The 57671-nt window shown below is 51.0% G+C and carries 38 protein-coding genes, 1 tRNA gene and 2 pseudogenes; 22 read left to right on the forward strand and 19 right to left on the reverse strand.

The genetic code is table 11. The features are described from left to right. The first annotated feature begins 397 nt into the window (after positions 1-397). Both VE954_RS41180 and VE954_RS41185 read left to right on the forward strand, forming a co-directional pair. Entirely contained in the window at positions 398-826 is a 429-nt protein-coding gene (locus VE954_RS41180) for a DUF4145 domain-containing protein (RefSeq protein WP_324964217.1), read from the forward strand. Positions 827-1539: 713 nt separating this feature from the next. Next, positions 1540-1824 (forward strand): HigA family addiction module antitoxin, encoded by a 285-nt coding sequence (locus tag VE954_RS41185; RefSeq protein ID WP_324964219.1) that lies wholly within the window; start codon positions 1540-1542, stop codon positions 1822-1824. Positions 1825-2602: 778 nt separating this feature from the next. Here the strand turns inward: VE954_RS41185 and VE954_RS41190 are convergent. The 4 genes from VE954_RS41190 to VE954_RS41205 all read right to left on the reverse strand — a co-directional run bounded on the left by VE954_RS41190 (position 2603) and on the right by VE954_RS41205 (position 7734). After that, positions 2603-4582 (reverse strand): adenylate/guanylate cyclase domain-containing protein, encoded by a 1980-nt coding sequence (locus VE954_RS41190; RefSeq protein ID WP_324964426.1) that lies wholly within the window; start codon positions 4580-4582, stop codon positions 2603-2605. An 815-nt stretch (positions 4583-5397) separates the two neighbouring features. Continuing rightward, complete coding sequence (locus VE954_RS41195; protein ID WP_324964221.1) at positions 5398-5703, reverse strand: circadian clock KaiB family protein; 306 nt, start codon at positions 5701-5703, stop codon at positions 5398-5400. 148 nt (positions 5704-5851) lie between these two features. Continuing rightward, positions 5852-7408 (reverse strand): circadian clock protein KaiC, encoded by a 1557-nt coding sequence (kaiC, locus tag VE954_RS41200; protein WP_324964223.1) that lies wholly within the window; start codon positions 7406-7408, stop codon positions 5852-5854. A 23-nt stretch (positions 7409-7431) separates the two neighbouring features. Next, positions 7432-7734 carry a circadian clock KaiB family protein gene (locus VE954_RS41205; protein ID WP_324964225.1) on the reverse strand — a complete coding sequence of 101 codons (303 nt, stop codon included), beginning with the start codon at positions 7732-7734 and terminating at the stop codon, positions 7432-7434. A 195-nt stretch (positions 7735-7929) separates the two neighbouring features. On the opposite strand from VE954_RS41205, the gene VE954_RS41210 reads away from it, so the two are divergent. Together VE954_RS41210 and VE954_RS41215 are read left to right on the forward strand one after the other, a co-directional pair. Next, a complete protein-coding gene (locus VE954_RS41210; RefSeq protein ID WP_324964228.1) occupies positions 7930-10683 on the forward strand; it encodes a hybrid sensor histidine kinase/response regulator in 2754 nt (917 codons plus the stop codon). A 144-nt stretch (positions 10684-10827) separates the two neighbouring features. After that, a complete protein-coding gene (locus VE954_RS41215; protein ID WP_324964230.1) occupies positions 10828-11973 on the forward strand; it encodes a sensor histidine kinase in 1146 nt (381 codons plus the stop codon). A 25-nt stretch (positions 11974-11998) separates the two neighbouring features. Here VE954_RS41215 and VE954_RS41220 read toward each other — a convergent pair whose 3' ends face one another. Next, positions 11999-13990 (reverse strand): trypsin-like peptidase domain-containing protein, encoded by a 1992-nt coding sequence (locus VE954_RS41220; RefSeq protein WP_324964232.1) that lies wholly within the window; start codon positions 13988-13990, stop codon positions 11999-12001. 518 nt (positions 13991-14508) lie between these two features. On the opposite strand from VE954_RS41220, the gene VE954_RS41225 reads away from it, so the two are divergent. Continuing rightward, the gene (locus VE954_RS41225) at positions 14509-14961 is read left to right on the forward strand and encodes a hypothetical protein (RefSeq protein WP_324964234.1); all 453 of its coding nucleotides are present in this window, start codon (positions 14509-14511) and stop codon (positions 14959-14961) included. Between the two features lie 40 nt (positions 14962-15001). Then, complete coding sequence (locus VE954_RS41230; RefSeq protein ID WP_324964236.1) at positions 15002-15241, forward strand: hypothetical protein; 240 nt, start codon at positions 15002-15004, stop codon at positions 15239-15241. Positions 15242-15299: 58 nt separating this feature from the next. Here VE954_RS41230 and VE954_RS41235 read toward each other — a convergent pair whose 3' ends face one another. Together VE954_RS41235 and VE954_RS41240 are read right to left on the reverse strand one after the other, a co-directional pair. Next, entirely contained in the window at positions 15300-15590 is a 291-nt protein-coding gene (locus VE954_RS41235) for a hypothetical protein (RefSeq protein WP_324964238.1), read from the reverse strand. Between the two features lie 200 nt (positions 15591-15790). Beyond that, positions 15791-16954 carry a sensor histidine kinase gene (locus VE954_RS41240; protein ID WP_324964239.1) on the reverse strand — a complete coding sequence of 388 codons (1164 nt, stop codon included), beginning with the start codon at positions 16952-16954 and terminating at the stop codon, positions 15791-15793. 437 nt (positions 16955-17391) lie between these two features. On the opposite strand from VE954_RS41240, the gene VE954_RS41245 reads away from it, so the two are divergent. Then, on the forward strand, positions 17392-20400 hold the full coding sequence (locus VE954_RS41245) for an FG-GAP-like repeat-containing protein (RefSeq protein ID WP_324964241.1): 3009 nt from the start codon (positions 17392-17394) through the stop codon (positions 20398-20400). Here the strand turns inward: VE954_RS41245 and VE954_RS41250 are convergent. From VE954_RS41250 to VE954_RS41260, 3 genes are all read right to left on the reverse strand, one after another. After that, positions 20342-21169 carry a quinone oxidoreductase family protein gene (locus VE954_RS41250; protein WP_324964243.1) on the reverse strand — a complete coding sequence of 276 codons (828 nt, stop codon included), beginning with the start codon at positions 21167-21169 and terminating at the stop codon, positions 20342-20344. The two genes, VE954_RS41245 and VE954_RS41250, sit on opposite strands and share 59 nt — an antisense overlap. Positions 21170-21304: 135 nt before the next feature. Then, complete coding sequence (locus VE954_RS41255) at positions 21305-21901, reverse strand: outer membrane protein (RefSeq protein ID WP_324964245.1); 597 nt, start codon at positions 21899-21901, stop codon at positions 21305-21307. Between the two features lie 223 nt (positions 21902-22124). Further along, positions 22125-24980: a 7TM diverse intracellular signaling domain-containing protein gene (locus tag VE954_RS41260; RefSeq protein WP_324964247.1), complete on the reverse strand. Its 2856-nt coding sequence runs from the start codon at positions 24978-24980 to the stop codon at positions 22125-22127. A 257-nt stretch (positions 24981-25237) separates the two neighbouring features. On the opposite strand from VE954_RS41260, the gene VE954_RS41265 reads away from it, so the two are divergent. Further along, positions 25238-25960, forward strand: coding sequence for a 7TMR-DISM family protein (locus VE954_RS41265; RefSeq protein ID WP_324964249.1), 723 nt, complete (start codon positions 25238-25240; stop codon positions 25958-25960). After that, positions 25905-27932, forward strand: a complete 2028-nt coding sequence (locus tag VE954_RS41270) for a 7TM diverse intracellular signaling domain-containing protein (protein WP_324964428.1) — start codon at positions 25905-25907, stop codon at positions 27930-27932. The genes VE954_RS41265 and VE954_RS41270 overlap by 56 nt, the downstream gene beginning before the upstream one ends. A gap of 9 nt (positions 27933-27941) precedes the next feature. On the opposite strand, the gene VE954_RS41275 is transcribed toward VE954_RS41270, so the two are convergent. The 3 genes from VE954_RS41275 to VE954_RS41285 form a co-directional block, all read right to left on the reverse strand. Continuing rightward, positions 27942-28949: a hypothetical protein gene (locus tag VE954_RS41275; protein WP_324964252.1), complete on the reverse strand. Its 1008-nt coding sequence runs from the start codon at positions 28947-28949 to the stop codon at positions 27942-27944. Between the two features lie 207 nt (positions 28950-29156). Then, on the reverse strand, positions 29157-30515 hold the full coding sequence (locus VE954_RS41280) for a carbohydrate porin (RefSeq protein ID WP_324964253.1): 1359 nt from the start codon (positions 30513-30515) through the stop codon (positions 29157-29159). Between the two features lie 162 nt (positions 30516-30677). Beyond that, a complete protein-coding gene (locus VE954_RS41285; RefSeq protein ID WP_324964255.1) occupies positions 30678-31415 on the reverse strand; it encodes an SDR family oxidoreductase in 738 nt (245 codons plus the stop codon). Between the two features lie 241 nt (positions 31416-31656). Between VE954_RS41285 and VE954_RS41290 the strand changes: the two genes are divergently transcribed. After that, positions 31657-33180, forward strand: coding sequence for an ATPase domain-containing protein (locus VE954_RS41290; protein ID WP_324964257.1), 1524 nt, complete (start codon positions 31657-31659; stop codon positions 33178-33180). Continuing rightward, the gene (locus tag VE954_RS41295) at positions 33167-34339 is read left to right on the forward strand and encodes a sensor histidine kinase (RefSeq protein ID WP_324964259.1); all 1173 of its coding nucleotides are present in this window, start codon (positions 33167-33169) and stop codon (positions 34337-34339) included. Before VE954_RS41290 ends, VE954_RS41295 begins: the two co-directional genes overlap by 14 nt. A gap of 12 nt (positions 34340-34351) precedes the next feature. Here the strand turns inward: VE954_RS41295 and VE954_RS41300 are convergent, their stop codons facing one another. After that, positions 34352-38299, reverse strand: coding sequence for a PAS domain S-box protein (locus VE954_RS41300; protein WP_324964262.1), 3948 nt, complete (start codon positions 38297-38299; stop codon positions 34352-34354). A 242-nt stretch (positions 38300-38541) separates the two neighbouring features. On the opposite strand from VE954_RS41300, the gene VE954_RS41305 reads away from it, so the two are divergent. The 3 genes from VE954_RS41305 (at position 38542) to VE954_RS41315 (ending at position 42661) form a co-directional block, all read left to right on the forward strand. Next, complete coding sequence (locus VE954_RS41305; protein ID WP_324964264.1) at positions 38542-41295, forward strand: 7TM diverse intracellular signaling domain-containing protein; 2754 nt, start codon at positions 38542-38544, stop codon at positions 41293-41295. A gap of 113 nt (positions 41296-41408) precedes the next feature. Further along, the gene (locus tag VE954_RS41310; protein WP_324964266.1) at positions 41409-41957 is read left to right on the forward strand and encodes an SRPBCC family protein; all 549 of its coding nucleotides are present in this window, start codon (positions 41409-41411) and stop codon (positions 41955-41957) included. Between the two features lie 29 nt (positions 41958-41986). After that, a complete protein-coding gene (locus VE954_RS41315; RefSeq protein ID WP_324964268.1) occupies positions 41987-42661 on the forward strand; it encodes a glutathione S-transferase family protein in 675 nt (224 codons plus the stop codon). On the opposite strand, the gene VE954_RS41320 is transcribed toward VE954_RS41315, so the two are convergent. Then, complete coding sequence (locus VE954_RS41320; RefSeq protein ID WP_324964270.1) at positions 42658-44112, reverse strand: hypothetical protein; 1455 nt, start codon at positions 44110-44112, stop codon at positions 42658-42660. The genes VE954_RS41315 and VE954_RS41320 overlap by 4 nt on opposite strands. A 207-nt stretch (positions 44113-44319) precedes the next feature. Here VE954_RS41320 and VE954_RS41325 point away from each other — a divergent pair, with 207 nt between their 5' ends. From VE954_RS41325 to VE954_RS41345, 4 genes and pseudogenes are all read left to right on the forward strand, one after another. Further along, complete coding sequence (locus VE954_RS41325; protein WP_324964272.1) at positions 44320-45189, forward strand: Ku protein; 870 nt, start codon at positions 44320-44322, stop codon at positions 45187-45189. Further along, positions 45190-46227 (forward strand): annotated as a pseudogene (locus tag VE954_RS41330) (DNA polymerase ligase N-terminal domain-containing protein); the annotation flags it as partial. A gap of 19 nt (positions 46228-46246) precedes the next feature. After that, positions 46247-47879, forward strand: a pseudogene (locus VE954_RS44645) (hypothetical protein). Between the two features lie 33 nt (positions 47880-47912). Then, on the forward strand, positions 47913-48341 hold the full coding sequence (locus VE954_RS41345; RefSeq protein WP_324964276.1) for a hypothetical protein: 429 nt from the start codon (positions 47913-47915) through the stop codon (positions 48339-48341). A gap of 17 nt (positions 48342-48358) precedes the next feature. On the opposite strand, the gene VE954_RS41350 is transcribed toward VE954_RS41345, so the two are convergent. After that, positions 48359-49174: an aldo/keto reductase gene (locus tag VE954_RS41350; protein ID WP_324964278.1), complete on the reverse strand. Its 816-nt coding sequence runs from the start codon at positions 49172-49174 to the stop codon at positions 48359-48361. 93 nt (positions 49175-49267) lie between these two features. On the opposite strand from VE954_RS41350, the gene VE954_RS41355 reads away from it, so the two are divergent. After that, complete coding sequence (locus VE954_RS41355) at positions 49268-50989, forward strand: DEAD/DEAH box helicase (RefSeq protein WP_324964280.1); 1722 nt, start codon at positions 49268-49270, stop codon at positions 50987-50989. A gap of 69 nt (positions 50990-51058) precedes the next feature. On the opposite strand, the gene VE954_RS41360 is transcribed toward VE954_RS41355, so the two are convergent. Next, positions 51059-51877, reverse strand: coding sequence for a hypothetical protein (locus tag VE954_RS41360; protein ID WP_324964283.1), 819 nt, complete (start codon positions 51875-51877; stop codon positions 51059-51061). A 707-nt stretch (positions 51878-52584) separates the two neighbouring features. On the opposite strand from VE954_RS41360, the gene VE954_RS41365 reads away from it, so the two are divergent. The 3 genes from VE954_RS41365 (at position 52585) to VE954_RS41375 (ending at position 56353) form a co-directional block, all read left to right on the forward strand. Next, positions 52585-54156, forward strand: coding sequence for a response regulator (locus VE954_RS41365; protein ID WP_324964285.1), 1572 nt, complete (start codon positions 52585-52587; stop codon positions 54154-54156). Between the two features lie 113 nt (positions 54157-54269). Continuing rightward, a complete protein-coding gene (locus VE954_RS41370) occupies positions 54270-55475 on the forward strand; it encodes an eCIS core domain-containing protein (RefSeq protein ID WP_324964287.1) in 1206 nt (401 codons plus the stop codon). Positions 55476-55681: 206 nt separating this feature from the next. Further along, entirely contained in the window at positions 55682-56353 is a 672-nt protein-coding gene (locus VE954_RS41375; RefSeq protein ID WP_324964289.1) for a tail fiber protein, read from the forward strand. Positions 56354-56632: 279 nt separating this feature from the next. On the opposite strand, the gene VE954_RS41380 is transcribed toward VE954_RS41375, so the two are convergent. Next, positions 56633-56708 (reverse strand) — tRNA-Ala (locus VE954_RS41380). Positions 56709-56780: 72 nt separating this feature from the next. Next, positions 56781-57572 carry a TIGR00266 family protein gene (locus VE954_RS41385; protein ID WP_324964291.1) on the reverse strand — a complete coding sequence of 264 codons (792 nt, stop codon included), beginning with the start codon at positions 57570-57572 and terminating at the stop codon, positions 56781-56783. Positions 57573-57671: the final 99 nt, after the last annotated feature.

The following is a 57671-nucleotide window of genomic DNA, read 5'->3' on the forward strand; positions in this document are numbered from 1 at the left end:
GCCTGAACTGCACGCTCTTTAAACTCTGGGGAATAAGCTGTAGCTGCCATGATAATCCTCCATGATGGTTTTATATCAGGAAACGACATCTTTTGTGACATCTACCGGCGGACCTGGCGGTCGGAAATCGTGGAATGCGCACACGCCCCAGCCAAGATCAAATAAGTTAAAATGAAAAAAAAGCTTATGGGGATCAAATGTGAATATTCCTAAAAGAACGATTACTAAGGTTGGATGTCCACACTGCAGTAATAGAGCTACTATGGATGTCTTGCACGAATACGACATAGATGTCGCTGAAGAAGATTCTCCCTGTAGTCAGTCAGACAATTTTCAATTCCTCAAGTGTCAGTCTTGCGACAATTACCACCTAAGATATTATTATTACGACGAACGCATGAACGAATACGAGGAAGAGCCAAGCTTTCAAGTGCTGTATCCAAAACCCAAAAACAAGGTCAGACATCTTCCACCAGAGATTTCTAGATTGGTCGAGAAAGCAGAAGCTGTCAAACATATAGACTATGGTTTCTTTGCAATTGCTGTAGGGCGAACTCTAGAGGCTGTCTTTCAGTCTTATGATGTCAAAGCGAAGATGCTCGACGGTCAAATCAAGGAGCTTAAAGATAAAGGCATACTCCCTGATCAAATCGCAAAGATCGCGATCGGAATAAAATCATTTAGAAATTTGGGTGCACATTACAAAGAAGGAGAGGTCTCAAAAACGGATGCGGAAATGATCCACGACCTAGTTATACTCATCCTTGAATATCTATATGAAGTTCCAGGCAGAATCAGGAGCCTTGAATCTCGATCAAAAGGTTAATCTGGAATCGCCAGCAATCAGATATAGAGATGAATCGTTATTATCCTTTCTACAGGAAGGCGTGAAGGGCGTGGACAGCCTTGAAAATTTTTATAGAGAACACAAGCCTATAGGGATCGGACACGTGGCACTGCACCTTCGAGATTTTGGAAAATGCGTTGGCGACGTTATTGAGACATTCTTCGTCGTGATGTGACTCTGGCCACAGTGTCGGTCAAAAATCGGTCAAGAAAATGGTACGAACTGAGATCAAACCATACTCAAAGCCAGCCAATCCGTCAGCTCAACAAAAGTAAAAAGAACCAAACAATATCAACGGATACCTCTCGAGACCAACCAACTTCCAACCCAAACCAAACAGGCGGCATGGGCGGCATGATGTAAGATCCGCCTGCTATTGCAGCCAGTTACGCACAAAAGAAGCCGGTCTTTGACCGGCTTTTTTGTCTTCTGTGAAAATTTCCCTGTGTTTGCGCTTACTTAATGATCCAGTGCCAGTGCTGCTCGGTGTAACTCACATTCAAGTCTTTTTGATGCGTTACCGATATACCTTGGAAAGGTATACCTTCCTAGAGTATATCACTGAATCAGTTGGCTCAGGGACGGAGCGTCAATGATTCAGAGTTTCGCATGTAATGACACGGAAAAATTTTTCAAGACAATAGCGCCCATGAAGTTCGAATCTGTGATTATCATTAAGGGAGGCAATTGATATGGCTAGTAAGCCTACTCTACCAGGCGAAGTGCTTCTTGAGGAGTTTTTGGAGCCTCTACAGCTTTCGCAAGCAGCTCTCGCAAAGCATATCGAAGTTGACTACAAGGTCATTAATCGGATCGTCAATGGCCGTTCCAGCTTAACCCCCGATGTCGCTTTCCGGCTCAGCAAAGTACTGGGTACGACTCCAGAGTTTTGGCTGAATCTTCAGCAAAAATTCGATGTTTACGAGGCTGAGCAAAGGCTAAAGGGCCTTAAACTTAAGCCCATCAGGGCATCGTGACAAAAGCCTCAAGAATCTGGATTGATCAAGAATCAATCGAGATACTTGCGCCAACAAATTTGAACCCGAATGCAATCAGTGTCGCGTGGAGGCGCGTAGGAATACACGAGAATACGATAATTCGTCCTTGGTGCTATCAATAACCTATTCATCTGCCGATCTTCCCTTACGAGGGAAAGAGGGAGGACTGGTGAATAGAACTTTTATAGCATTTACGATCTTGTTTTATTCCACGTTGATATCCTGTGGAAGCACCATCCCGTTCAGTAAGAAAAAACATGATATATGTGAATCTAAAGCTGGATTTTTCCTTTCATGGGCTGGATATGTAGGACGCTGTAATGCTATTAATGGATCATGCCCTTATGGCTTCAACAAGCTCGAATCCAGCAGAAAGGTCGAAGATAATACCTGTCGTGAGGTGGTCTGTGGAGAAGGCGAAGACGGCAAATCGGTATGTAGCACAACCGTACTTCAATAGGTCGAGCGCCGGTTTCAAGGCTTGCTCCAGCTCGCGGTCAAAATTCGGTCAAGAAAATGGTACGAATAGGGACCAAACCATACCCAAAACCAGCCAATCCACCAGCTCACTGAAAATGAAAAGTACCAAAAAATATCAACACATACAGTGCCCCTGATCCCTGCCCCGTGGCCATATATTATGGTCGTCTCAATATCCTGACGTGCCAACTCCATCACCTTGAAGAACCGAACATGATCGTTCGCAAGTCCGCCGGCAGGCGCTGTTTTCGCCGTTCATGGCGATAAAGCACTCCGGTCATGAAGGAGTAATCGGCTGTGTTTGACTCTTCCAATCCGTGCTAAGTGCAAAAAGCGGAATTTCGTTCGCAATCCCTTTTAGCTTGAACAGACCTCGACTCTCGAAGGCCTCTTCTGGCAAATGCTTTGCGACTTGGGCACTGAACATGATCCCGTGGGGGTTTGCCGTACTTTCAATTCTCGAAGCGAGATTTACGGTTGGGCCAATGGCAGTATAATCCGATCGCTTTGCGCCCCCGAAGGTACCTACGATCGCAGGCCCCTGGTTAATTCCAATTCTAATGTCCACGGTCACCCCGAAATTCCGATGAAATTCCAGGTTGAGCTCTCCCATGGCAAGAATCATGTCCTGAGCGCAAAGGATGGCTGTCTCCACTTGCTTTTTTTCGGGCATGGGTAGGGGCGCTCCGAATAGCACCATGACCGCATCACCCATGAATTTGTCGACAGTACCGTGATGACGATAGATGACTTCCGTCATTTTCTGCATGAATCGATTTAAAATATCAGCAATTGAAGGGGCACCGAGTTGTCCTGAAAGCGCTGTGAAACCCACCATATCAGAGAAGAGTACGGTAATGAATTCTTCACGGGGTTTCGACTCGATTCTGGACTTTCCTTGGATTATTTCTTCGACTATGACAGGGGGAAGAAACCGAGCCAATACACTCTTGTGAATATAGGTTTGCAATTTTTTGCTCTTATCGCTTTCTTTTTTAAGCCTGATGAAAAAGAACAGAATGAATATCAATCCCCCTATGGAAACTCCAAAAAGGATTTTAAGAAGCGAGAAGTACTTAAGTTCAAGATCTTTGAATTGGCTCTCAACTTTCGCCCTCTGAAGTTCCATGGCGTCGACCTGCTGATCGCTATGTGATTGCAGCTGAGGAATGATCTTACTAGTGTAAAATTTCCAGAATTGACGCCACAGCAAGATCTCAGTCTGGGTCGTAAGATTCTTACGGCTGAGTTCTGATGTAATATGCATAATCACATCAAGTTGAGAGTCTGCAGGAAGATTGACACAGGATCTGAGGTCACCTCCATCACCAAGCGCTTGGACGGCGATATCGCGATAACATTTCAGGAATGGAATTCGATTGGCCATGGGATAATCTTTGAAATCAATATTATCCAGGATAGTTCTCGCATCCATGGGTTTTCCCAGCTGAATCAGCGACAAGGCAGAAAAAATCCTGCTGTCGATCCAATATTGGAACCCAGGCGCTAATTTTTGAAATTCTTGAAGTGCGCCCCGGTAGTCGCTAAAGGAGGTGAACTTTGTATCGCCGATGTTGTAGAGCAACAAATCGGCAGTGTCTTTGCTGTCAGTATCACTTCGGTAGATACGCTCCAGTTCAATATAGAGATCCAATCCTTCAGCTATAGTTTTGCGACTATTGCCAGGAACGGTATAGACATTGGCAAGACTCCATTTTAGAAACGCCAGTGTTTCCAGAGCATTTTTTGGAAGGATGTCCAGTGAGGTCTTATACACCAACCGGGCCGCAGCAATATCGTTCTGAGCCCAGAGCAAGTCCAGAAGTCGGGCGCCAATACGAGAAGCTGTGGCGGTGCCGTTGTGATTAAGAATGGCGGTCTGAAACAAGGCTTCAAGCTTCGAGCGTTTTTCTGTTAGCGGCAAACTTCCAAACTCTAAACAATGAGCCGCCCATAGGTAATCATCCTCTCGAATCGTGACTTCCCGGCAAGACTGCTCCAACTCCCTGGTGCTATCCGTCAGACCCAGGCTTAATTCTCGCTTGAGGAGATATTTTTGCTCCTCGGTAAGATCCGGGCGAGCCAAATATTTTCGCATTCTTTCAGGGCTATCCCCTGACATTTCGCTCAAGCTACTTCGGAAATTTTGCTCGAAGGCTTTGTTGTACTTATCGCTGGCTTCAATGGAATCAGCGACGGTTGCATTCAGTGTTTGGTGGAAGCTCAATAGGATAAGTATAGCCAGCAATTTGCGCATGATCACGACATATTCCTGATAAAGCTTTAGGCTCCGGGATAAATTCTGGCTTCCCGCTGCATCTATATTAACATATGTCGTCGAGTGCTCGGGTCCTCTTCCATAAGCTTTGCCCATTAGGTTTATCGGAAAATTCCAGCCTATTCTCCATAAATTTCTTAACCATCTTGAATTTGCAAAGGGACGCGAAAGCTCTGTCACACGAGGTTTTCCGGTAATAGAGGTTAAGCAACCAGACGAGAAGAATTCGGAGTTGGCTTTATCGGACCTTCCATGTTACCAGGCTTAACCGCTGCTCAAGAATGATTGGGAGTACGATATGTTTCGCTTCTGCTCATCATGGGCTGGATGAATTGTTTTGCTTATCATATTGTATTCCGTTAGACTGACACCATAAACTTATCCCATAGACTGTCAAGCAGTTGATTCCAATATGGATCCCACCTGATGAAACCTACGTATCCCAGCAATATCAAGAGCTCTGTTTATCTCGGGCCTTATAAAGATGGCCGCGCCTACGATTTGTATTTTTGTGAGCAGTATGGGCTTAGAATCTTGATTGCCCGCTTTGGCTCAAAGCAATTCGAATTTCATTGCACAAAAGTTTGCTCTGAAAGCAAGCTGCCGTCTCTCAAAGAAGCCGAGATACGAGCGCGAGCACGCGGTTTGTTTGATAATCAAAGCAGCCTGGCTGTCTGACTTTATCGAAATCCATTTTCCTGACACGTCTGGTGATTGTCCCGCTTCGAAGCGGGTCTACTAATTTTGATAATGGCTCGTCCGCATCGAGTCCAGATCGGGTTGCATAGTCCTTCTTACAGGATCTTTTCCTCAGCATCACTCTTGCCAGAACGCTGGGTTATACCAAGTGCCGCGAGAACATGGTCATGGTCGCTAAGGTCTCCCACGACCCTGCGAACGGAGCCTGGCGCCAGATTTAAGAGCGTTGGTGTAATGAAGACGTTGTGGGCCTCAGCGGTTTCTGGATTCAGTCTCACATCAACAATGTCAAACTTAGCATTCGATTTTAACGGCCCACGGCTCATGGCCCAAAGGTTACGAATCGCCGCTGTCGAATGCTCTGAGGGACCTGCAACAAACAAGCGGAGGACGTATTGCAAACTCGCACCTCATATGTCGATCAGACACATATACATGAATAATTGCACAGGGATTAATCAATGTAGATTTGACCGTGCTTAATTTTACAAAGGGATCGCCTCGAAACGCAACGTGTCGATTGTGAGTCCATCAAATAAACCTCCACCGTCAGATTCGATCAGCGGAGTGGTCCATGAAAGCATCCTTGAGCTTGGAATTTTCAGAATAGGGTACGGCTTGAGGCTGTCCCGAAAGTATCCCATTAATGTCACGAAATGGACGCCCAATATGCATACCAGCGGCATCGATAGAGTATTCTCGAATGTCTTTATCGTGCATTGATCCGCGCATCTTGAGAACTGTCAATCCTCGCCGCATCTGGCCAAAGATCTCGACATATCTGAGAAGAATGATGGAATCCGTGATGGTGGAGACGTGTGCTTCGGTGATCGTCGAACCACCGAGCAATGCTGATGTCGTTGCCGTAAATAAGCCAGTAATTTCTTCATGCTTGATATATGAGGTCAAGGATATAACGAATTCCCTGAAACTGCGTGGCGATGCCCCTCGTTCCAGAGCCGATAAACTGTCGACTGCGACTCGACCCGGCCTGTATTCCTCTATGATTTCTCTCATGCGAACGAGGTGGTCCTCAAGACTCGCACTTTCAGGATATTCGCAAATCACCTTCAAGAGGCCCTGGGCTTCAAGAGTCTCAAAGTTCACTCCCCAGCCTGCGGCATTGCGAAAGAGTTGATCTCGGCTTTCCTCGAAAGCAAAGATGAGACAGCGTTCGCCCGCAATCGCTCCACCTTCAAGAAATTCTGTGACAGCTAAAGTTTTGCCGGTTCCCGTGGCACCGGAAATGAGAATAATGGAGTCTCGGAAAAAACCGCCTCCGCACATTTTGTCGAGCTCGATATTCCCCGAGCTGGTTCGGATATCCGTCGACCTTTGCTGGAGTTCGATTGCCGAAAGGGGAATGATAACTATTCCTCGTCCCGACAGGACAGTGAAGGGGAACTCCCCTTTTTGATGGTTCGTACCGCGAAGTTTTAACACTTCAATGGTGCGCCTGCGCTTCTCATTTTCGAGGTTATTACGTAAAAGAATAACATTGTCGGTAACAAATTCTTCAACACCGAAGCGTGAGATGTCACCGTATTCTTCAATACGTTCTGCCGTCATGAGAGATGTGACACGAAGCTTTTTTAAAGCCCAGCCGATTCGAAAAAGTTCCGATCGCACAAGCCTGTCATCTTCGATCTGGCTGAAGACAGCACCCAGTGAATCGAGCCCGACTCTTGATGCTTTAATTTTGTTAATGGCATGTTCAATGCGTGCCAGCAACGCACTCAAATCGAACTGCCCCGTCTTGACTGCTTGATCATCAGGCCGGCGGGATACATCGACAAAAACCCATTTTCCCTCGGCTTCCCACTGAGCTATATCAAGTCCAAGACCCATCATGTTTTGACGAATATCATCCGGGCTTTCTTCAAACGTAACCAAAACCCCGGTCTCTCCACACTTACGTATGCCCTCCCCGATAAACTGCGCCGTCAGAACAGATTTTGCGCTTCCTGCAGAGCCAGCAACAAGTGTTGTACGCCCTTTCGGAATGCCCCCGTAGGTGATAAGGTCAAGTCCTGCGATTCCGGTTTGAATTTTTTCTACGATTTCGACTACCTTCGATATGCTTTTCGCACTTGCAGGACCGTCCATTTTTTCTCCTACATGCTTAAAAGTTAAATCTGGGCATGTTTGTGAACCAAAGGCTTCAAGTCGAGACCTATTAAAACCTGGGCGCGGTTGCTTAAATCGCCTATTACGCGGCGAAGAGGCGGGGGCAGCCGTTTTATGAGCGTAGGGGTTGCTACGATTTGCTCATCTTCAGCCAACTGAGGGCGCTCTATTACGTCTATAATTTCAATAGTATAGGCTTCATGAAGATCTTCAGCACAAATGCGTCTTAGAGCCGACACAGCAGTCTGCGACATTTGGGATTGGCCTGCAATATAAAGCCTCAGTACGTATGCACCTTGAACCATAACGCTTCCCCTTGCGATGCACGTTGTCAACGCTTATGTCCCAAACAGGTTCCATTCTCAAATTGAATCATTATGAAATGGATGTCATGGCAATTCTCGGGGCAGCGAAAAAAATCTATTCAACAGAAAAAATATGTAACTTTCTTGATATGTGCAATATAATCGAGCAAATTCACAGATTCAATGAGTAGAAACTTGCTCCAAACGAACTTAGACCAGGTGAGCTTATCCTCGTGCCGGATACTTATTGTAACGTTGCATGATCTGCGTTCGGAAAGTGTTTTTTTACAGGCGGTTCGCACCATCTGTGCGGATGAAAAGCGCTGGGAGTTTGATATTGTTTTTGGTCTGGAGCCTTGCCTTGGAAGGCTTGCGTCGCGGTGCTACGATACCGTTTTGCTTGATAGCAGCGAATCCCTCAATTTCAAGGACTACCTCAGTGCGATTCACGAAAGGCAGCCCACTGTCGCTGCCCTCGTCTATGTAAGCGCAACGACACAACTCGACTATTCCAATTCTTTCGGCAGCGGTCTTCAGGATTTCCTCACAGACGCCCACCTGTCGAGTGGACTCTTGAAAAGCAGTATCATAAATGCTTGTGCTCGTCAGAGAGTGGTCTCGTCTTTGAAATCAAAAAGTGCACTTCTTCAGCGCCGCCTTGAAGATCAGGTCGGCTACCTGCGGAAAGTCATCATAGGCAGCCATGATGGCGTTATTATCATTGATCAGCAAGGGATTGTCTGCCTCGCAAATTCAGCCGCAATGGAATTATTTGATAAAAATGGTGGCGAATTCATCGGTTCGTATTTCGGCTATCCGCTCACCAACGACAGGACAATAGAGCTAACAATTGAGTCTCGAAAACGAGGTCCGATTACCGCCGAAATGCGTGTCACGCGGATTGAATGGGACAACCGCCTTGCCTACCTTGCGTCCATTCATGATGTTTCACGCTATAAAAACCAGGCCATAACTTTTAAAGCAGCGGAAGAGGCTGCGCTACGCTCTTCACAGCTCAAATCAGAATTCCTGGCAAATATGAGTCACGAGATTCGGACACCGCTCAATGGTGTGCTCGGAATGGTCCAACTCCTCAATTTGACAAAACTTGAGCCTTATCAGCAAGAACTCCTCAGAACAGTGCAAGCATCCGGTGATCATCTCCTGGTTCTCATTAATGACATACTTGACATGTCCAAGGTCGAAGCAGGAAAGCTCATCCTGGAAACAAAAGCCTTTGAGATCGAAAACCTGGTCCGAGAGGCTATGGCGATCCACGCGCCGGCTGCCAACTCGAAAAGGGTGGGTTTATTCGCTGCTGTAGCGCCTGGCGTCCCAAAAACCATCTGCGGCGATCAAGTTCGATTGCGGCAGGTGCTATCGAATTTGGTTGGCAATGCGGTGAAATTCACTGATACAGGCGATGTAACCCTTCGTGTCTCTGTCAGCGCCAGTGCAACTGAGAACTACTGCATTATTGGATTCGAGGTATCTGATACTGGAGTCGGTATACCTAACGAGCGCCTATCGGAACTGTTTCAGCCCTTCAATCAAGTTCATGCCGACACAACAAAGGGCGGGACAGGCCTGGGGCTTTCCATTTCCAAACGTCTAGTGAACCTGATGAAGGGCGAAATCAGTGTTCGAAGCGAGTTGGGAAAAGGCTCCGATTTTCGTTGCGATATTCCCTTCGATTCCTCGGCCCCCAACACTCCAGAGCGGGAACTATCCTCTTTATGTACAGTACAGCTCATAAGCTTGTCCCCTCACCGAAAATCAATCTTGTGTCGCGAGCTCCAGTGGGCTGGCATCAATGTTGAAGCCAATTCAGGTCTGGATATCGTTATAATTGATCTTTGTTCGGAATCTTCTTCCCGTCAAAAAGAGCTCGTGGCAGCTCGAGATGAATTTCTCAAGAAAGGTCATTCCGTCATCCAGCTTTGCTTTATAAATGACCCAACCACGGACGAGACCAGGCATTCCCGGTTATGGATTATCAATGTCCCCGTATACTTGGGCGATGTGGTTTCTTTGGTCCGACAGATTCGAGACGGGGCGACTGCATTTTCGCATGATTTTCCCAAGGGCTCACCTCGAGAAGAGTTGAGAGAGATTCCGCTGCATCAGGCTTGTTTTAGCGGTAAGATTCTTATTGCCGAGGATAATATTGTGAATCAGCAGGTCGCAGTACGATTCCTGCATCATTTGGGAGTAAAGACCGAATGCGTGACCAACGGTCAACAGGCTGTCGAAGCGTTCAATGACCGTGAATTTTCCGCTATACTTATGGATTATCGAATGCCCGTACTCGACGGCATTCAGGCAACGATGATGATACGGGCTTTGGAAGCAGGAAAAACGAGAATCCCTATCATTGCACTTACAGCAAATGCTCAAGAAGCTGACCGCGATGCCTGTATTGCAGCTGGAATGGATGGCTTCTTGACCAAACCTTTAAGAATCGCGGAGCTTCAGACAGAGCTTGCGCGCGTGCTACCTATGGACTTTAATCCGTCTCATGATTTCAAACAGCCAAACTCATCGGACGAAGAGCTTTTAGACGATGAAGTTATTCAAGATCTGTTGATGATGGGCGAGAAAGATAATGATCCAGACTTTCCGTTCGAACTTTTCTCTCTTTATTTGGACATTTCCGCCAGCCGACTCAAAGAAATCAGACAGTCTTTTCTAATACGCGATTTAGAGTCGCTGAAGTCCCACACACACTCCCTCAAGGGATCAAGTGCAAACATTGGCGCGTTGCGCCTTACTGAATGCTGCCGAACCGTAGAGCGGTTGGGTTTGAGTGATATCAGATCCACGGAGGTTGTTCTGGACGGGATGGAGCAAATCTATAATGAGACCGTGGCAAAGCTGATGCAAGTCATTCCCTCGTTGCCAGACTGGATCGCATCAAAAACTGAATCGAACCCAAGCACGATTCGCTAGAGCGTCTACTTTTACCCAGTTAACGACTGTACGGCATGCTATTTGCTTAATCATCCTACGGGATATTGTGTTGGCACGCCCAATTTTGAACGGCAGATAGGGATGCATCAATGATTCAAAACTAAAAGCAAAAGCGGACTCATCATGAACCTTATTGAATTCATCGAAAACAACCATTCGACCATTATCACCTCGTGGGTCGAGTTCGCCCAAACCATGCAGCCATGGGCTAAAGACCTCAGTCTGAAAGACCTGGAGGATCATGCCGAAGACCTTCTCATGGCCATCGTTAACGACATGAAAATGTCACAGAGCAAAGTTCAACAATCAGAGAAATCCAAAGGACAAGGCCCCGATAGACAACTCGGTAAAGTTGGACAAAGACATGCGTACGGCCGCTTGGAGACGGGGTTCAGCATTGTTCAACTTGCATCGGAGTTTCGGGCGTTGCGCGCCAGTATTCTCCGTAAATGGGAAGAGGCACAAGGCTCTGAATCGGGAGATATGACCCGACTTAACGAGGCCATTGACGAAGCTCTTACGACATCAATTACGGCCTTTTCAGAAACTGTGGATAATACCAGGGAGCAATTCCTGGCCATCTTAGGCCACGACCTACGCAACCCAATCGGGGCCATCGTAATGGCAGCATCGGTATTGAATAAAAACCAGGCTGCTGACACTGCGGGAATAGTCAATGTGATCCTCAGTAGCGCCAAGCGTATGAACCGTCTGGTGAGTGACCTATTGGATCTTACACGCAGCCGCCTAGGGTCCGGTATTCCGGTCAACAAAAAGCCGATGGAATTGGGATCTTTATGTCAGCAAATCGTCAAGGAACTCCAATCCGCCTATCCACATCATCAGCTTGAATTTAAGTCGATTGGTGATCTTCACGGGGAGTGGGATAGCGATCGGCTCGCTCAGGTCATTTCAAATCTCGCTGCCAACGCATTACAGCATGGATCAACAGTCAGGCCGGTAAGTATAGTCGCCCAGGAACAAGGTCAGGATGTTGTATTGAAAGTCCACAACGAGGGAATGCCTATTCCCGAAAGTGCGAAAAAAACAATTTTTGAACCCATGACCCGCTTCCAGACTGGAGATCCTGACGAAGATAAAACCATTGGAGGGCTGGGACTGGGTCTTTTTATCACAAAGGAAATTGTAACATCACATGGGGGATCAATAAGCGTAGAATCGGCCGAAGCTCAGGGGACCACCTTTACAGTGACGTTGCCCTGTCGCCCAACACCAGGCACAAGGCAAACAGTTCAACCGAATGCCTGATATTGATTGCTTAATCCAAAACCTCTCAGCGCAGCAAACAGAAATTCCGCAGATACTCTGAAACTGCATCGGTCGGGCAATTCTCATCGGTCTTTGCAATCGTGGTACCGAGAGGAATCCCATTGAAGCGACCACTCGTCAGCGTCTTATTGCGCAGCACAGAGAGATTATCCACGCTGGTATTCTCGATATTGATATAGGTGAGCTTAGGAGCATGCTCCAAAACCGATATATCTTTTAAAGCCAGGCCATCGCCTGCCCACAAGTATGCGAGGGAGGAGAGGGACGAGACCGCAATACCGTTAAGATCCGCAAGGGTATGACCATTCAAGGCCAGATTCATGAGATTGGGAGTTTCCACGATGGACAAGTGTTCAAGGCCATTGTTCTGGACAATTAAATCTGACAGCGCAGGCAGGTTTTGAATTCTTAATGATTTAATGTTGTTCCTTGACACATAGATCTGGCGAAGAGCACGCAGGCCTTTGAATTCCACGTCACCTTCAATCTTATTCCCAATGAGATTCAGAACCGAGAGCGACGGCAGCTTGGAAACGGCTGCCACATCACTCAGTTGGTTGTCTGCAAGCCAAAGGTCCTGAACATACTTTAAAAAACGCAAGCTACTGATATCAGTCAAAGCGTTGTTACTGGCCATAAGTGTGAATACATAAGGCAGGGCCTCTATCCCCTTCAATGACGTCAAGGCATTGCCGTCGATGTAAAGGGTTCGAAGGGCAGGCAACCTAACACGGCGGAGTCCTTCGAGACTTTCAATCCCGTTGCCACCGATCTGAAGTTCCACAAGTTCGGGGACGAGCGCCAGCTGCTCAATGTCCTTGAAACCGGTTTGACTCAGGTAGAGATGCGTGACCTTTGTGCCCGAAAGTGGCTCGATGCTCTCGATTCTTGATGTCCCCCACTGATAGACAGAAGCGTCGAGGATCTTGAGTTGAGTCAGGCTCTGAATGCCGTCGAACGTTGTGAGATGATTGTCCTGAATATAAAGCGCGCGCAGGTTGCGATCAAAGATGCCTGTCTTCAGAAAATCCAGATTGCGGAGTCTCTTGCCAGGCAAGGCCAGCTCGCTGACCTGCGAAAGCCTTTGAGCAGCTGCAGGACAGCTGGTGGTCTTCGTCAACTCAAGAAGGGCCTTGTAGGCTTCACCATTGCGCTGTTTAAAGCACTCTTGCGCAAACGCCTGCTCTGCGGGTGATAACTCACGACGGACAGGGGTCTCATCGCTGAAGATCGGATAATGATGAATGCTGACTTTGTATTCGTCGAAGATGGCCCGGTGGAGATCGATAAGCGTCCGCACCATATCCAGCTCCGCAAGCCGTCCGTCTCGAGCGCTGCTTGTCGTCCACAGTAAATAGCTTGGAACATAGGATCGTGGCAAGCCGATGACATCCAAGGTCCCTTCAATCACCATCGGACCGCCGCTGTTGCCGCCCCAGGTCGAACAGTTATGGCCAAGCGTGAGGCCCTCATATGACATGACAAGCTGGCCCTCGCCAGCGTCCGTAGTGATCTCGCAGTTCTCCGAAGTTGTGGCGTTCCCCTTGCGTGCTTCGTCCGCGGGAAATCCTATAAGCTGCAAAGGCGTGCCTTGAGGAGGGGTATAGGTCGTGAGGTTCAGAGGCCTCTCGACGGGATGCTCATACTTCGCCTGAAAGACCACAAAGTCGTACCGAGGATCGGTCGCGATAACTTTCTCGCAAGTACCGATGTTTCCTGCAAAATCATGGAAGGCGCCTTCAGCTGCACACCAGCCTTCAATCTCGCCATCACCGGCAAAGCAGTGTCGGGCTGTCCCCAAGAGCGGAAGTCCCGCTTCGTTCTTGATGAAAAAGGCGGTGCATCCACCATCCAGCTGCACCACCGATTTGGCCTCATCAACCGTAGCATCACGGCGGAGCCCGTTTTCCATGAGATGCTTGGTTTCGCTGGTCTGTTCCGACCTTTGGCAAGCGGTAAGCACTAGGATAATGCAAGCAAAACGGGAAAGGTTCATAAGCTCCTCAATATTCATGATTCCAGGCCGAGGCCTATATATTAAAAACGGCTTAGGAGAGCAAAAGCAGCGATATCTTGAGAGCTTATTTCGTTCTAAAGATCCAAACCAATGAGCTGCTTTGATTTATTTAGGCACAGGTTTTCAGGTTGCTGCGATGAAGCCCCCACCATGAAAATGACTCATGTCCACACCTCGACAAGGGAGATGAAGCAGGTAGTATTAAAGACGAATGACGTTTGACTTTAATGCATTGGGATATAGTTTTTATTAGCCCCGTGTGGAAGGCGCCCGATCACGAGATAACCGATCCCGATTTCCGCCCAGCGTAATCCAAAAAATGGGACTCTACTTTTCTTTTTTGCTTTATATATAGTCCCCTAAGACACCACTCATCCATTGGTGCAAGCAACTTCCGCCTATCTCACCATTCCACGAAATCCCATATTCACAGTGGTAAGCAACTTGCAAAGTTAGCTCTGTCCACTTCAATTTCAACTCAGGAGAATAGAAATATCATGAAATCATTTTTAAATCGTCGTTCACTATTAACTGGTTTCGCACTCGTCGTTGGCATCAACGCGATTGGCGCTTCCTCAGCTCTAGCTGCCTCAAGCCATGACATTAGCTGGGAACAACTGGACGGGCAGCACAGGCTACCCGACGGAGATTACATTCAGGTATCTGAGCTACCCGGAGGAGCACCATCAGATAAAATTGAAGTTCAATTGATTTTGTCGGGTTTGAGTTGGTGGAAGGGTATTCAATCGAACGAAATAGTCCTCTGCCAGGCGCAAGATTCTCAGACTTATTCGAGTGCCCAAATTTCACTCGACCAAGTGAATTCCAGAGGATTGCAGCTGTGGAAAGCGAAAACCTTCGGCGCCCACCACAATATGTACAATATTCATGGCGTGCAGGATCACCTACGAGGTGGGAACTCCTATGTTTTCACATGGTTCAGAGACTAGACCGCACCTGATTTTTTTCTCATTTTGATAGGACCATATCATGAAATCAATCATCAAGAATTTTTCACTCGCGGGTATCCTGGGAATCTCTATCCATGCTGCTCCTGCCTCCGCGAGCTGGCATCCATTAAACGCTTTTGCCGACTATACCGCCTGTACAACCTTTGCCAACCAATGGATGTTCGAACAGCATTTCAACGATCCCAGAATCGTCAATGCGATCTGCATTTTCCAGGCCGCGACCAATAGCTTTCTCATGTTTTACGAACAGAAGGATTGATCACCACACCCAGCAACCAGTAAGCTCATGCCTCCCCACGGGGAGGCTTTTCTACCGACTATTTACTGCTTTCTTGATTCCCGGTCGGAGAATTGAGGGTGGCAACATAACCATTGACGCCATCACCTTTTACCAGATAGACGACCTTGCGTCCGCAACCGCTGGCGCCCATTGTCCTGACATAGCCCACCTGCGCGCTGCTGAGTTCCACAACCTTAACCTGGCTGGCATCGCAGTTTAAGTCGAACGTCGCACGCTCCATGACCGTGTTCATCGCGCCATTCGTTGTTGCACACGCAGGACAGAGAAGAAAAGTGCCAGAAACAAAGATTGTTTTCATTTTGAACATGAATGGTTCCTATTCATCAAGGACATGTAATTTACCGCAACATACTATCGACGCTCGAGATGCGACTTTGCTGCCTCCAAAGCGATCTGCATTTTCCAGGCAGCTACAATAACTTTCTCATGTTTTTTGAATAGAGGGCCTGATCAGAAAAACCCGGTCTCATCCAGTCAAGCTTATGCCTCGCATGAGGGAGGCCAGGATCAGCAACTGGAGTCGGGCATACCCAGAGTAGGCTGCTGTGGTGTCTTGGCAGTTGAAAGACGCGGCAGCGTCACTGTAAAAGTAGTCCCACTCGACTCGGTCGAGGTTACGCTTATCGTTCCACTGTGTGAAAGTACGACTTCGTTCGCAATATAGAGACCCAAACCGAGCCCGCTAACGTTCTTGTCAACACCTGAGGCACCAGACTTGTGGCGAACCATAGGTGCAAAAATAGTCTTAAGCGAACTTTCAGGAATGGGCGAACCTTCGTTGTGGACTTGCAACTCAACCTCCTGTCCTCGGTCGCGGGCGACCAGACTCACGGGTTTTGCTGCTGATCCGTACTGCAATGCATTGGCGATAAGGTTGGAAAGAACCTGAGCCAGTCGATCGGCATCCCATTCTCCACGAAGATCGCCGAAAGATTCAAAATGAATCCTATGATCAGGCGCATGTGAAGCGTGGAATTCGGCGAAGACTTGCTGACAAACCGATGCCAGGTCCATCGGTTTCGTTGCGATCGGAATCCCGGTTCCCAGGCGCGTGCGCGTGAGGTCCAGGAGGTCGCTCACCATCCGACTCATACGTTCGGCGCTGTTGAGTATGACCGTAGCTATGTCCGCCGTGTCCTCGGTTTCAGGATCATTCAGAAGCTGTGCCCCCATAATGATCGCGCCAAGCGGATTGCGCAGGTCATGGCTGAGGATGGCCAGGAATTGCTCCCTGGTGGTGTCGACCGCTTCAGAATACTGAGTCATAGAGGTCGCAAGCGCTTCGTCGATCGCCTCGTTGAACCGGGTTACCTCATCCGATTCGGCACCCTGTTCTTCCTCCCATTGGCGCAGAACACTGGCGCGCAACGCTCGAAATTCCGATACAAGTTGAGTCAAACTAAGCCCGCTCTGCAAACGCGTGGAGGCGTGCTGTTGACCGGCTATGACGAGATTTCCGTCCATGCCGTTGCCTTGCGACTTCTCGGACTGCTCACTCTTGCTCTGCGGGGAATTCATGTCGTTAACAACGGCTACGAGAAGTTCCTCAGCATGGTCCTGAAGGTCCTTCTCGCTCATCCCTTGGGCCCAAGGTTGCATGGTTCGAGCAAAATCGACCCAGGCTTTAATAATACTTTTGTGATTCTTCTGAATGAATTTAGTGAGTTGCATGGTAGACATCTCTTCCTGCAGCCTTTCGAGCCTGGTTCTGAGCCGCTTGCGACCATTTTAAGACCAATATACCGCTGCATTATATAGACAGCTAATTCACCTAACAACCAACAATAATTACATGGAAGCTTAGAGGAACAGGCTCGATGGGATGCTCGGCCGGGCGTGAATTCCTAAAGCACCTTGAAATCAGGCTAAGTCAATGAGAGCAGGTTGCTATAGCGTACTTACCCCAGGACTCGCCAAAGCATTTTTCCCTGAAATCCAGGCGGAGAATTACAGCGATATTACGTGAGTCTTGTCAAATATTGATATTTCACGGCCCGCTTACCATATGAAACATCAATCAAAATAAAAGCTTCGTCTAAGAAGATGTCTCAAGGCATCCTGCTTATCGTCCGAGCACTCAGGGTATACCAATCGCAGGGGAACTATCGATGTCGCCTCAAAATCATCTTCTTACCGCGGCATTGGCTCTGTTTGTCATCTTTCCTGCGGGTTGTGACCCCTTTAAAGCCTCAACATCATCCCATCGCAAGGGAACAACAGCGCCCTGCACAGCTCTCGTGGCGCCTGAAGACCTGGCGAATCTGATCAGTGATCCGGCCCAGGATGAAGAGGCCGCACGCGCTGGTATATTAGCCATTGGTAATGAAATGATCCAAGACCTCTGTGGTGAACTGAATGCCACTTACGATAGCACAGTTGTGGGCGTGATCGCTGAAGGCGCCGCCGCAGAAATGAACACGGCCGTGGGCACTCTTATTATCACTGAGACCGGTTTCAAGGCACGCTCCGGGCTCACCTCTGACATTGAGATCGCAGCGCCAACGGTGGTGGCAGCTCCCATTATTCGTGGCGCTATTCTCCGTTTATCGGATCCTCGTGCCGACCTGGTGTCCTCCAAAAAAAGAGTGGATCTTGCCAAACACATAATCTCAGGAACCTCGGCCGCCCTCAAAGGTCGAACCAGCGAGATGACCACAGAAGAAACGTTGGACGTCTTGAGTGAAATGACCTATGCAGCCGTTACATCACTCCCAGGTGCAAACCTGGTCGGAGACAACGCGAAGGAATCGGTATCGGCCGTGGCCCTGACTGCAGTTGGCGCTTTGCCCGAAGCTGGCCTTGAAAGCGCCAGCATAGGGTCAGGTGCCCGAATGGTTGCCGAAGGCGCCGTTGCCGCGCTGGGGGCTCCTGGATTCGAAACTGGCTCGCTAGGCAGTCTGTCGGGCGACGTCGCAGGATCCGCGCTTCAGGGTTTAAGCGCCGCAGGATTGTCAGCCGAAACAATTATGCAATCAGGTGCCATTGATTTGATAATTTCCGGCGCTGCCTCCGGTTTGACAAGAAATAACATGAGCACGGCCAGTGCCATGGATGCCATGGGATCCATTGCAGGAGCCGCGGTAGGCGTTCTGTCAAAGGTTGGCTTGAACACGCCCGAATTGAGAAACGATGCACTCAAGGCCGTTGTGAAATCATCCATGAATGGAGCGCAGTCATTGGCCGCCAACTCCAACGAATCTTTGGCAGACGCTATGTCTGCCGTAGCCAACCAGGCTGTTCTTGCCCTCAGCAGCGGCGGCTTTGAAACAGATCAGATTGGATCAGCTGTATCCGCGATTGTGGAAAGTGGAATCGCCCAGATTGCAGAAGCCGGTATCACCGATCCGGCGTTCGCGACCCAAATTGCAGCAAGCCTTATAGAAGGGGCCCTGACAGGAGCAGGCTCGCTGATGCAATCAGGAGCCATGGACACTGAAGAAGGCACCGAGGCCATCCTCGCAGCCAGTACAGGAGCTGTTAAAGGATTGGAGAGCCTGCAAACCGCAGGCATCATCACGGGTGATTCAGTTACAACATTCACCAACAGCATTGCCGAAAGCGTTACATCCGGCCTTGAAAAAGGAGGAGCCACGGCTGAAGTCGTAGCCAGTGCGCAAAATACCGTTACCACTTTGATTCAGAGCGATGAGGTTCAGGGTGGTATTCAGGCCAATGCCGGAACCGCGGAAGCGGTCGCAACGCCGATTGCTTCCGTGTTGGGTGGAACCTACTCGGCGGCGATTTCAATTGCACTGAGCACGATGACCAGCGGTGCCACTCTAAGATATACAGTCGACGGCTCGATTCCTACATCAAGCCACGGCATGCTCTACCTAGCGCCGATCTCGCTGACAACGTCAAAAACCCTCAAAGTCATCGCGTATAAGACCGGCTGGGCTCTGTCTGAAGTCTATTCTGTGACTTACACCATCAACATCCCCACGTTTGCAAACGCCGTCACTTTCAATACTGGAGCCGATCCTGAAGGTGTCGCAGCAGGTGATTTAAACGGCGACGGCAAAATCGACCTTGCGGTCGCACTCTACACGGGCAAGGGCGTCAGCCACCTGCTCGGCAATGGGGATGGCACGTTCGCTACGAAGCAGGATGTTGCCAATTCACCCAACAGTTTAGGCTCCTTTGCGAACATCAATTCCGCCATGATCGCGATGGAAGACGTGAGCAATGACAGCAAGCCTGATGTCATCTGGGGTGCATGGGGGAGTAACATGTTGAGTGTCCTCACCAATACCACCAGCGCCAATGCTTCGACGCTCACGTTTGCCAACAATATACCAACGGGTTACAGCCCTGGCGTCTCGGGGCCAAGGGCAGTGACGATTGCCGACATTGATGCGGATGGCCTCAAGGATATTGTCATAGGCGAGGGCAACGGCAACAAGCTTGTTATTTATTTAAATCAAAGTGGAACTCCGGGAACTTTTGTCATATTTGCAACAACCTTCCTCTTCAATCCTGACAGCTCCATCTATACTGGAAACACCCATCCATGGACTGTGGCGGTCGCTGATTTCAATAACGACAGCAAGCCCGATGTCGTCACGGGTGGAGGGTACGGTGGAATTGTGAGCGTCATTCTTAATAATACGACCGTCACCGGAACACCTGCATTTCAAACAGCGAACAGGATCAACACCAATACAGCTTTTACCTGTACCAACAACGCTACCGTAAGTCCAAACGACTTCAACGGTGACGGCAAACCGGATTTCATTGCGGCCTGTCCTACAGCTGGCACCGATAAAGTCGGTGTGTTTATCAATACGACGACCACCAGCGCAACAGCTGCGACCTTTACGGCGAGTAGTTTCGATACTATGGAAGGCATGAAAGCCGTGACATCAGGTGACGTGAATGGCGATGGCAAAGCCGATATTCTGGTGATTGCGGCTGGGGCTCCAGACTCCTTAAACATCTACCTTGGCAATGGCGACGGGACGTTTGGATCTGTCGAAACGTTTGCCCTTGGAACCGGAACCAGCCCCAGCAAGGTTATTCTGGTTGATCTGAACGGCGACAGCCGACTGGATGCTGTTGTTACTCACGGAACGACCAATCAGATTTCCGTACTGTTGAATCAATCCCCGGGAATTTAGAGCTGCAAGACAACTTTCCCGAAGTTCTGCCTGGATTCGATTGTGAAGCTTCCGAGATACCAAACATCCCGAGCCTCCCTGTGGGAGCCAGGGATCGAAAGCTTTTCCGAAAACTCTTCCCACCTAAAGGATCAATAATAAGGTGGGCGCCTTGACCCTGCGTCAACGCCGAAAATTCACGTTCCCAATCACAGGTATTGTAGTCTATGGGATGGGTCAAACCTCGGGCCCGCAGGAACTCATGCTTTTTCGCACTGGCCGTTCCATAAATCTCGGCACCCATGTCACGAGCCAGGTCGATAGCCGCCAGGCCCACGCCGCCGCCTGCGTTATGAATAAGAACCCTCTCCCCAAGTTTTAAGGCACCCATGACAATCAGAAGTTGATAGGCTGTGGCATACGTCGTCGGCAGACCACAGGCCACCGCAAACGAAACATCGTGAGGCTTACGAAAGACATTATCCAAGGGCAGGCAAACTTTCTCGGCATAACCACCAAAGAAAGTGAGACCAAAGACCTCCTGACCCATCCAGTCACTCAACACGCCAGCGCCGACTCGATCCACAACCCCAGCGATCTCATATCCCGGCACAATAGGATAACCCGGCACATCGTTATAGAGGCCCTGCCTGACCAGGATGTCAGCAAAGTTGATCCCAACCGCCTTAACAGAAATACGCAGGTTGCCTGCGCCAGGTTCGGGATCCTCAATATTTTCCAGGAGCAAACGCTCAGCGCCGCCAGTTTTCCTAACCATGATATGCCGCAAGTCCCTGCCCTCCTGAAGTTGTGAAGGGCAGAATCCGGGAAGATCAAGCAAATGGCAAGTGAAAGGGAATAAACAAAGAAAGGGGCGCTCCGCGATTCCTATCGCACGAGCGCCCCTAAGGACAAGGGATCAGAATCAGAATTTGAATGCCATGAAAACCGAGATATCGTTTCTTTGGATCGAGAAATCCTTGAGTTCCACGGAGCTCGATTCTTCGGAACTCATGTCACCTTTTCCGAGGGTGGTGCTGTATTTGTATTCGCCGCCTAAATCGACCGAAGGAGCCACGTTGAACGCAACGCCCAAGCCAAGGTCCGTGTTCAGGAGCGAAGCCGATTCGAATTCTTCAAGGGCAAATGAGTGCAAACTCAGACCAGCCTTACCGTAAACACTGAGGTTATCCTGAGCAATGAAATCATAAGCCAGGAATCCACCTAGGGCCAGGTCAGTGGCCTCGGAGTCGTCTTCTTCATAGGTCGTGTAAGAGACTTCACTGCCAAGTTTCGCACGATCGGCGAGTTTAAATTCGAAGTCCACACCAAAGCCAAGGCCGTTGGTGGAATCATCGGAATTATCATTCTCCAGATTCATGTTGATACCATTAACACTGAGTCGTTCGGCGTCAGTCTTGATCTGGCTACTAATAATTTTAGGTTTGATTGCGATTTCATCGGCGAGAGCGCTGGAAGCCACAAGAGCGGTCATTGTCATAATTGCGAGCGTACGAACCATTGTATTTCTCCTTGATGCCTGAGCTGCGAAACAACTTCGCGACAGGATAAGGAGCAAGACCCAGACCACATGATTTTTCAGTGAAATAAATGTCTTACCGCATGCTAAGGGCAAAAGGCTTGGCTACAGCAGTGTTCCTGAGGACACAGCTGGTCCTTGCCAGCCTCGTCAAGGTTTCGCAGCGTCCGACACCCAACGTATGCCAGACGGACAAGGATCGCGATCACGAAATACGCTGCAGCGGGAGACTGCCTTTTGAACTTAAAGCCGGTTTCCACCACAACTCATTCGGCAAGCGCATCACAAAACGGAAGGCGCGCCGACGCTGAGAATCGGCGACATTCAAAAATTCGATGACAATATCCCCACCGGCGGCATTCAAGTAACTCCGCACAGCATCCATGCCAACTCCTCGTCCAGAGATCTCCGTGATATCATCCTTGGTCGAGAATCCAGACTGAAACATCAGCTCGGCAACGGACTCATCCGAATAGGTCTGCATCCGGTCGAGCAAACCACGCTGCCGTCCCCGTTCTTCAATTTTTCTCAGATCAAGACCCCGACCATCATCACCAAAGTAAAGGATAAGGGCGTCATGGACGGCTACGGCTTCCATGATAATGGTTCCTGCAGGATGCTTACCAAGACTCTGCCTTTCGGTCGGCGTCTCAAGACCGTGATCGAGGGAGTTACGCAAGAGATGACCGAAAATGCTGTGGAGGACCTCAGCGCCTTGATCCTTCAAAACGATCGGCTGTCCAGGAAGCCGGAGCTCTGGAACAGCCTTCTTCAGCTCCTGCGCAAGTGCGTCCATATTTTTGCAGGCATCGTCCACGATGTCCTTAAGGGAACTGTAGCAGCCTTCCGCCAGTGTCCCCTCCACTTCCTGCAGAATGTCCTGTGCAGCCGGACTCAACTTTTCATGCAACAGAGTCTTCATGCGATTCAAGCTTTCGAGAGCCCTGGACCTGGTCAGGCCGATGGAGCTTTCCTTGTTCCCCCCCATACGCTCGCGACCAAGCTGCGCGTAGTGGTCGATCAGAGCGCTGATGCGTTCCAAATCCTGCAATAAACGCCCCTGATTCCAGGTATCCTTCTCGTGTTGCAGGGCATGGTAGGACTGCACTATGTCGTGGCTCATCGATGCGATGGAATGCAGGAAATAGGTTCGAGCCGCTCCCTTCAACGTATGCATATTCATAAAGAGCTGTCGGACCGCATCGGTTGATCCGTTCTGGCCACCTCCTTCAATGAGCTGGCGATTATGCAGCAGGTACTCGCGACTCTTGTGGATAAACATGCGGAAGCGATCCTCGGAAATGCGCAGGATCTCCTGAATCATGCGCATGTCTTCTTCCTGCTTCTGAGCTTTCCGCTTTAACGATCGAATTTCTGTGACATCGCGCATACAGACCAGGATTTTTTCCACCCTGTCCTGTTTATCCACAATTGGCGTCCAGTCGAGTTCCAAAGCTCTCGCTTCATCTGAGCCGACGGGTGTGTAGTCCATCTCCCGGACCAGGCAGTGGGAATTGGTTTCAAACGAAATGACGTCCTCACCACAGGATGAGTGCAAAGCCGAAAGAACCTGCGCTTTGCTATCACTACTCAGATTCGAACGCTGGAGCAAAAGCTCATCCACATCGGACGCGGCGATATCATCGCGATGCACGATGTGTTTCAGATGGTCCGAAAATTGAGGACCCACCACGTGGCCCGATCCGACCAGAGTAAAAATTCCCTGCTGGATATTGGCGAGAATGAGTTTAATATCGCGGGTCTGCTTTTCCACCTCGGACTGCAACGCGCGCCCCAGATGCTCCGCGCGACGGAAGGCCGTGGCGAAATACATCCCAACAATCTGACTCTGGGCCATGATAAAGAAAGTCAGGCCAACGCTCATGAAATTCACCGGCGACTGCTTACCGGCCTGCTGGTTCAACGTATCCACGGCGCCTCCAAACAGAACAAGCAGCCCGCCCAAACAAATGAGAAAAGCCCCGGCTTCACGATTGAAGGCAGCACGGACCGAGCAGTAGGCACAGGCTGCTCCAGCCACCAAACCTATATAAGGTGAGGCGAACCCGATGACACTAAAAATACGAACAGGTGTCAGAGCGAAAAAAATGGCAAAAAGCGTCATGCTGCCAACCACCCCGTTTTGCATACCCCTGGTCACATGCCTCGGGAAATAGCAGCGGAGAAACATGATGGCCAGCATGGGCGTTAAAACGCTGGACAAATACACAGTGCGGAACCCGAGAGAATAGCTGAAATCAAAATTGCCGAACAGATTATCCCCAAAGATACTCGGAGTAGCCGTACGCACGGCCAGAACCAGCGCCATTATACAAAGGACTAAAGACCCTTTATCTTCGGAACGTCGGCTGAACAGGCTAAAATTATAAAAGGCCGCCAGCAGCAGGGCTCCTATAAGGCAAAACGTGCTGCGATCACGGAGCATCTGATATCTCTGCAGGACCTTGATGGAAGCAATTTCAGGAGGTACCCACAGCCCGCCCCATATATGATCAAAGTTACTCACCTGGATCAGAAAGAAATAGTCCTGGTCACTCGTCATCACGAGAGGTTCGACAGTGTTGGTATAAATTTGCGGACCGGATGTGCCGGCCTGGGTCGTCACGTCACCAATCCTCTGCAGGGGCTCGGCGGCGCCTGCACCATCGGCGCGAAAAACATAAACACGTGCCGACGTATACGCTTGTATTCCTGCAAAACCCAGCATCGCATCCCTGGGTGATCCCTTCACCCGAAGCCCATAGCTCGCATAGCCAATATTCTTCATCCGACCGGGCGCGGCTTCTTCGAAAGACACGCCGACTTCAACCAGCTGAGGTTGAGTCCCAGGCGTTTCGATGCGTTTGACAAATTCCTGGGGAGTGAGCAGTTCATTGGCAAAGAAATACCATTCCCCATTTAATCGCAGCGGCACGTCCGGCGTCCAATGGTGCAAGGATACGGTTCCACCCTGAGCGGCCTGCCCCGCAGCTGCATAACCCGTCTGGCCCCAGAGTTGGACGAGAAAAATAATGAATAACAGGAGATTACGGATTCTCACGATCGAAGTCCCCCTAACATTATCAGTCCGCATACGTCGCTATCCTGATGCATTTATGTTGTCATAAATTGTTTGGTTTTGTTGGTTTCTTGCAAAAACCTGCAAAGGTCCTGAGTTGTTTTTTCAGCAAAATGCTTCGCTATGTTCTTTGATTTCATTCGTTTGATCCCGAAAAAGACAGTGACACGCGCAATTGCAGACTCCTGGCACTTTACCGTATCCTTAATGAATTGTGAGTTGGAAAAACCGGGAGCACCATGGACCTCTTCATCCGTCTTGTATCGACATTCGGGTTGTTAGTATCCCTGGCGTCCGCGCTTTCGGCCAGCCCTCAGGTTGCGTTTATCGGCGACGGTTTGCGCTATCGCATTGAGGATCGACCCATCACAATTGACGAACTGATCCAAAAACCAGGCGTCGACTTTCACGAAACTCATAGTTTTCAACCGAACATGGGCTTTAAATCCAACGCCGTCTGGTTTTATGCGAAGCTGGAAAATCCTTCCCCTTCGGCCTCGTCTATTATATTTGAGGTCGCGTATCCCCGATTGGAGGTCGTTGACCTCTATGTGGTCAATGCCAAGGGCGAGGTGGTCAACACGTTCCGCATGGGCACCGACGCGTCGGGTCCATCCAGGCCGATCCATCACCTCAACTTTGCCATTCCCTTACAACTTGAACCGGGCCAGCAGCTGCAGCTCTATATGCGAACCCTGACGGACAATCCCTTACGTTTTCCGGTCAAAATCTGGGAACCCGAGACGTTCCGTGCATCGCAGCAGTCGCAGCAGTTGCTCCAGGGGCTCTACTATGGTGGCATTATCATCATGGTGATCTACAACATGTTTGTGTATATAGGAACCCGGAGTCGCTCTTATCTCTTTTATTGCGTGTTCGTCAGCTGCACCGCTGGTTATCTGGCTTCTGACGGAGGCATTCTGCTTCAATACGTCTTCACCGAATCCAGTTTTTTGGAATAACAAGATCACTCTGCTCACGATCCTGGGCGCCAATGTTTTTGGCGTGTACTTTGCGACCTTTTTCATGAATTTGAAGCAACGCGATCCGAGGGTCCATCGGCACATTCTCTGGATCCTGCCGGCTCTGCTGACTATGACCCCCACGGTCTTTCTTTTCCCCTATTATGTGGTCGGAATCTTTTTCACCGGGCTGAGCACTCTCACCTCATGCCTTTTGATTGCCATAACCTTACGGGGACTTTGGCGACGGCAACGGGAGGCCTATTTTTACGCGGCTGCCTGGGCCTGTCTTCTGCTGGGGACCTTTGCTTACGGTCTTCTCTCGCTGGGATTCATCGAATCGAATTTTTTTACGGAAAAGGGACTCCAGCTCGGTTCGTTATTTGAAGTCACCATCCTCTCCTTTGCCCTGGCCGATCGCTTGAATCAGATGCGTCTGGCTCTGAAGGTGGCCAATGAACAGCTGGCCTATCAGATTGAGCACGTGGAAGAACAGGTCCTGATCAACACCCGCGATATCCGATCGATCATGGAACACATCCCCTTAGGCGTCTTTTCCATTGTACCTGGGCTCCTGGTGCACCGCGATTATTCGCGTTCGCTGGAAACGCTGTTTCGCAGTCGGGACATTGAAGGACAAAAGGCTCTTGATCTGCTCTTTGATCACGCCCTGATTTCAGACGATCAAAAGTCCCAGATCCAGGCCGCGCTCCTGCATGCCATCGGCGAAGAGGTTCTGGCCTTTGAAATCAACCGGCACTGCTTTGTGGATCAGGTGGTCGTGATATGCGAAGGGGAGCAGCGCATTCTCAACCTGCTCTGGAATCCCGTCTGCGATGATCAAGGCCTTGTGGAAAAAGTTTTGGTGACCGTGCATGACAGCACTCGTCTTTTGACATTGGAATATGAAGCGGAATCTCAAAAGCATGAAATGGCAAGGATCAAAAGGATACTCGATGTTCCGGCCCCAAGGTTCCATTCCTTTCTGCGCCAGGCTCATCAGGCACTGGTGGAATGCAGAGGCCTCCTGGAAGATTCCACGGATGACAGAAAGAATGTTCAATTGATACTGATGAATATTCATACGCTCAAAGGGAATGCCCGATCCCTCTTTTTCAATGACGTATCAGATATGTGCCACACATTGGAAAATGAAGCACGGCTGCTTTCGAAAGCTGACATGCTCACGGCTTTGGGTCATTTGGAAACGGAGGTGAAGGCCTACCAAAGCTTAGCCGTCACCAAACTGGGACGCAAATGGGATGCAGGCGAGATGGTCGAGTTGAAAGCGAGTTTCGTGCGCCGCATGGTCAAGGATCTTTTGGAACGTGATTTGATTCAGCATGCTCAGGAGCTGGAGCAGACTCTTTACCAACCCCTCGCTGCAGCTCTTCAGGAAAGTTTAAAATCCAGCTCGCGCCTGGCGGATGACCTGGGCAAAGCCCGGCCTGACATATTCATTGACGCTCAAGGCTTTGGCATCACACAGGATGGCTATGATGCCCTGCTCGGTGTGGTCATTCATCTCCTGCGCAATAGTTTGGATCATGGTCTGGAATCAGCCCAGGCGCGGAAAAGTCAAGGCAAGCCCGAGGCGGGACGTATTGAACTGACAGCTGGAGTGAGTGGCAATGATCTTGTCATCCGGTTTCAGGACGACGGTCGAGGACTGGCTTTGCACGAGTTGCGAGCCAGGGGCCTCAAGCGGAGCCTGATCACAGCGTCGAGTTCGGTGCAGACCATCGCGGAACTCGCTTTTGTACCGGACCTTTCCACGCGCGATACAGTATCCAACACCTCCGGACGAGGCGTTGGACTGGCGGCCGTTCGGGATATTGTACGCAAATCAGGGGGTGATGTGCGCCTTCACCTCTTGACAGTTCAAGGTGACTTTCAGCCTTTTGCCTTGGATATTCACCTGCCCCAGGAGCTCTGGACCCGGCTGCATCAGACAGCACGGGCTGTGGCCTGACGTGCGAGGTCAATCGCCGGCCCGATGGGGAATGAGTTCGAATTCTGCAGCTGTGGCCAAATCCGGCAGCAGCAGATTATCATTGACAAGAATAAAGCGGCCATTGGCTTGCAAACGAACAGCGCCCTTGGCCCCTGGAACAAGGCTGAAGCTTTGGGCTTCGACAGAGCGCGTGCAGACCCAAAATACAAACCGAGGCCCCAATCCAAAGTTTTCCAGATCCACACAGCTCTGACCGCACACTTCAGCAGGCGTTGTTTCCGTATCACACGTGGGCGGTTCGGGATGAGAGACAAAGAATCGAAAACCGTTCTGGAAACTCAGAAATTGAAAATTGAAACCATTGGCACATTCTACGAGTTGAAGGCTTTCCGTAATGGGTTTACGCGCAATAGAATCATAAGCCCATGCCGCATTGCCCGCGAGGCATTGGGTTGAACCTTTCACCCGAAGCTTATAACTGCCACCTGACAATCCCAAAGGTTCGGCAGCCACCGCAGCAGGCAGGATATCCAGCAGCTCCACAAGAAGGCGTATAGGGCTGCTCTCCGCGCTGGCGCGAATATTAAAATAAAGTTTCCTTTGCCATGTGGCCGCAGGAACCCGCAGGAGCCACGACCAGCGCGGATGGTTGTCAACCGCCTTGAAGGCCAGTGGCTGGGAGCCGCGCGAGGTTTGTATGTCCACTCCGTCCAGGACCAGCTTGCCGCGCCCTAGGACACGAGTGAAATCAGCGTTGTCGAAGGCCTGACAGCCAACTGAAACTGAGTCCGGAGTTTCGTTGAAGTCTTTCATAAGGTCAGGTTCGATTTGCGGATCCAGGAAGCAGCCCAGAAATGCTCCGCCTACCGAGACAGGCTCCGAGGCCACAGTCTCTTCGGTATCGTCTGCGTCGTCACGCGCGCTATCGCTCGCTGCCTTTGTGCCGGAACTGTCACGACGCTCCGCAAAGTTGATCCCTTTGCAGGCCAGCAGCATAAGGAAGCACGCAGCATAACAGCTGATCGCCGATTTCATGAATCCTCCTGAAACGATGGACCCCTTCTTATCGGATCAAACTGCAGCACGGCTGAAGTTCCGGGCGCCCATACCTCCCCGTTTCATTTGCGATCGAATAAGGACATCAATACGCAGGGTTAATCGAGGCTCTCCTAATTCTTTGTGCCCGTAATTATTTGCCTGGCCCGGTAAGACCCCCGAGCACAGGGCCCCCAGGGATGGTTTTCACCACCAGGCTTCAACCTGGGTTCCAGCCGACAATCCTGCTGTTTCATCGCCCCGGCCCGCACCGCGCAGAACCCGCCCTTTGGAGGCATCATTCCACTGCGCATAGGTTACAAAGAATCGAAGAGCGGGTCGTACCCAGATACCAACCGAAGGTGAGACAGTCGGCGCCAACGTAAACTTGGTCAGCTGCGACGTTTCATAACTGTTATCCGTCGTGTCGAAGATTCCGTTTTCAACCTTCTGATAACCAACTTCCGAGACAAGGGCGAATTGAGGGCTGAAGGCCAGGATAGGACGGATGCCGACCGTCAGTTCGTTTTTATCGGGGATGGCTTCCGAATTTGCGCCCTTTTCACCGTTGAAGTCAATCGTTTGGTACATTAAAACTGAGTCAAATGAGAAGTTCGCGGCTACATTTTCAGCTCGCAGCATCTCGATCACTCGAAAGGTTTTGGAGCCTTTCCTTTGACTTAAAAGGTCGTCGTTGCCTTTCGCAATATTCTGGCTACCGAATCCACCGCGTTGATCAATCATGCTGCCGCCCAAGGCTCCACTGGCGCCGTAAAGGCCTTGCCCATATTGAAAGACCAGAAAGTTTTTTAACTCAGGTGTGAACGTGTTTTCCAAAAACAAATGCAAGGACGTGCCGGTGAGGGACTCATACAAATCTTCACCCGTTTGAGAGTCCGCTTTCCCGGCATGCGCAAACAATCCCGCGACCTCCAGAAAACCGCCACCAACGGGAATCCCGGAATAGCGGACGTCAAAATTTTTCTGAGCGGGGCCAGCATCCGTGGGAATATGGTGCGTCAGCGCCAGGTGCAAAAAGCCTGGGCCCGCCTGATAATTTTCCAATCCAAAGCCTGGTCCTGAATTATCAAAGTAATAAAAATCCAGCATGTGGATGTCTTTGCGTCGATAAAAACGCTTACCCATCCACAGCGAGCTTTCAGGACTGACGACGCCGCCTGCCGACACGAAGGCTTCCCGCAGCGCTGCAGTAAAATCTGCAGAGACCTCAAACGAGCCATCAGGCAGTGTCTTGCTGTCGGGCGTGGTGGACTCCCAATCCCGATGACCTGACGATGCCAGAGCTAAAGTTAAATGCCCACGCCAGGTAGGGCTTTGATCATTGGCACGAGGCGCCATGTCCTGAACGAACGAGGCCTCAATGTAAGTATCGCACTCGTTGCCAAGGCGAAATTTTTCGGGTGCACCCGGGACTTGAAAGCACTGTTGGTCGGTACCGCCTTCGCTGAATCCCAGACCGGATCTCATGTAGCCGCGGAACTCAAAGGCAAGCGCATCGCCTGCCATGAGGGTCAGCACAAATGGAAGAACATGAATCGATTTCATAGTTGACGCCCTCTTTACAGAAATAAGCAAGGTACGCTGGGCCAGCAGAAGCTTTCCAAGCGAACACTTGTTCTAGCAAGGGAATATTCATCGCTCGCATTTCTGAGGAAAGAAAGCACAATCCGAGCACTACAGATTTTTTGGTATCTGAAAATGAAGAAATCAGGATCGCTTCGGCTTCACGCGGCTCATACCACCATCCACACCGATGACCTGCCCTGTCATCCAATTATTAGCAGGATCCACCAGCATGGCGAGGATGCTCGCAATATCATCGGGCTGACCAATTCTCCCTAAAGGATGCATCTGCGCTGAAGCTTTCTTCGCTTCATCGGAGCTGACAAATTTTTGACTTAACGGAGTTTCGACCAGAGCCGGGGCCACAGCATTCACTCGCACCTGACGTGGGGCATAACTTGCTGCAGCTGCCAAAGTCAGACCCTCGACCGCGGCTTTCGCGGCTGCAATGGCCTCATGATTGGCAAGTCCGTACCGCGCGGCCACGCTACTCATGAGAACGATACTGCCGCCTCCTTCCTGCACGAGGCGCGGTGCTCCATATTTAAGTGTAAGGAATGCCGTCGTCACATTCACATCGAAGACCGCGCGAAATTCATCCAGGGTCATATTGGTCACGGATTTAATTAAAATACTCCCGCATAGATTGACGATGCCATCCAGTTTGATGGACTGCTGTTCCATCTTCACTAGAGCCGACCGCCACCCTTCCTCATCACGCGCATCCCAGGCCATAGCCCTTTGATCGTAACGTGCGGCAAGGGTCTCGGCCTTGCTGAGATCCCGCCCTGCCACGATCACCGATCGACTCTGTTCCGTTAAACGTCGCGTTAAAGCTTCACCGATGCCACCATATCCACCCACAATAAGAATTGCCGACATGATTAACCTCCATTGTTTGCCAGACCTGCTGCCGCTCGACTGTAACAAATTCAAACTCTCGCGCTATACTTTTTCCTAAATAAATTAATGACTTGTGTACAGGTGCACAGGAAACAGCTTTTCATCGCACAAGGTCCGCTCCTTGGTACAAAAAGCGGGCAAGACAACTGGTCCAATTTTTGTAACAAGATAGGAAGGCCAGAGACGGCCTGATTTTATCTGCGACAATAAGGACCAAGTTATGGGAAGCAGTGATACGAAAAGCGCTAGTCCAAGTTTACAGCCGGAGAGAGCCGCAACCGGAATACCTGGCTTGGACGACATTCTTGGCGGGGGATTTCCCAAAACTCGTGTCTATCTGGTCGAAGGCGACCCTGGCTCTGGCAAGACGACTATGGCTTTGCAGTTTCTGCTAGAAGGATTGAAGCAAGGAGAGTCGGGACTCTACGTCACATTATCAGAAACAAAAGATGAACTTCTGGCTGTCGCCGAGTCTCACGACTGGAACCTGGATCATCTGGCGATACACGAACTGTCCTTTCCTGAGGACAAGTTAACCCCAGGTGCTTACTATACGTTTTTTCATCCGTCCGAGGTCGAACTCAGTGGCACAACAAAATCCGTCCTGGCGGAAGTCGAGCGGGTCAAACCCGTCCGTGTGGTGTTTGATTCGCTCTCAGAAATGCGCCTTCTGGCTCGGGATCCTTTGAAATACCGACGCCAGATCCTCGGGTTGAAGCAATTTTTCATAGGCCGTGCCTGTACGGTTTTGCTGCTGGATGACCGCACAGCGCCTGATGGCGATCTGCAGTTGCAAAGCCTGGCCCACGGCGTGGTGATGCTTGAGCAGCTCTCCCCTCTTTATGGCGCTGAGCGTCGACGCCTGCGGGTTATCAAAATGCGGGGCGTAAAATTCCGCGGCGGCTATCATGATTTCACCATTAAAAAAGGTGGACTTGAAGTTTATCCAAGACTTATTTCAGCCGAACATCCTAAAAATCACGTTTCGGTTACACGCGAAAGTACATCGACCGGACTCAAGGAAATGGACCAGATTCTGGGTGGTGGCCTCAATCGGGGTACGAGCACACTGATCATGGGCCCAGCCGGGGCTGGAAAGTCAGCTTTGGCTTCGCAATATGCTTACGCTGCGGCTCTACGTGGCGAAAAATCCGTGATATTCACATTTGATGAAGGCGTCGCGACCCTCTTTGACCGAGCCGAAAGTCTGGGCTGCGAACTTCGTAAACATGCGGACTCTGGTCTGGTCAATGTCCAACAGGTGGATCCTGCCGAACTTTCTCCTGGCGAGTTTGTGCATCGCGTGCGCGAGGCCGTGCAAAAAGATAATGTCAGTGTAGTTGTGATTGATAGCTTGAATGGCTATCTCAACTCGATGCCCGAAGAGAGTTTTCTAGTCATTCAGATGCATGAACTTTTGAGTTTTTTGAACCAGAAAGGCGTGGTCACGATACTGGTGGTGGCCCAGCACGGACTTTTAGGGACCACCATGCAGGCACCGGTGGATGTCAGTTATCTGGCGGACACAGTGATCATATTGCGCTACTTTGAAGCCAACGGCTTTGTGCGAAAAGCGGTATCAGTGCTCAAGAAGCGATATGGTGCCCATGAAGATTCGATTCGCGAGTATATAGTGTCATCAAAAGGACTTCGAGTGGGCGATCCATTGACAGGATATCACGGAGTCCTGACCGGGGTTCCCGAGATATTACCCAGCTTAAGAGAACAAAGTGCGACACCCTGAATCCAATGACTTACGAATCCTCGTACTGGCAGCGGTGCAACCTGATGCCATGCTTACGCAACAAGTTCTTGAGGAGTCAAGCCTTCAGGCTGTTATTTGTTCCAATATTCAGGATCTTTGCCAGTCCATCCGTGAGGGAGTCGGGGCCGTGCTGGTCGCCGAGGAAGCGCTGTTTCCCCACGGTCTGGAAGAGTTGAAGACCACTTTAAACGCTCAGGCCCAGTGGTCTGAAATCCCTATCATCGTGATCACCTGCGGCGGCGACCTCACCGAAGCTGGCTTTGAAATCATGCAGGCCTTGGAAATGCTTCGCAATGTGACACTCATTGAACGTCCCGTGCGGCTCATGACCCTCGTAAGTGTGGTCAAAAACGCTCTCAAATCCCGTAAACGTCAGTATGAAATGCGCGAGCTTCTGGATAAGTATCAAAAGTCGTCCGAGGCCGCGGAAGCAGCCAATAAGGCCAAAAGTTATTTTCTAGCCAATATGAGTCATGAGATTCGCACACCACTCGGTGTGATCATGGGCTTTTCAGAATTGCTTTTGGATGAAGATACCGATGACGAAGACCGGGCCGAATTCGTTAATACGATTCTCCGTAATGGCAAGCTCCTGACCCAGATCATCGATGACATCCTGGATCTCTCTAAAGTGGAAGCCGAAAAGCTTACGATCGAAACGATTCCTTGCTCCATCCCGGATTTGATGGCCGACGTCGAACTCCTGATGAAACATCAGGCGCAACAGAAGGATATTCAGCTCAATCTGCAGATTGAAACGAATGTTCCGCGCGTTATTGCCACGGATCCGACCAGGTTGAAGCAGATTTTGATCAATATCATTGGCAATGCGATCAAGTTCACCAATCGTGGGCACGTGGATGTGCAGATTGTGCGCAAGGATCAGTCCAAACTGGAATTTGTCGTGAAAGATACTGGTCGGGGCATCTCTGCCGAGCAGCAGAAAATTTTGTTTCAACCTTTTTCGCAGGCGGATATCACCACCACGCGTAAGTTTGGTGGCACGGGCCTGGGACTCGTCCTATCCCGGCGCCTTGCCGAAGCTTTGGGTGGGGGCCTGGAACTAACCGAAAGTCAGGAGAACGTGGGTTCAACGTTCACGATCACTTTGGGACTGCCCCAGAGCATGTCGATCTAAGGGTGGACGGCGTTAGTGTAGCATCTGCTGTTCACTCTTTTGCGAGAAATCAACAAAGCGTCGGATCGTCGCCAGCAGTTCCTTAATATCGACCGGCTTCGAGATATGTCCATCACAACCAGCCGCAAATGATTTTTCCACTTCCTCTTTCATCGCATGGGCCGTAAGGGCGATCACAGGCTTGCAATAACCCCTCGCCCTAAGTTGCCGGGTGGCTTCAAGGCCATCCATAACGGGCATCATCACATCCATCAGGATGATATCGTAGTTATTCTGCAGCGCCAGGTCCAAGGCCTTCTGCCCATCATTCGCCATTTCCATCTGCACACCCACCTTCCGTAGATAGGCTTTCAGCAGAGCCTGATTGTCAGGATTATCGTCTACGATCAAAACTTTAAACTGGCCGCCAAGAGATGGTTCAACGCGATCCATTCTCATGGGGATCGTCGGGATTCTGTCAAAAGACGTCACACAATCGGAATCAACGGCATCACCAACCAGAACAGTAAAGGTAAAGCAGCTCCCGTGGCCAGCCACACTCCACGTAAGCTTGAGACTCCCCCCCAACGCCTCAGCCAGCCGCCGTGAAAGGTGCAGCCCAAGGCCCGTGCCACCGAATTTTCGCGTGATGGAAGCATCGGTCTGGGTGAACGGTCGAAACAGTTCGCTCTGTCGCGCGGAATCAATGCCAATGCCGCTATCTTCCACATCCACACAGAAAGATGCCGGACCGCGCTTGCTTGTCTCTTGAAAACGGAGACCGACCCGAACACGACCATGTTCGGTGAACTTGATCGCATTGCCAACCACATTCATGAGAATCTGCCGGAACCGAATCGAGTCCGATTCAATGAATTGAGGAACCGGAGTATCGCAGACCACCATGAGTTCAATTTTTTTCTTTTCAGCGAGGACCGACATGGACTGAATGCACTCATAGATCAGATCAGTCACAGGGAAACGTCGGCATTCAACCTGAAACTGGCCTGACTCAACCTTTGACAGATCGAGAATATCGTCGATAATGTGCAAAAGGTGTGAACCGCTGGCTTTGATGCGCAACGCATAAACCAGTCGTTCCTCTTCATCCAGATCGGGCTCGGCAAGCAGATCCGCATAGCCGATGACGCTATTCATGGGTGATCGAATTTCGTGACTCATATTGGCAAGAAAGTCGGACTTCGCTCGGTTGGCGCGTTCCGCTTCGTCTTTCGCCAGACCCAGCTCGGCTTCGAATCGCTTTTGTTCCGAGATGTCCTGAACCACCGCGATGGCGCCAGTGAGTTCACCAGTCTCGGTGTGCACGGGACAGGCAGAGCTTAAGATAATCTTTTCCTGGCCGTCAAAAGTTTTGAGCCGAACGACCTCGTTCAGTATGATTTTACTTTGGGACAACGCACGAGCCAAAGCCCAATCCTGCGCTTCCAAGCGTTGACCTGAATCGAACCAATAGCCTTCGTATTCCTTATAGCGGTCCATCCCCACGTGCTTCACGCCGCCCCAAATCATTCGAAACGCTTCGTTGGTCGTCGTAATCTGTCCATTCCCATCGGCGATCACCACCCCGACCGGGAGCTGACTGAGAATGGCTTGCGTTCTGGCTTCACTGGCGGCCAGGACATCGCTGGCCATTTTCTGATCATGAATATCGGTGCAGGTTCCCATCCAACGGATGATGTCGCCTCGTTCGTTCCGCACAGGCAAAGCCCGACCCAAGGTCCAGCGGTAGTGCCCTGAACGATGGCGCAAGCGATATTCGATTTCATAGGGTTCACCGGTGGCAAGGCTATGTTTCCAGCTGGTCCATGCACGATCCTGATCGTCGGGATGAAACATGCCATTCCATTCCGCACCATCCGTTGACCCTTCAGGAACCCCGGTAAACTCATACCAGCGCTTATTATAATAATCGTGATAACCATCGGCTAAGGTGGACCAGACCATTTGCGGCATCGCATCTGTGATCGTACGGAACTTCGCTTCATTCTCCTGAAGCTGCTGACTCGCGAGCTTATGCTCATGGATATCGGTGTTGGTACCAAGCCATTGAATGACTTCCCCTTGGCTGTTTCGTAGGGGATTCGCCCGACCCAAATGCCAGCAATATTCGCCATCAGAGCGCCTCAGGCGATACTCGATTTGATAGGGCTTTTCAGAGGAGATCGATGCCGCCCACTGTTTCAGTGTCCGCTGGATATCATCAGGATGGTGCAGATTCTGCTTTTCCCATCGCGAACCTTCCGAGTCCACAGGATCGATCCCAAAATAGTCGTAATGTCGCCGGTTGAAATAAAGGATATCGCCTTGAGCATTGGCAACAAAGGCCATCTGCGGCATGGCATCAGCAAACTGTCGAAACCGCGCTTCGCTTTCCTGGAGCCGCTGTTCAGCCTGTTTGCGTACCGAAATGTTGAGACAGGTTCCCAGAAAACGTGTGGGGTTTCCGTCACGGTCCTTCTGCACCTCACCACGGACTTCAACCCAAACCCATAGTCCATCCATCGGCCGCAACACACGATATTCAACCATATAGGGTTGACCGGTCGCAATGCTGGAATCGATCGCCTGCTGCACATGAGGACGATCATCGGGATGGATGAGGTCCAGCGCAGCTTCCAACGTGTTGAGAGGGTGCGCGAGTCCCCAGTCCTGACTCATCTGAGGGTCCAGAAGTATCGCATTTTGCTGAATATCCCAGTCGTAAAACCCAATCTGGGATGCCGCGAGGGCTAGTTTCAAGCGCTCATTACTCTGTTGATTCGCATTTTCCATAGCTACGCGATCGCTGATGTCCTGAGCGATGATGATATGCGCCGAAGGTTCGTCCTGGGGATTGCGGAGGGTGGCGACACCGATGGAGGCCCACAGCGAAGTTCCATCTTTGCGGGCCAGCTCATGTTCCGACCGTGTGACTGTCTTCATCGCGGCAAGACTCAGACCGACTTGCTCCATGGTCATCCGGGAAAGCTCATTTTCTGAGTATCCGATCATGTTGCAAAAGGCCGCATTCACCTCGCGGAACCTATGCGTGACAGGATCAACTTCCGTCATTCCAATCGGAGCTTTTTCAAAAATTTTTCTGAGTCGATCCTCGTTGGCCAGTAGCTTTCGTTCGGCGCCATGCACCGTCTCCGCTGTGACCCAGGCTACGAGTGTCAGCAGCAGAATAAAAATAATGACAAACGCCGAGCTGGCGACGGCAGGGCTGAACATGATCTCAACGCCTGAACCAATCAAAAGGCTCAGGACAGGGATACAGACGATCAAGGGAAAGAACAGTCTACGGATGATCTGGCCCGCGAGGCTATCACTCGCCACGATTCTCATGAAACCATGATCGGGTCGCGCGGAGAGAATGCCTACAGTCAGAGCCAGGCAAGCCATGGATGACGGTATCGACATCTGTGGAATTTGCGCCAAACTACTCGATCTATAAATCGCATGATTGATATGACCAAGCAAAGCCTGAAGGGGAAACATAACCGCAAACATGGCCAGATACTGGGATGGCCTGTGACCGGCCTTCGGTTCCCAATCCAACCGATCGAGACTGAGGGCAACCACGATCAAGGTTACGGAAGTGGAAATCGACATGTGTAAAAAGAAGCCTGAACCCGACTCCAGGCCCACGAAAATATTCAGCAAACTCAGAATGGCGACCAAACCAGTCAGGCCCAATAAACATCGAATAAAATTGCGCTTCCCTGGTGTCGAGGAATAATCTTTCTGGCTCAGCAAGAGTAACACGCTTCCGACGAGGATAAAGCAGGCGGCTGCATCAGCGGCCATCCCAACATATCCAGGCAAGAGTCGATGGCCCCAGCCGGCAAGCGTGCAAACGGCGAGCGTCACGACAAACAGACCACAACCTCGGGTCACCCGGAGAAAGCTCCGAGCTGATCCAGAATTCGACCGCATCACACGTCCGCTTTCTGATATCCAACTGTTATCATGAGACATTCAGATTTCCCGAGTGGGCGTTCAGCCATAGGCGAAAGAGTGTTTCCAGCGAAGCGAGGGTATGCCACCCTTGGCAGTGAGTCAAGGTCCGAAGTTTCGATGGTGGCTCCCTTTGATACGCTCAGTCATACCCCAAAGTAAGACTATTTTCTCTGTTTTTTCAGCTCAAAAGCCGAAACCTCTTTGTGCTCTTAGGACCTTGTCGATGAGGGAGTCATCCGATTCTTGGATTGCCCTTAAACATGTCCCGTCGTCCAGCAGCCGCCCATTTTTTTGTGGTCGGCTTTTGGATCAGCATGTTCTTAACGTCAGCCCTGCGTGCGAGCCCCATTCTCACTTACGATAAGTCCAAAGCCAGCGAGTTACTGGGCCCGTATCTCGAAGTTTATCGTTCCCCATCGGCCCATGCCCAAGATGTGCTACAGGCTTCGGACCTGGAGTGGGCACGGTCCAAAAGTGATGTGCCATCGTTTGGCTTTGATGACAAGGGCACAGTCTCCTACTGGGTCCGTTTTCAAATCGCGAATACAGACACGAGCCCGGTGGAAGTTTTTCTTGCCAATCACTATCCACCAACAGATTACATTCGCCTCTACGAGCGAGGGCCGGATCAACGTCTCGCCTTGATCGAGGAACAAGGCGATCGGTTGCGCTATAACAGTCGTTCCGTTCAGCACAGGTTTCCTGTGTTTCGGGTCACGCTGACTCCAGGCACCCACACATTCTATATGGAACAGGCATCCCTGGGCGCCATCCAATTTCCCCTCAAAGTCTGGCGGCCGGATGCCTTTGAAGAGTTTGCCCGACACGAAAACCTGGTTCTTGGGGCCATCATCGGAATCTGTGGCTTCGTCCTCTTGTATAATCTTTTTATTTTTGTACGTCTGAAGGCCAGAGTTTATCTTTTCTATGTCGTCCACAACTTTACGCTGTGCATCTATCTGTCCAACTTTCTTGGCTTCACGCAATCGATTCTGTTGCCTGACGTCATGGGAAGCTGGTGGTTGACAGAAGGCGCCAAGATTAATATGGACATTCTTCATCTCACCGCGCTTGCCTTCACGATCGTCTTTCTTGACATCAAACAGAACGCTCCCAGGCTTTATCGATATCTTCTAGGGCTCATGGCATGCGGGATACTTACTCTTTTTAATACTCTGACATGGAAGCTTTGGTTTAACAATCAGACGGCCATCTTCAGCCTATCCGCTTCGGTTTCCGTTCTTTGCATCGGCTTCTACTTAAGCAAAAGATTCACCTTTGCCCGCTACTATACACTTGGTTGGTCGTTCTTTCTCATTTTGAATATTGGAACTATCTTCTCCCTGTTGGGAGTGACCGCGACCAACATCAACCTGATCTCGTGGGGACAAAGCATAGGGCACTGCATGGAACTCTGCCTTTTATCCTTGGCCCTTGGTGAGAGGATTGCCTGGATCAACCGTAATCGAGAAGAAACCTTGCTGGAACTCAACCAAACCAAGAGCGACCTTGTCTCAACTGAGCAGGAAAGGGTCCGCATTCAGGCCCACCTTCTCGATGAGCGTGAACATCATATTCAGGACCTCGATCGCAAGGTCGAGGAACGCACCCTCGATTTACGCTCCATCTTGAATACGATCAATCAGGGCATTTTCGCGATCCGTCTCGCGTCCCATCACTGCCTCATGGATCCTGACTATTCGCCCTTCCTGCATTCCATCCTGGGTTCGTTCGACTGTACGAAGGATGATCCGGTCGACCTTCTCTTCCGTGACTCCACCGTGGGTCACGATGATCACAGCCGCATCCGCTCCATCATCATTTCAATGATGGACTGCGAGAGGCTGGCCTTTGAATTGAATATGAGTGCGCTCCCCCGTGAAATCCAGCGGAAGGATGGCCAGGGCCAAAACAAAATTCTGGAAATCGACTGGGATCCTATCGTGGATATCCACGGGAACATTCGAAAGTTGCTGGTCGCTGTCCGTGACGTGACCGAATATCGGGCGCTGCGCAGCCAGGTGATCAGCCAGAACAAGGACATTGAGATTGTCCGTGATCTGCTTCAAGGTGGATCCTCGTCCCATAATTCCCGTATAGCCCGGATCGTTACGGATCTGGAAGACCTGCTTCAAGCACCCCGAATCGATGATGCTGCTGTTTTGCGCCGCCTCCATTCCTTGAAGGGCGATTCGCGGACGCTGCATCTGAAAGCCTTGAGCGAAGCCATCCACAATACGGAAGCGTGCTGGCTGCAGGATCAAAGAAACCCAGCTCAGGGCCAGGAACTTCTGTCCCAGGCCCATGCCCTATCTCGACGGTATTATGATATCTGTCGAACGTTTGAGCGGCGGTTCCGCAGTCTGGCCGTGACGCATGAAAACACCGCACAGCAGCCATTCCAAACGATTCGCCTGGCTGAACTGTTGGCCGCGGAAATGGAACAGATGCCCTACCTGGCTCGCGATCTGGGTAAGACAGCGCCTTCTCTCAAACTGGATGCTCATGATTTAGCGCTGGCACCGGATCAGGCCGATGCCCTGCGTGAATGTTTCGGCCATCTTCTTCGCAATGCGATGGATCATGGTTTGGAGAGTCCCGATGTCAGGCGTAACGCCGGCAAACCCGAGCCAGGCTGTATTCAGGTCCAGATCCTGGAACATCAGGGATGCTATGAATTTATTTTCGACGACGATGGCCAGGGTCTGCACCTGGATAAACTTCGCCACAAAGCGCGGGCTCTTGGTCTGAATCCCCACGCGGAGGATGACGAGGCTGCAGCCGCCCTCATCTTCATCCCTGAACTCAGCACCAAGGATGAGGCCTCCATCATCTCGGGACGCGGCATCGGTATGGATGCGGTCCGCGATCGTTTAACGTCCATGGGAGGCTCCATTGAAATCAGGCTCCTTCCGGGCGAGGCCAAGCCTGGTTACCGTCTCTTTTCGCTTCATATCCGCGTGCCCGTAGCCCATGGGTTGGACTTCCCGCAGCCCCAACGCCAGGTCTCCTGAACAAATACCTGAAATAACAAAAGAAAATATTTTTCACGCGGGCGTCGATCCAGGGCTTCATCAGACGACTATTTGTGTCAACATAGTTGGACGACACCCACGGAGGCCCCCTTATGAAAAAAGCACTGAAGTATGCTCTGGCTGGTCTGGTTACCCTGATCGTCCTTCTTCTCATCACGGCGTCTCTGCAACCGACGCAATGGTCCATCGAACGGTCGACCCTGATCAAGGCCCCGCGCGAAAAAGTCTGGACGATCGTCAGCGATTTGAATCGCTACAATGAATGGAATTCCTTTGCGCAAATGGATCCGGCGGCCAAGACAACGGTTGAAGGCCCCGCTGCTACGGTGGGCTCAACGTATGCCTGGGATGGCCAGGAATCAGGCGCCGGAAAAATGACCACCACCACGGTCATTCCGGGGCAACAGATCGATTTCAAACTTGAATTTCTGCGGCCTGTGCCGGCAAATAACGCCGCCTCATTTATCGTTCAGGACGAGGCTGGCCTCACGAAAATGACCTGGGTTATGAACGGCAAGCATGAAGGCATTATAGGCCTCATCAGCCGAGCCATGCATCTCTGCATCAGTATCGACTCCATGTTGGGCGGAAGCTTTGAATCAGGACTTGCCGTTCTTAAAGAAATCGCTGAAAAGGAATAATCACTCGACCCAGCATCAGGAGGTCATCCGTGTCCCTTGCCCTTTACCTGCATCCACTCGCTTCCTTTTGCCATAAGGTGCTGCTCGCCCTTTACGAAAATGGGACGCCTTTTGAGAGCCGCATAGTGGATCTCATGAATGATGAGGCCAGCGCGCGTTATCTTAACATCTGGCAGGTTGGAAAAATTCCGGTTTTGAGGGATGAGTCTAGAAATCAGACCATTCCCGAGACCTCGATTATTATCGAGTACCTGGAACAGCACTATCCTGGGTCGAGGCCGCTCTTACCGAAAGATGAGGCCGTTCGGCTGGATGCGCGCCTTTGGGATCGTTTTTTTGACCTTTACGTCCAGGTCCCGATGCAAAAGATTGTGATCGATCGCCTGCGCCCGGAGGATGGGCATGATCCCCTGGGTGTCGCCGAGGCCCGGGATACCCTGAAAACCGCCTATAGGATGATCGAGCAGCGGATGAGTGACAAAGTCTGGGCCGTCGGTGAATCATTCAGTCTCGCCGATTGCGCCGCCGCACCCGCGCTCTTTTTTGCCAATATTGTGGAGCCATTCTCCTCAACGCACCCAAACCTGGCGGCGTATTTTGAGCGCCTGCTCGCCCGCCCTTCGTTTCAGCGCGTGCTCACTGAAGCCCGGCCTTACTTCCCGATGTTTCCTTATCGGGAAGCTATGCAGGCCCGGTTTCTTTAAGCCACCCTGCTGATGCGCTTGACTGGTTCGCGTCGGGTTTCCTGGTCATAGGCTCCGTAACTGGCTGAAGCCAGGTGGCCGGTCCAGGTATCAAACCGTCGCGAGCTTTTCAAATCATGACTCTGATGAACGGCCACATAAGTCAGACTCTTCAAGTGTCCAAACACGTTGCCAGGTCCATCAAAAATGAGTGTCCGCCAGGTTCCGGTATCCAAAAAATATCCGGCACGGGAACCGGGGCATTCGATCGGCACCTGATCGTGATGATGGGTATGCCCGGCTATGACGAGATCCACTTCACCTTTTTTCAACAACTCTTCCTGGGCTGCATAAGTCGCCGGTTGAGCGGTTTCCACAAAGCCTTTCAAGCGAAGCGCGGTCTTAACCAGCCAAACCAATTTTGAAGCAGGCGCCTGCTGTAAAAACCAGAGGACTACGGCTGCCATCCAACCCATGGTGAGACATCGGCTTAACCACGGTGTTCCTGGGCGTGTGAAAAACTTATTGGACATGATCACCCGACACGCATCGCGGAGGATAGGTCGCATGAGTTCAGCCACTTCATCATCCAAATTCTTACCGTGCTCATCTTTGATCTTGTTCAAGGCAAAGGTCAAATAATCAAACGTGGTATGATCCGGCCGTACATCATCGAAGTCCAGAAGCGCCAGATAAAGCTTCCGATAGACCTCACCCTCCCGAGGTTTTTTCATCAGATCCTGATAGCGTTCGCGGAACTTGTAAGCAAGGGCCGCTCCGACTTCCAGCGCCAGCACATCACCAAGTGGTGAGCGCATGTAATGTTCATTCGGATTTTCACCCGCCACGGGTGCCACGTAATTGAAGCGATCGTATTCATGCCCGTGTCGAATCAAAACTCCGTAGCGGGCGCCTGCCTCGTGATGCTTGTAAGCGAGCTCATGGGGAAAGACACCATCGTGAACCGGTATACCCAGGATCTCCCGCACCTTCCGCCGGGTTTCCGGCCAGGCATTGACCAGACGATCATGATTTCCAGGTATATAAACGATCTCCAATTTCATATCAGCAAATTCCTGAATCGGCTGACCCCGCTCATCCCTCTTCTGGACGAACATCTGGCGAAGCGCTGTCAGGAATTCCTGATTGTCCTCTTCGATTTTACCCAAAATTTTCAGGACGACATCCCGCAGCTGAGCTGGTGGCAAACCCTCATGATAGGGCCGGAGGTTCTGTTCCAGCCACACAGGCGTGCGCAAAATTTCGAAGATGTCACCATTCAACACGAGCTTGACCACCTTGGTCTGAAACTTTCGTTGGTAGTTGACCACTTCATCTTTCAAAAGAGTAAGAGCCTCAGGCGCAATATTTCGATGCACCCCACACTCTCTGGCCTCGCCATTTTCACCTTGATACGAGAAGACGTCGGCCGACGTGTGCTGAAGATGTAAATCGCTGATAACAATAATCATTTTAATGCCTCACCCAAGCTATCAAATTCGATTCCAGATATCCCACCATCGGCATTTGTGCGGCGAGTCTGGAGGCGATGACGCGAGGCGAACGTCCACTTCCGGTCGAGACGACCCTGTACAAAGTTTACGACATTTTCACTTCCTGCCATTTGATTATCATGGAGGCAGCAGCTGGTCCCTGAGCCATCTTTTGGGAGAGTCGTTATGCCTGCAAATGTGTGGAAAGGTTCCATCAGTTTCGGACTTGTGAATATCCCAGTCAGTCTGCAAAACGCACTGCGCGAAGATCACATTGCCTTTCGCCTGCTCGAGAAAAAGTCCCTCTGTCAGGTTAAATATGAACGGGTTTGTAAGAAGAATAATAAGAGTGTGCCCTGGAATGATGTGGTCAAAGGCTATGAATATGCCAAGGACAAATTCGTCGTTCTGACGGAGGAGGACTTTCAAAAAGCCGCCCTGGCAACCTCCAAGGCCTTTGAAATCGAGGACTTCGTTCCTGCCGATCAGATTGATTCCCGCTATTTTTCCAAACCCTATTACGCCATCCCTGAAGAAGGTGCTGAGGGAGTTTATGCATTGCTGCGCGAGGCCGTCAAGGAAACGGACACGGTCGGCATAGGTCGTATCACCATCCGAGGCAAGCAGCATCTGGCCGCAGTCAGGGCCCTGGACAATACCATTGAAATCAATCTCATGCGCTTTGCCGATGAGGTCATTGAACAAAGTGAATTCGATATTCCCAGCGGCGAAAAACCCAAGGCTCAGGCCATGAAAATGGCGAAGCAATTGATTGAGTCCCTGACGGCCGATTTTGATCCTCATAAGTACAAGGATCAGTACCGTGAAAATCTTCAAAGCATTATTGATGCGCGGATCAAAGGGAAAGCCATCAAGCTGGTGGAGGCTGATGAGCCCAGACCGACCGCCGTCATCGATCTGGTGGAACGCCTGCAGGCCAGCCTGAAACGTTCCGTATCAGACACCCCAGCAAAATCCGCTAAGCCGGTGAAAACCACCCGACGTGCTTCGACAAAAACCGCGAAACGCTCGACCGCACCAAAAAAGAGGGCTTAAATGGTACAAACGGACGTCCATAGCAAACTCAAAGTGTATCGCTCCAAACGCAACTTCAGCAAGACGCAGGAGCCCAAGGGCGATGAGCCTGTCACCGGCAAACACCAGCAGCTGACTTTTGTCGTGCACAAACATGATGCGAGCCACCTGCACTACGATTTGCGATTGGAAGTCCGTGGCGTTATGAAAAGCTGGGCCGTTCCCAAAGGCCCGTCCTTTGACCCCAAGGTCAAGCGATTGGCAGTCGAAGTGGAAGATCATCCCATGTCCTACAACCGCTTTGAAGGGACCATCCCTGATAAGGAATATGGCGGTGGCACCGTCATGCTTTGGGATGAAGGTCATTGCACAGTGGATGATCCCACTGCCGATCAGGATGCTGAAGAGTTGATGGCTCAACGTATCGAAAAAGGTAAGGTCGTGATTACCTTTCATGGTCAACGGCTGCGTGGTTCCTTCACCCTGCTTCGCACGCGCCGAGGGTCAGGCAGTAAACCGCAGTGGCTGCTCATTAAAAAAACGGATGCCCATGCTGATTCCAACTACGATCCCGTCCGGGACGAACTGACCTCTGTGATCAGTGACCGGGCGATGGACGATATAGCAGGAGGTAAAAAAATCAGCAAAGCGTCGAAAACAGCAAAACCTACGAAAGCAGCCAAACCTGCGAAGGCCGCGAAGGCCCAAAAGGCGACACGCTCAAAAAAAGCCAAAGAGCCGGAAGTCCAGGACGACGAGCCTGAACCCGTCCCTGGCCTTGAACTACGGCCCATGCTCGTGTCGACAGCTGAAGATCTGCCCGTTGGCGAAGATTGGGTTTATGAGCAAAAACTCGACGGTGTCCGCGTTCTGGCCTTTATTGATAAGGATGGTTTGGCCCTGGTGTCCCGCCTGGGCAAGGATAAAACTAGGCAATTTCCAGAATTTACCGCCCCTCTTCAAAAACTCGCCCAAAATCTGAAGGGGCCTTTGATTCTGGACGGTGAAATCACCGCCGTCGATGCCAAGGGGCGGGCGCTGGGATTCCAGGCCATGATGGGCCGCATTCATCTGGATGATGAAGCCTGCAGTCCAATCCGAAATCAAGGCCACGCCTCTGGTCTTTTACATCTTCGATGTCCTGCTTCGGGGCAAGGACAATCTCCTGCCTCAGCCTTGGACCGCACGCCGCAAGGTTTTGGACGAGGTCATGGCCGCATCCAAGAGCAAGCTTCTGCATCTGGTTCCCTACAGCGACGATGCGGAAGAGATGCGAAAACTTTCCGATGAAGAGGAATGGGAAGGGCTCATCGTTAAGGACAAACACAGCCCCTACCAGGCTGGCATTCGCAGCCGGGCCTGGTTGAAATGGCGAACCCTGAAACGCGAGGAATTTATCATTGGCGGCTGGACCGAACCCAAAGGCAGCCGAGAACTGATCGGCAGCATCCTTCTCGGCTATTATGATGAACACCAGAAGCTGCAATATGCCGGACACGCGGGCAGCGGCTTTACCAAAAAAACTTTGAGCGAAGTGCGCAAGATTCTGAAAAAAAGAGAGCAGCCCAAATCACCCTTTGCCACATCCATCAGCACCAACACCAAACCGCACTGGGTGAAACCGGAAGTCATCGCTGAAATTCGTTTCAAGGAATGGACCTCCGATCGAAAACTGCGGCAAGGCATCTTCCTGGGGCTCCGCAATGATAAAAAGCCTCAGGATATCCACGGAGTCCCAGCCCACATCAGAACTCCAGGAGCAGATCAAAGCTTTGCCGATCGATCTGCGGAATTGCAGGTCGGAAGCGAAGCGTTACATCTCTCCCATCTCAATAAGGTCTACTTCCCCAAGCTAGGCGTGACCAAACGCGACGTGCTGGAATATTATGCTTCCATGATGGATCTCATATTACCTTGGATGGAAGGCCGACCCTTGGTCCTCAAACGCTATCCTGATGGTGTAGGCGCCAAGGGTTTCTATCAGCAGGCCCCCGATGAGAAGGCCCCAGGCCGCGTCGAGAGCCTTGAAACTGAGCAAGGCATGGAACCGGCGTCTGATCGGAGGTGACCCCATCACCCTCCTCTATCTGGCGCAAATTGGTGCCATCAGCTATGACCCCTGGCATGCACAGGTTGGCGATCTGCACTGCCCTGATTATTCCATAATCGACCTCGATCCTGGTGAAGGCACACCCTTCCGAACCGTTCGCGAGGTGGCGCTCGCCTGTCTCGATGTCCTGGACAAAGCCCAAATCAAAGCAGCCATGAAAACCAGCGGGGCTACCGGCATTCATCTCTACTTGCCTTTGCCGCCGGAAACCAGCTGGGAAACGTCGCGCATTCTTGCGGAACTGATATGCACGCTGGTGCAACGCAATGCTCCCACCATTTCCACGCTGGAGCGCTCGATAAAAAAGCGGCCTAAAGGAACAGTCTATCTGGATGCGCAGCAGAATTATTTAACACGCAGCGTGGCCGGTGTATGGTCCCTGCGGGCGGAACCTATGGCGACGATTTCAACACCGATTATCCGCGACGATTTGGAGAATGGCATTGAGCCAACCGACTTTACCATTCATACTCCCGTGCGGGATCGCCAGAAACTGTGGAATAAAGCTATGTCCACGCCCATTGCCATCGACAACGTGTTGAGCCTAACGGCGCCGGAGCCAGCTGCAGGGCAGCTCGACAAAAGGCGGAAAAAGCACTAACATCTCAGTCTCTTTACATATCACGAGGTGTTCATGCGTCTTTTTTCATGTCTGGGTGTGGTTTTGGGTTTGACTGTTAGTCCTCTGGTTCAAGCTGCGGGCCAAAAGTTGGCTTCCGTTGAAGTTACTGTTGAGGGTGATAGTGCATTGGCAGCCGCCGCGGGCATCCGTACTCTCTACATTTCTGTGTTTGACAGTGAGAGCAAGATGCCTAGGCCTTACGGGTCCATACAAGTTAAATTGCAAGCGGATGCCAAAGGCAGCATCTACAAGGGTGATCTCACGCTGGACAATATTCAGGTCATGGGCGACAAAGCATCTGTGCCCAAAAAACTTCGCCTGAAAGCTCGCCTGGATAAGAACGGAGCGGGCGGTATGGACCAACCAGGGGACGTGGTTGGCAGTGTCGATGACGTGAATGTCGGCGACACCGCAAAGATCGTTATCAACAAGAAGATATAATCCTGCTGCGGCTGCTGCTACGTAGACTTGAGCAGAGCCTCCAACCGAGGCAAAGCATCAGCCGCAATCTCAAACTGAAAAATAGCCAGATCCTCCTGCATATGCTCATCCGAAGTGGTGCCTGTTAACGGCACAATACCAATCTGCGCCAGAAAACGGAAAAAGATCTGCGCCTCGGTGCGGCGATATTCTCGAGCCAAATCCTGGACTACACGACTCCGCAAAATATGTGGGTTCGCTGTCAGCGTCCAAAAACTCTGATACACAATCCCCATCTCACGACAGAAAGCCCGCAGCTCAACATCATATCCCGTATCCGCATAAAAGCGATTCTGCAAAACCGTGGGTTTAACCTTGGCTTCCTGATAAAGCTTTTTAAAGAGCACCGGATCGTAGCAGTTGCTGATACCAAGCTGCCTTGCGCCCTGACGTTCATGAATGGCTTCCATCGCGCCCCAAACCGTCATAAGCTGATCAAACCGCGCCAGCGGCGAATGCAGAACCAGGGAATCCACATAGTCCGTTCCCAGATTTTTTTGTGAAGTCGCGAACGATTGCGCCACCTGCTCGGCGAGCGGTGCGTCGGGATTATAGGGAATACGCTGCGGGTCCTGACCCGGCAAGGGCGTAAATTTGGTTTGCAGAAACAGATGCTCACGGTGCAGCCCCTGCTTCTGCAGAGCCTCAAGCGCGGCTCCCACACCCTCTTCCTGATAATGCTTGGGCTGACAGGCCGTATCAATTCCGGCAAAGCCATAGCGAACAGCCTTTTCCACCAAACGCGCGGTCTGATCCTTTTTCCAAGCCGTTCCGTAAATAATTTTCGGTATCATGGGGTCACCCTCCTGCGCGATCTTCGCACGCTCGCGAATCAGTGTCGAGAAAAAGACCAAAACCCGCTAGAATCCGCCTTCCAAGGAGGACTCATGTACAAGCTGAGACCCTATCAACAGGAAGCCGTGGATGCCGCAATACGCCACTTCCAAAAGCAACGTGAACCAGCGGTGGTTGTCCTGCCTACCGGTGCCGGTAAAAGTCTGGTCATCGCGGAACTGGCGCGTATTGCCAAAGGCCGGGTTCTGGTGCTGGCTCATGTCAAGGAACTGGTGGAACAAAATCATCAAAAATATGAGAGCTACGAGCTTGAAGCCGGAATCTATTCCGCAGGCCTGGACCGCAAGGACAAGACCAGTAAGGTTATCTTCGGCAGCATTCAATCCGTGGCGCGAGCGGATGCCGCTTTTTTCGAGGGCTTTTCCCTCCTGATCATCGATGAATGCCATCGGGTTTCCACCGATGGGGATACCCAGTATCTGCAGGTCATCACCCGACTCCGGGGCAACAGCCCCAACCTCTGCGTCTTGGGACTGACGGCCACTCCTTATCGCCTCGGTCTGGGATGGATTTATCAGTATCACGCCCGCGGGATTCTGCGCACAGCCGAGGAACGCTTTTTTAAGCACTGCATTTATGAACTGTCCATCGGCACCATGATTAAAGGGGGCTTTCTGACCCCTCCCATCAAAATCGATGCCCCCGTAGCCGGCTATGATTTTTCGAAATTGCGTCTGCGTCAAGGCACCTTTTCGATGAACGAAGTGGAAAACATTCTGAAGGATCAAAAACGCGTCACGCCGGGCATCGTGGCCAATATCGTGGATATGGCTGCGGATCGGCAGGGCGTGATGATCTTTACAGCCTCCGTCCGACACGCCGAGGAAATCCTCGAGCTCCTGCCTGGGGAATCCTCGGCTCTGGTGATAGGCGAGACAGCTACGCACGAACGCGACCGCATCGTTCAGGATTTCAAAGACCGAAAACTCAAGTATCTGGTGAACGTTTCCGTGCTCACGACAGGTTTCGATGCGCCGCATGTGGATCTCATTGCCCTGCTTCGTCCCACGGAATCCGTCAGCCTTTACCAGCAAATTATTGGCCGCGGTCTTCGTCTGGCGGAGGGGAAAAAAGACTGCCTGATTCTGGATTATACCGGTCTGGGTCATGACATTTTCAGCCCCACCATTGATGATGACAAACCCTCTGACGAGTCGGTTCCCGTCAAGGTCATCTGCCCCCTATGTGCTCACGAAAATGATTTCTGGGGTCTGGTTGATGATGAGGGCTCCCTGATGGAACACTTTGGCCGCAAATGCCGGGGCGCGACACAGGATCCGAAAACGCTGAAGATCATTCCATGCAGCTTCCGCTTTCGTTTTAAACGCTGCGATCAATGCGGTGCTGAAAATGATATTGCGGCTCGCATCTGCAATAGCTGCGCAAAAACCCTGGTTGATAATGACAAGAAACTCAAAGAAGCCATGGCTCTCAAAGACGCCCATGTTATGCGGCCCGATTCCATGGTCTTTGAAAAGAAGCATAACCGCAATGGGGGCACTCACCTCGAACTTCGATACTATGACTGTGATGGGGAGCATTTAAAGGAATTCTTCTCCTTCAATTCCTCAAGCGACATGCGGGCTTTCTATTATAACTTCATGCGTCTTCATCTGCGCATTCCCGAACGCAAATGGGACTTTCAAGGCATTGACGACGTGATCCAGCATCAGTCTCTCTTCCGTATGCCGCTGTTCATCATTGCGCGAAAAAAGAAGCAGTTCTGGGAAATACGCGAAAAAATTTTTGAATGAGAAATGAAAAAGCCCCTGGGTTTGACCCAGGGGCTGAACATCGGCTTTACACCGTTATAGAGGTGAAATTCAGGGTTTGACCCACTGAATGTTGCCTGAAAGTTGACCTTGATTATTGGACCATTCGTACTGGTCCATGATCGCCAGGTAAAGTCGCGTGGTGCCTGCGGGAACCACAAAGGCCTGCAGCATGCCTGTCATATCTTTGCCATCACCAATAAAAAAGACCTGACCGATTTTCGGCGCCAGTGTCCGGAAATTGCGAGCTTCCGCCGTGCCGAAGTCCAAGGCTTCAGGGGCTGCAGGACGCGAAGCAAAAGCCGTATCATCAAGGAAGACACCGACAAGGCTATTGATAGGAGCGGTGATGTTCGACAGACCATGAACACTGCCCAAACTATGGGTTGGGGCAAGGTCTGCTTGACCATCCGCATCAGTGAAGATTTCAGGCTGATTATCGTGGGCGATCGTACCGGAGACCTGGAAATATAATTGGCGACCTGGGTCAAAGCATTTGGCGTCAACAGCCTGAACGGCAACAGGTGCGTTCAAGGGAGCCACATCTTTAGGCGCGCGACCGTAGTCGAGCTCGGTGGCCTCAGGAGCGCCAGCCAGAAAGGGGTTGGCCGTGCCGGCGATTTCATAGTTGGTGCTGCACGCGCTGACCGGAGGATTTGTTTCCGATTGCGCCGGGGTTGTGGAGCCAGCCGCAGGACGTGCCGGCGTTGTATTGGCTGAACCCGTATTGCTGGGAACCACGGATGTGGTTGTCTTGTTGCTGGTACTATCATCATTATTTTTCTTTTTGGATTTGCCACCGCAGGCGCTTAGAGCGGCCACAGACAGCATGAGGCACATGACTTTTACGGTCCCTGATGTAAAGCGCATATTTATTCTCCTGGGCTAAAGTGAAACCCGAGGCCCCTGTTTAGACCATCCGCCAGTGAATGTCAAATTGATACTGTCATTTTTTCAGGCGCAATTTTGGTTAAGACGGGAATGGTACTGACAACTGATCAATTTGAAATCAGCTCGGTAGGATTCGGTTGTTTGTAAATAAAATTATCCCGTCAATTCCACGAACCAAGTGCCCTCACGAACTTTTAAGCCGATAGGCGTCGAACTCGTCAGGAGATCGCGCAGCCACCCGCTCAGTTAAGTTTTCTTTACCACAGAGCCAATGCGTTATTCTATGCAGTGCCTTCTGACCTTAAAACTTTGGCCAAGCTATCATGGGTATTAATAGGAAATAATCGCGTGAAAAGGCTTGAAATCAGCTCGCGTCGCTCTGCGAAGCAAAATTTTTCAGCAGCAATGACTTTGTAAAGTAAAGATTTGCGCACAATTATTTTGTGTTTAAGAACGACTTTAAAGTCCTTTTGCTTCAGGTGCTCCAACCAAAATGCACAGAAAATTTATGGTCTTTTTTTTGTTGAGCATGTTGTAATCAGGTACCTCTAAGAAGGATCTGACCCTTTGACTTTACATCATGTATTATCTGGTGTTTCATCACGAACAGAGGTATGAAACTACGGACAGAAGCAACGCAGTCACCTAATGCATAGCTGCGTGCCGACCCTTGAGGTGGGAAGAGAATGCAAAGACAACTACGTATTTTTGCGGAACATATCATCAATACAGTGCGAGAGCCGCTGTTGGTTCTCAATAGAAACTACTCCGTTATGATGGCTAATCCCGCATTTTACGAAACGTTTTGCGCCTGTCCCGTGCAGACCCGCGGGCGTTCTTTCTTTGATATAGCAAACCCCGGCTGGCATCAGGAATCTCTACGCCTCAAACTTCAGGCGGTGTTTTCCGAGAATCAGGAGTTTGAAGATCACGAGGTCACCTGCACGGTTGCAGGCGGACTCAAGGTCTTTCACATCAATGCGAGGCGTCTGGATACCCTCGGTGATAGCTCGAAACACAGCATGGACAACGTCCTGCTCGCGTTCCAGGACGTGTCAGAGCGAAAACGGGCGGAATGGAATGAACGGGAAAAAGTTAAGGCTGAGCTCGCCAATCAAACCAAATCCTCCTTCCTCGCCAACCTTAGCCACGAAATTCGCACGCCACTGTCTTCCATCATCGGTTTTGCCGATCTTTTGCAAAGAGAAGTGGATCCGGATTCACCCAAAGCCACTTATGTGGAGATCATTCGCAACAATGCCCGGCATCTCCTGGATCTGGTCGGCGAGGTGCTGGATCTTTCCAAAATAGAAGCCCGCAAATTTGATTTAACCTCCACCGAAGTCTTTCTGTTTCACGAGATCGGTCTGGTCTTCGATATTCTGCGCAGCAAAGCCAAGGAAAAAAATCTGACGCTGGAACTTGTGAGTAGTCCTCACGTTCCCGAAGTGATTTTTACGGACCCGACTCGCTTCCGCCAAATCCTGATCAATCTGCTGGGCAATGCGATCAAGTTTACGCATCAGGGCGGGGTCACGGTCCTGGTCAACCATTGCAACAACGGGCTTTTGCAAATCTCCGTGGTCGATACCGGGATTGGCATTCCAGCTTCGATGCAGGAATTGATTTTTGATCAATTCGGCCAGGCGAAGATGCCTTCGGCCAAAAATCATGAAGGGACCGGTCTTGGCCTGACACTTTCGCGGGAATTGGCTCGGCTTTTGGGTGGCGATATTGTGCTTTCCTCGAGCGAGGAAGGCAAAGGCAGCCGGTTTGAAATTTTTATTAATCCAGGGGCTCTCAATCGCAGTACAGAACGCCTGGCGCCAATGCCACCAACCGCCATCACCCGGCTTGAGGGGCATCTGCCGACGCTGCAAGGCATCCGTGTGCTGCTTGCTGAGGACGGCATTGATATTCAGGCTCTCTACGAAAGGATTCTTTCTTACGAAGGTGCTGATGTTGAAGTTGTGGAAAACGGTGAGGAAGCTATCCGTGCGGCCACCAGCCAGCATTTCGATATTGTGCTCATGGATCATCGCATGCCCGTACTCGACGGACTCGAAGCCACGACACGCCTCCGTGCGCTGGGCTATACCTCTCCCATCCTGGCGCTGACGGCCAACGCCACTATGGAAGAGCGGGAAGCCAGTCTTGCGGCCGGTTGCAATGATTTTCTCTGCAAACCCATAGATGCCGTAACCCTGTGTGAAAGCGTAGCCAAATGGGGAGCGCCCAAGCTGCAGGCGACCATTTGAGATTTGGCCCAAAATTCTCTGAAAATAAAAAAGCCCAAATTGCGGTGCAATATGAGAAGGCTGCTTAGGGTCTCCAGTCCTGCTTACCAATTTCGGTAGGAGGAGAATAGACTATGAAACGTTTGACTTTGTCCTTCTTTGCGGCACTCTCGCTCTATAGCGCAAATGCCGCGGCCTGCCCCGATCGTCAGCATGAAGAGTGCCTCATACCGCGCCCATGGCCCGCGAAAGGCTGTGCCCAGAAAATATGCGTACCTAACATCGATGACTTAGGCAAAGATGTCTTGTGTGAACCTTTCGGTACGTCTGGAGCGGCAGGCTATGCCTCGGCCGCTGAGTTACAATCCAGCCGCCATAGCTCTGGGCAGCAGCTGCACCCGAAATTCAAATTCGCATTGAGACGCGAATTCGGCGAGCTGATCGATAGCGTCCGAGTGCATTACAGCGCTACCATGCTTGATGGCTTTAAGGTTGGCGACAAATATATCAATTACCCATCGGACGCTCAAACCTTTGGCTCCCATATCTATTTTAATTCGGCAGAAAATGACGTTCCCCTCTCTCTGCTGGCTCATGAGTTGACTCATACGAGCCAGTGGGCATCCCGCGGCTCGAGTCTCAGTAAATTCGGCCACGATTATTTTAGTGATTGGTGCAAAGCGGGCTTCTCTTATCAGAATAACAAATTTGAAGAACATGCCCGTGACGTCGAGCGCCGGTATGGAGATCAGACTCTCGCCAATCTGCCTGAACCCACAGTGACCCTCGCCGACTTTCACAGCGGCTGTACATTCCCATCTTCTCATAGCAATGAATGTCAGTCAGCGATTCACAGTTACATCGCGCAACAAGGTCTTGGTGGAGCAGGCTTGGCTCAAGAGGTCGGGGATAATGTCTATGGTATTGCCGCATTCAATGCGCCTTTTTACGGCGACATCGGTGTAGCCGAATTGAAAGAGTATCATGGCGACTGTAACTTTCCGGAGGCTCAAAGCAATGCATGTGTTTCAGCCATTCAGAGGGCCTGTAACAAGCGAGGCTATGGCGCTGGGCTGGCTCAGCAAATCGGCAACCAGGTTTATGGTGTCGCTTGTACCAATGTAGGTTGGTATGGTGACATTTCTTTAAGCGAATTGAGATCACTCCATAATGGTTGTACATTCCCACATGCACAAAGCAACGAGTGCGTGTCTGCGATCCATCGGGCTTGCGTAACCCGAGGTTTTACAGCCGGCTTCGCCCAGCAGATTGGCAATCAAGTCTATGGGGTGGCTTGTCTGAACAGCACCTGGTACGGAGATGTCAACGTCCGACCCTGAGCACGCAGGCAAAAAAAGGGCCGGGTACCTGAAACAGTATACCCGAGCCCAATTTTTGATAGCAAAATCCTCTCTGGTGGAGGTTAGTAGGGAAACTTCGAAATGACAGTTACTTAGGCCCAGCGGTAAAGTCTTAAACGTTCTGCAATATTTCGTGCTCTTTGCTGTCTCCATCGGACGCACTGGTCTAACCTTGGAGTAAAAGCATGAAATCCGTGACTCGCCTGATCTTCCTTTGTGGAACTTTATCAACTTCTGCTTTTGGGCAAACGTCCGATCCCGTGAAGAATGTCCTGGCTATCCAGCAGGCTGTTATCGCAGAACTGCGCGAAACACTCGTTCCCACTGGGAGCATCATGCCTTATTCCGGGGATCAGGCTCCTCGCGGATGGCTCTTGTGTGATGGCAGTCAGCTGTCGACGAACGGCTACTCCAAGCTCTTCGGTGTCATAGGCTATAAATTCGGTGGCAGCGGTTCCTCCTTTGCGCTTCCTAACCTGCGGGACGAATTTCTTCGTGGCGCGGGTCCCACTCGCGCTGTCGGCAGTCGCGAGAGCGTTGCGACAGCCAAGGGCGGACTCAGCACAAGCACAATTCGGACAGAAGATCTCACTGTGAGTGCCAGTGGCACCTATCAATCGGGTTGGCCCACAGGACACTGGGACAGTGTCACCCCTTACGGGACAATGGGGGATGGGGGCTCATGGGGACGACGAGTTATGGTGGGGCAATCCGCTCCCAATGAGGGCACGCCCTACTATTTCACGGTGCAGACGACCGGGACAGCCACCGGTGGTTCTTGGAGTACGACAATCAATTCGACCGATTCCGAAACCAGGCCACGCAATGTCGCAGTGAACTATATTATTAAGCTCTGAGGCCCAGAGCACTCCACAAAAGCGTCCGAGAGCGAAGATGAGTCGCTGTCACAGACTGGCAGTGCTTTGATCGATTTCCGCAAGAATCCGTAGACCCCTTACTGACGGTGCTGCGCAAGAGGGAGCAGGCTGTATCCATGCGAAAAGTGGAAAAATGCCCCAAACGAAAAATGGGCCGAGTACCTAAAACAGGATACTCGAACCCAATTTTTGATAGCGGAACTATCTGGTTTCCAAAAATTATTCGCCGTGAAGGCTGAAATGAGTGGAAATCCTCTCTGGTGGAGGTTAGCGGGGTCGAACCGCTGACCTCTAGAATGCAAATCTAGCGCTCTGCCAACTGAGCTAAACCCCCTCAGAGGAGATGTATAATTGCCTGAATTCTTTCCACGCTGCAAGATTTTTTTCCCAGTGGAAAGGAAAAATCTTAATCTCCGTCCAGGATGCGGCCCAGGCCTCCGAGGATCGAACCTTCACCCTGAGCCGCACCACCTGCTGAAGGCGCGCTGGCGATAATGCGATCCGCCAGTCGGGAAAGGGGTAGACTCTGAATCCAAACCGAACCTGTTCCGCGTAACGTCGCCAGAAACAACCCCTCGCCACCAAACAGCATGGAGCGTAAATTTCCGGCTCTCTCGATGCTGAAATCAATCCCCTCTTCAAAGCCGACCACACAGCCCGTATCAATGCGAATGACTTCGTTGTTCAGCTGCTTGTGCACGACGTGACCACCGGCGTGGATAAAGACTTTGCCGTCACCCTCCATCTTTTGCATGATGAAGCCCTCGCCGCCAAAAAATCCAGCGCCCAGGCGTTTGTTGAAGGCCATCGATACTTTGGTGCCATAGGCTGCTGCCAGGAATGAATCCTTCTGACACAGAATGGCCCGACGACTCTGACCGAGATCGACAGGTACGATTTGACCAGGGAAAGGCGAAGAGAAGGCCACGCGCTTTTTGCCCACGCCACGATTGGTGAAATGGGTCAGGAAAAGGGATTCACCGGTCAGGAGGCGCTTGCCCGCTCCAAATAATTTCCCAAGCAGTCCCGTGGCTTCGCTGCCATCCCCCATGCGGGTTTCAAACACGATGCCGTCTTCCATGTAATTCATGGCGCCAGCTTCGGCGATTACGGTTTCTCCGGGATCCAGCTCAATTTCCACCACCTGAAGCGAGTGCCCCAGTATTTCAAAGTCCACTTCGTGCGAGGTACGGGCCATGGTCGACTCCTATAAAAATAACCTGCTGTGGGTCTAATCCAACTATGATGAGAAATCGCCGAGGATGCGACCGAAATTCCTTGCCCTGCATAAGCTTCC

This window comes from Oligoflexus sp. (assembly GCF_035638955.1).
Taxonomy (GTDB): domain Bacteria; phylum Bdellovibrionota_B; class Oligoflexia; order Oligoflexales; family Oligoflexaceae; genus Oligoflexus.

Bases quoted from the DNA above. Each gene is read 5' to 3' on its own strand.
- VE954_RS41180 (WP_324964217.1), top strand. From the start codon at position 398: ATGAACGAATACGAGGAAGAGCCAAGCTTTCAAGTGCTGTATCCAAAA.
- VE954_RS41185 (WP_324964219.1), top strand. From the start codon at position 1,540: ATGGCTAGTAAGCCTACTCTACCAGGCGAAGTGCTTCTTGAGGAGTTT.
- VE954_RS41190 (WP_324964426.1), bottom strand. From the start codon at position 4,582: ATGCGCAAATTGCTGGCTATACTTATCCTATTGAGCTTCCACCAAACA.
- kaiC (WP_324964223.1), bottom strand. From the start codon at position 7,408: ATGGACGGTCCTGCAAGTGCGAAAAGCATATCGAAGGTAGTCGAAATC.
- VE954_RS41205 (WP_324964225.1), bottom strand. From the start codon at position 7,734: ATGGTTCAAGGTGCATACGTACTGAGGCTTTATATTGCAGGCCAATCC.
- VE954_RS41215 (WP_324964230.1), top strand. From the start codon at position 10,828: ATGAACCTTATTGAATTCATCGAAAACAACCATTCGACCATTATCACC.
- VE954_RS41220 (WP_324964232.1), bottom strand. From the start codon at position 13,990: ATGAACCTTTCCCGTTTTGCTTGCATTATCCTAGTGCTTACCGCTTGC.
- VE954_RS41225 (WP_324964234.1), top strand. From the start codon at position 14,509: ATGAAATCATTTTTAAATCGTCGTTCACTATTAACTGGTTTCGCACTC.
- VE954_RS41230 (WP_324964236.1), top strand. From the start codon at position 15,002: ATGAAATCAATCATCAAGAATTTTTCACTCGCGGGTATCCTGGGAATC.
- VE954_RS41235 (WP_324964238.1), bottom strand. From the start codon at position 15,590: ATGTTCAAAATGAAAACAATCTTTGTTTCTGGCACTTTTCTTCTCTGT.
- VE954_RS41240 (WP_324964239.1), bottom strand. From the start codon at position 16,954: ATGCAACTCACTAAATTCATTCAGAAGAATCACAAAAGTATTATTAAA.
- VE954_RS41245 (WP_324964241.1), top strand. From the start codon at position 17,392: ATGTCGCCTCAAAATCATCTTCTTACCGCGGCATTGGCTCTGTTTGTC.
- VE954_RS41255 (WP_324964245.1), bottom strand. From the start codon at position 21,901: ATGGTTCGTACGCTCGCAATTATGACAATGACCGCTCTTGTGGCTTCC.
- VE954_RS41265 (WP_324964249.1), top strand. From the start codon at position 25,238: ATGGACCTCTTCATCCGTCTTGTATCGACATTCGGGTTGTTAGTATCC.
- VE954_RS41275 (WP_324964252.1), bottom strand. From the start codon at position 28,949: ATGAAATCGGCGATCAGCTGTTATGCTGCGTGCTTCCTTATGCTGCTG.
- VE954_RS41280 (WP_324964253.1), bottom strand. From the start codon at position 30,515: ATGAAATCGATTCATGTTCTTCCATTTGTGCTGACCCTCATGGCAGGC.
- VE954_RS41285 (WP_324964255.1), bottom strand. From the start codon at position 31,415: ATGTCGGCAATTCTTATTGTGGGTGGATATGGTGGCATCGGTGAAGCT.
- VE954_RS41290 (WP_324964257.1), top strand. From the start codon at position 31,657: ATGGGAAGCAGTGATACGAAAAGCGCTAGTCCAAGTTTACAGCCGGAG.
- VE954_RS41300 (WP_324964262.1), bottom strand. From the start codon at position 38,299: ATGTCTCATGATAACAGTTGGATATCAGAAAGCGGACGTGTGATGCGG.
- VE954_RS41305 (WP_324964264.1), top strand. From the start codon at position 38,542: ATGTCCCGTCGTCCAGCAGCCGCCCATTTTTTTGTGGTCGGCTTTTGG.
- VE954_RS41310 (WP_324964266.1), top strand. From the start codon at position 41,409: ATGAAAAAAGCACTGAAGTATGCTCTGGCTGGTCTGGTTACCCTGATC.
- VE954_RS41320 (WP_324964270.1), bottom strand. From the start codon at position 44,112: ATGATTATTGTTATCAGCGATTTACATCTTCAGCACACGTCGGCCGAC.
- VE954_RS41325 (WP_324964272.1), top strand. From the start codon at position 44,320: ATGCCTGCAAATGTGTGGAAAGGTTCCATCAGTTTCGGACTTGTGAAT.
- VE954_RS41345 (WP_324964276.1), top strand. From the start codon at position 47,913: ATGCGTCTTTTTTCATGTCTGGGTGTGGTTTTGGGTTTGACTGTTAGT.
- VE954_RS41350 (WP_324964278.1), bottom strand. From the start codon at position 49,174: ATGATACCGAAAATTATTTACGGAACGGCTTGGAAAAAGGATCAGACC.
- VE954_RS41355 (WP_324964280.1), top strand. From the start codon at position 49,268: ATGTACAAGCTGAGACCCTATCAACAGGAAGCCGTGGATGCCGCAATA.
- VE954_RS41360 (WP_324964283.1), bottom strand. From the start codon at position 51,877: ATGCGCTTTACATCAGGGACCGTAAAAGTCATGTGCCTCATGCTGTCT.
- VE954_RS41365 (WP_324964285.1), top strand. From the start codon at position 52,585: ATGCAAAGACAACTACGTATTTTTGCGGAACATATCATCAATACAGTG.
- VE954_RS41370 (WP_324964287.1), top strand. From the start codon at position 54,270: ATGAAACGTTTGACTTTGTCCTTCTTTGCGGCACTCTCGCTCTATAGC.
- VE954_RS41375 (WP_324964289.1), top strand. From the start codon at position 55,682: ATGAAATCCGTGACTCGCCTGATCTTCCTTTGTGGAACTTTATCAACT.
- VE954_RS41385 (WP_324964291.1), bottom strand. From the start codon at position 57,572: ATGGCCCGTACCTCGCACGAAGTGGACTTTGAAATACTGGGGCACTCG.